The 55,878-nt window shown below is 72.2% G+C and carries 50 protein-coding genes and 2 pseudogenes (1 of these 52 only partly in view); 33 read left to right on the plus strand and 19 right to left on the minus strand.

Going from position 1 to position 55,878, the window contains the following annotated elements; translation table 11 throughout:
* Positions 1–3 precede the first annotated feature (3 nt).
* On the minus strand, positions 4–3,147 hold the full coding sequence (locus tag ACZ3YO_RS16395; RefSeq protein ID WP_465569627.1) for an ATP-binding protein: 3,144 nt from the start codon (positions 3,145–3,147) through the stop codon (positions 4–6).
* A 250-nt stretch (positions 3,148–3,397) separates the two neighbouring features.
* Here ACZ3YO_RS16395 and ACZ3YO_RS16400 point away from each other — a divergent pair, with 250 nt between their 5' ends.
* The 6 genes from ACZ3YO_RS16400 (at position 3,398) to ACZ3YO_RS16425 (ending at position 10,114) form a co-directional block, all read left to right on the plus strand.
* Positions 3,398–3,892 (plus strand): MarR family winged helix-turn-helix transcriptional regulator, encoded by a 495-nt coding sequence (locus ACZ3YO_RS16400; RefSeq protein WP_465569628.1) that lies wholly within the window; start codon positions 3,398–3,400, stop codon positions 3,890–3,892.
* Positions 3,889–4,347, plus strand: a complete 459-nt coding sequence (locus tag ACZ3YO_RS16405) for a MarR family transcriptional regulator (protein WP_465569629.1) — start codon at positions 3,889–3,891, stop codon at positions 4,345–4,347. Before ACZ3YO_RS16400 ends, ACZ3YO_RS16405 begins: the two co-directional genes overlap by 4 nt.
* A gap of 120 nt (positions 4,348–4,467) precedes the next feature.
* Positions 4,468–4,683: a hypothetical protein gene (locus ACZ3YO_RS16410; RefSeq protein ID WP_465569631.1), complete on the plus strand. Its 216-nt coding sequence runs from the start codon at positions 4,468–4,470 to the stop codon at positions 4,681–4,683.
* A 534-nt stretch (positions 4,684–5,217) separates the two neighbouring features.
* Positions 5,218–6,354 (plus strand): GNAT family N-acetyltransferase, encoded by a 1,137-nt coding sequence (locus ACZ3YO_RS16415; RefSeq protein ID WP_405363310.1) that lies wholly within the window; start codon positions 5,218–5,220, stop codon positions 6,352–6,354.
* On the plus strand, positions 6,351–7,529 hold the full coding sequence (locus ACZ3YO_RS16420) for a LuxE/PaaK family acyltransferase (RefSeq protein ID WP_465569633.1): 1,179 nt from the start codon (positions 6,351–6,353) through the stop codon (positions 7,527–7,529). The genes ACZ3YO_RS16415 and ACZ3YO_RS16420 overlap by 4 nt, the downstream gene beginning before the upstream one ends.
* Positions 7,526–10,114: an acyl-CoA reductase gene (locus tag ACZ3YO_RS16425; protein WP_465569635.1), complete on the plus strand. Its 2,589-nt coding sequence runs from the start codon at positions 7,526–7,528 to the stop codon at positions 10,112–10,114. Before ACZ3YO_RS16420 ends, ACZ3YO_RS16425 begins: the two co-directional genes overlap by 4 nt.
* A 94-nt stretch (positions 10,115–10,208) precedes the next feature.
* Here the strand turns inward: ACZ3YO_RS16425 and ACZ3YO_RS16430 are convergent, their stop codons facing one another.
* From ACZ3YO_RS16430 to ACZ3YO_RS16440, 3 genes are all read right to left on the minus strand, one after another.
* Positions 10,209–11,477, minus strand: a complete 1,269-nt coding sequence (locus ACZ3YO_RS16430) for a phenylacetate--CoA ligase family protein (RefSeq protein ID WP_465569637.1) — start codon at positions 11,475–11,477, stop codon at positions 10,209–10,211.
* A gap of 347 nt (positions 11,478–11,824) precedes the next feature.
* A complete protein-coding gene (locus tag ACZ3YO_RS16435) occupies positions 11,825–12,991 on the minus strand; it encodes an alanine--tRNA ligase-related protein (RefSeq protein WP_465569639.1) in 1,167 nt (388 codons plus the stop codon).
* Between the two features lie 369 nt (positions 12,992–13,360).
* Complete coding sequence (locus ACZ3YO_RS16440) at positions 13,361–14,119, minus strand: DeoR/GlpR family DNA-binding transcription regulator (protein WP_465569641.1); 759 nt, start codon at positions 14,117–14,119, stop codon at positions 13,361–13,363.
* Positions 14,120–14,168: 49 nt separating this feature from the next.
* On the opposite strand from ACZ3YO_RS16440, the gene ACZ3YO_RS16445 reads away from it, so the two are divergent.
* Complete coding sequence (locus ACZ3YO_RS16445; RefSeq protein ID WP_465569643.1) at positions 14,169–14,552, plus strand: DUF4406 domain-containing protein; 384 nt, start codon at positions 14,169–14,171, stop codon at positions 14,550–14,552.
* On the plus strand, positions 14,549–15,232 hold the full coding sequence (locus ACZ3YO_RS16450) for an NUDIX domain-containing protein (RefSeq protein WP_465569645.1): 684 nt from the start codon (positions 14,549–14,551) through the stop codon (positions 15,230–15,232). The genes ACZ3YO_RS16445 and ACZ3YO_RS16450 overlap by 4 nt, the downstream gene beginning before the upstream one ends.
* 49 nt (positions 15,233–15,281) lie before the next feature.
* On the opposite strand, the gene ACZ3YO_RS16455 is transcribed toward ACZ3YO_RS16450, so the two are convergent.
* Positions 15,282–15,881 carry a CGNR zinc finger domain-containing protein gene (locus tag ACZ3YO_RS16455; protein WP_465569646.1) on the minus strand — a complete coding sequence of 200 codons (600 nt, stop codon included), beginning with the start codon at positions 15,879–15,881 and terminating at the stop codon, positions 15,282–15,284.
* Positions 15,882–15,969: 88 nt separating this feature from the next.
* Between ACZ3YO_RS16455 and ACZ3YO_RS16460 the strand changes: the two genes are divergently transcribed.
* Positions 15,970–16,776 carry an MBL fold metallo-hydrolase gene (locus ACZ3YO_RS16460; protein ID WP_465569648.1) on the plus strand — a complete coding sequence of 269 codons (807 nt, stop codon included), beginning with the start codon at positions 15,970–15,972 and terminating at the stop codon, positions 16,774–16,776.
* A gap of 361 nt (positions 16,777–17,137) precedes the next feature.
* Here ACZ3YO_RS16460 and ACZ3YO_RS16465 read toward each other — a convergent pair whose 3' ends face one another.
* Both ACZ3YO_RS16465 and ACZ3YO_RS16470 read right to left on the minus strand, forming a co-directional pair.
* A complete protein-coding gene (locus tag ACZ3YO_RS16465) occupies positions 17,138–17,644 on the minus strand; it encodes a DUF6624 domain-containing protein (RefSeq protein ID WP_465569650.1) in 507 nt (168 codons plus the stop codon).
* Between the two features lie 120 nt (positions 17,645–17,764).
* Positions 17,765–18,529, minus strand: coding sequence for an IS5 family transposase (locus ACZ3YO_RS16470; protein ID WP_465570118.1), 765 nt, complete (start codon positions 18,527–18,529; stop codon positions 17,765–17,767).
* Between the two features lie 327 nt (positions 18,530–18,856).
* On the opposite strand from ACZ3YO_RS16470, the pseudogene ACZ3YO_RS16475 reads away from it, so the two are divergent.
* Positions 18,857–19,084 (plus strand): annotated as a pseudogene (locus tag ACZ3YO_RS16475) (helix-turn-helix domain-containing protein); the annotation flags it as partial.
* 13 nt (positions 19,085–19,097) lie between these two features.
* Here ACZ3YO_RS16475 and ACZ3YO_RS16480 read toward each other — a convergent pair.
* Positions 19,098–19,586, minus strand: coding sequence for a DUF6882 domain-containing protein (locus ACZ3YO_RS16480; RefSeq protein WP_465569651.1), 489 nt, complete (start codon positions 19,584–19,586; stop codon positions 19,098–19,100).
* Between the two features lie 445 nt (positions 19,587–20,031).
* Between ACZ3YO_RS16480 and ACZ3YO_RS16485 the strand changes: the two genes are divergently transcribed.
* Both ACZ3YO_RS16485 and ACZ3YO_RS16490 read left to right on the plus strand, forming a co-directional pair.
* A complete protein-coding gene (locus ACZ3YO_RS16485) occupies positions 20,032–20,358 on the plus strand; it encodes a DUF6191 domain-containing protein (RefSeq protein WP_465569653.1) in 327 nt (108 codons plus the stop codon).
* Between the two features lie 376 nt (positions 20,359–20,734).
* A complete protein-coding gene (locus ACZ3YO_RS16490) occupies positions 20,735–21,145 on the plus strand; it encodes a DUF5959 family protein (RefSeq protein WP_465570119.1) in 411 nt (136 codons plus the stop codon).
* A 66-nt stretch (positions 21,146–21,211) separates the two neighbouring features.
* On the opposite strand, the pseudogene ACZ3YO_RS16495 reads toward ACZ3YO_RS16490, so the two are convergent.
* Positions 21,212–21,337 (minus strand): annotated as a pseudogene (locus ACZ3YO_RS16495) (ABC transporter permease); the annotation flags it as partial.
* A 517-nt stretch (positions 21,338–21,854) separates the two neighbouring features.
* Between ACZ3YO_RS16495 and ACZ3YO_RS16500 the strand changes: the two are divergent.
* The gene (locus ACZ3YO_RS16500) at positions 21,855–22,238 is read left to right on the plus strand and encodes a cupin domain-containing protein (RefSeq protein WP_465569655.1); all 384 of its coding nucleotides are present in this window, start codon (positions 21,855–21,857) and stop codon (positions 22,236–22,238) included.
* 27 nt (positions 22,239–22,265) lie between these two features.
* Here ACZ3YO_RS16500 and ACZ3YO_RS16505 read toward each other — a convergent pair whose 3' ends face one another.
* From ACZ3YO_RS16505 to ACZ3YO_RS16525, 5 genes are read right to left on the minus strand one after another with little or no spacing between them, the layout of a single operon-like run.
* The gene (locus ACZ3YO_RS16505) at positions 22,266–23,696 is read right to left on the minus strand and encodes an MATE family efflux transporter (RefSeq protein ID WP_465570121.1); all 1,431 of its coding nucleotides are present in this window, start codon (positions 23,694–23,696) and stop codon (positions 22,266–22,268) included.
* A gap of 23 nt (positions 23,697–23,719) precedes the next feature.
* On the minus strand, positions 23,720–24,748 hold the full coding sequence (locus ACZ3YO_RS16510) for a cysteine synthase family protein (protein WP_465569657.1): 1,029 nt from the start codon (positions 24,746–24,748) through the stop codon (positions 23,720–23,722).
* 36 nt (positions 24,749–24,784) lie between these two features.
* The gene (locus ACZ3YO_RS16515; RefSeq protein WP_465569659.1) at positions 24,785–26,137 is read right to left on the minus strand and encodes a type III PLP-dependent enzyme domain-containing protein; all 1,353 of its coding nucleotides are present in this window, start codon (positions 26,135–26,137) and stop codon (positions 24,785–24,787) included.
* On the minus strand, positions 26,128–27,135 hold the full coding sequence (locus tag ACZ3YO_RS16520; protein ID WP_465569661.1) for an ornithine cyclodeaminase family protein: 1,008 nt from the start codon (positions 27,133–27,135) through the stop codon (positions 26,128–26,130). Before ACZ3YO_RS16520 ends, ACZ3YO_RS16515 begins: the two co-directional genes overlap by 10 nt.
* A 52-nt stretch (positions 27,136–27,187) precedes the next feature.
* Positions 27,188–28,180 (minus strand): TauD/TfdA family dioxygenase, encoded by a 993-nt coding sequence (locus ACZ3YO_RS16525; RefSeq protein ID WP_465569663.1) that lies wholly within the window; start codon positions 28,178–28,180, stop codon positions 27,188–27,190.
* Positions 28,181–28,539: 359 nt separating this feature from the next.
* Here ACZ3YO_RS16525 and ACZ3YO_RS16530 point away from each other — a divergent pair, with 359 nt between their 5' ends.
* The 7 genes from ACZ3YO_RS16530 to ACZ3YO_RS16560 all read left to right on the plus strand — a co-directional run bounded on the left by ACZ3YO_RS16530 (position 28,540) and on the right by ACZ3YO_RS16560 (position 34,638).
* Positions 28,540–30,111 (plus strand): ABC transporter substrate-binding protein, encoded by a 1,572-nt coding sequence (locus ACZ3YO_RS16530; protein WP_465569665.1) that lies wholly within the window; start codon positions 28,540–28,542, stop codon positions 30,109–30,111.
* A complete protein-coding gene (locus ACZ3YO_RS16535; RefSeq protein ID WP_465570122.1) occupies positions 30,096–31,112 on the plus strand; it encodes an ABC transporter permease in 1,017 nt (338 codons plus the stop codon). Before ACZ3YO_RS16530 ends, ACZ3YO_RS16535 begins: the two co-directional genes overlap by 16 nt.
* Complete coding sequence (locus ACZ3YO_RS16540) at positions 31,109–31,948, plus strand: ABC transporter permease subunit (RefSeq protein WP_465569667.1); 840 nt, start codon at positions 31,109–31,111, stop codon at positions 31,946–31,948. The genes ACZ3YO_RS16535 and ACZ3YO_RS16540 overlap by 4 nt, the downstream gene beginning before the upstream one ends.
* A complete protein-coding gene (locus ACZ3YO_RS16545) occupies positions 31,945–33,381 on the plus strand; it encodes an ABC transporter ATP-binding protein (protein ID WP_465569669.1) in 1,437 nt (478 codons plus the stop codon). The genes ACZ3YO_RS16540 and ACZ3YO_RS16545 overlap by 4 nt, the downstream gene beginning before the upstream one ends.
* Before the next feature lie 106 nt (positions 33,382–33,487).
* On the plus strand, positions 33,488–33,673 hold the full coding sequence (locus tag ACZ3YO_RS16550; RefSeq protein ID WP_465569671.1) for a hypothetical protein: 186 nt from the start codon (positions 33,488–33,490) through the stop codon (positions 33,671–33,673).
* On the plus strand, positions 33,670–34,392 hold the full coding sequence (locus ACZ3YO_RS16555) for a phosphatase PAP2 family protein (RefSeq protein WP_465569673.1): 723 nt from the start codon (positions 33,670–33,672) through the stop codon (positions 34,390–34,392). The genes ACZ3YO_RS16550 and ACZ3YO_RS16555 overlap by 4 nt, the downstream gene beginning before the upstream one ends.
* Before the next feature lie 78 nt (positions 34,393–34,470).
* Positions 34,471–34,638, plus strand: a complete 168-nt coding sequence (locus ACZ3YO_RS16560; protein WP_465569675.1) for a hypothetical protein — start codon at positions 34,471–34,473, stop codon at positions 34,636–34,638.
* Positions 34,639–34,732: 94 nt separating this feature from the next.
* Here ACZ3YO_RS16560 and ACZ3YO_RS16565 read toward each other — a convergent pair whose 3' ends face one another.
* A complete protein-coding gene (locus ACZ3YO_RS16565; RefSeq protein ID WP_465569677.1) occupies positions 34,733–35,569 on the minus strand; it encodes an undecaprenyl-diphosphate phosphatase in 837 nt (278 codons plus the stop codon).
* A 1,188-nt stretch (positions 35,570–36,757) separates the two neighbouring features.
* Between ACZ3YO_RS16565 and ACZ3YO_RS16570 the strand changes: the two genes are divergently transcribed.
* The 4 genes from ACZ3YO_RS16570 (at position 36,758) to ACZ3YO_RS16585 (ending at position 40,661) form a co-directional block, all read left to right on the plus strand.
* Positions 36,758–37,696, plus strand: coding sequence for an ABC transporter ATP-binding protein (locus ACZ3YO_RS16570; RefSeq protein ID WP_465569678.1), 939 nt, complete (start codon positions 36,758–36,760; stop codon positions 37,694–37,696).
* Positions 37,693–38,541, plus strand: a complete 849-nt coding sequence (locus ACZ3YO_RS16575; protein ID WP_465569680.1) for an ABC transporter permease — start codon at positions 37,693–37,695, stop codon at positions 38,539–38,541. Before ACZ3YO_RS16570 ends, ACZ3YO_RS16575 begins: the two co-directional genes overlap by 4 nt.
* A gap of 105 nt (positions 38,542–38,646) precedes the next feature.
* Entirely contained in the window at positions 38,647–39,981 is a 1,335-nt protein-coding gene (locus ACZ3YO_RS16580) for a sensor histidine kinase (RefSeq protein ID WP_465569682.1), read from the plus strand.
* Positions 39,978–40,661 carry a response regulator gene (locus tag ACZ3YO_RS16585; RefSeq protein ID WP_465569684.1) on the plus strand — a complete coding sequence of 228 codons (684 nt, stop codon included), beginning with the start codon at positions 39,978–39,980 and terminating at the stop codon, positions 40,659–40,661. Before ACZ3YO_RS16580 ends, ACZ3YO_RS16585 begins: the two co-directional genes overlap by 4 nt.
* A gap of 185 nt (positions 40,662–40,846) precedes the next feature.
* Here the strand turns inward: ACZ3YO_RS16585 and ACZ3YO_RS16590 are convergent, their stop codons facing one another.
* The gene (locus ACZ3YO_RS16590) at positions 40,847–42,304 is read right to left on the minus strand and encodes a DUF2252 domain-containing protein (protein ID WP_465569686.1); all 1,458 of its coding nucleotides are present in this window, start codon (positions 42,302–42,304) and stop codon (positions 40,847–40,849) included.
* Between the two features lie 285 nt (positions 42,305–42,589).
* Between ACZ3YO_RS16590 and ACZ3YO_RS16595 the strand changes: the two genes are divergently transcribed.
* From ACZ3YO_RS16595 to ACZ3YO_RS16610, 4 genes are all read left to right on the plus strand, one after another.
* Positions 42,590–43,288 (plus strand): hypothetical protein, encoded by a 699-nt coding sequence (locus tag ACZ3YO_RS16595; RefSeq protein ID WP_465569688.1) that lies wholly within the window; start codon positions 42,590–42,592, stop codon positions 43,286–43,288.
* Positions 43,289–43,665: 377 nt separating this feature from the next.
* Positions 43,666–45,114, plus strand: coding sequence for a hypothetical protein (locus tag ACZ3YO_RS16600; RefSeq protein WP_465569690.1), 1,449 nt, complete (start codon positions 43,666–43,668; stop codon positions 45,112–45,114).
* A gap of 298 nt (positions 45,115–45,412) precedes the next feature.
* Complete coding sequence (locus tag ACZ3YO_RS16605; RefSeq protein WP_465569691.1) at positions 45,413–45,955, plus strand: potassium channel family protein; 543 nt, start codon at positions 45,413–45,415, stop codon at positions 45,953–45,955.
* 2 nt (positions 45,956–45,957) lie between these two features.
* Complete coding sequence (locus ACZ3YO_RS16610) at positions 45,958–46,605, plus strand: GAP family protein (RefSeq protein ID WP_465569693.1); 648 nt, start codon at positions 45,958–45,960, stop codon at positions 46,603–46,605.
* A 105-nt stretch (positions 46,606–46,710) separates the two neighbouring features.
* Here the strand turns inward: ACZ3YO_RS16610 and ACZ3YO_RS16615 are convergent, their stop codons facing one another.
* The 3 genes from ACZ3YO_RS16615 to ACZ3YO_RS16625 all read right to left on the minus strand — a co-directional run bounded on the left by ACZ3YO_RS16615 (position 46,711) and on the right by ACZ3YO_RS16625 (position 48,677).
* Positions 46,711–47,142, minus strand: a complete 432-nt coding sequence (locus ACZ3YO_RS16615; RefSeq protein ID WP_465569695.1) for a DUF7144 family membrane protein — start codon at positions 47,140–47,142, stop codon at positions 46,711–46,713.
* A gap of 904 nt (positions 47,143–48,046) precedes the next feature.
* Positions 48,047–48,229 carry a hypothetical protein gene (locus tag ACZ3YO_RS16620; RefSeq protein WP_396320346.1) on the minus strand — a complete coding sequence of 61 codons (183 nt, stop codon included), beginning with the start codon at positions 48,227–48,229 and terminating at the stop codon, positions 48,047–48,049.
* A gap of 1 nt (position 48,230) precedes the next feature.
* Positions 48,231–48,677, minus strand: coding sequence for a DUF6325 family protein (locus ACZ3YO_RS16625; RefSeq protein WP_465569697.1), 447 nt, complete (start codon positions 48,675–48,677; stop codon positions 48,231–48,233).
* 832 nt (positions 48,678–49,509) lie between these two features.
* On the opposite strand from ACZ3YO_RS16625, the gene ACZ3YO_RS16630 reads away from it, so the two are divergent.
* From ACZ3YO_RS16630 to ACZ3YO_RS16650, 5 genes are all read left to right on the plus strand, one after another.
* Positions 49,510–51,864, plus strand: a complete 2,355-nt coding sequence (locus tag ACZ3YO_RS16630; protein ID WP_465569699.1) for an arylsulfatase — start codon at positions 49,510–49,512, stop codon at positions 51,862–51,864.
* A gap of 28 nt (positions 51,865–51,892) precedes the next feature.
* On the plus strand, positions 51,893–52,426 hold the full coding sequence (locus ACZ3YO_RS16635) for a DUF1269 domain-containing protein (RefSeq protein WP_465569701.1): 534 nt from the start codon (positions 51,893–51,895) through the stop codon (positions 52,424–52,426).
* Positions 52,427–52,526: 100 nt separating this feature from the next.
* Positions 52,527–52,793, plus strand: a complete 267-nt coding sequence (locus ACZ3YO_RS16640) for a hypothetical protein (RefSeq protein WP_465569703.1) — start codon at positions 52,527–52,529, stop codon at positions 52,791–52,793.
* A 466-nt stretch (positions 52,794–53,259) separates the two neighbouring features.
* A complete protein-coding gene (locus tag ACZ3YO_RS16645) occupies positions 53,260–55,197 on the plus strand; it encodes an ATP-binding cassette domain-containing protein (RefSeq protein ID WP_465569705.1) in 1,938 nt (645 codons plus the stop codon).
* A gap of 125 nt (positions 55,198–55,322) precedes the next feature.
* A protein-coding gene (locus ACZ3YO_RS16650) for a hypothetical protein (protein WP_465569707.1) crosses the window boundary here: on the plus strand, positions 55,323–55,878 show its 5' portion. The gene runs 128 nt beyond the window's last position; only the first 556 of its 684 coding nucleotides appear in the window; its start codon is at positions 55,323–55,325; the stop codon falls past the right edge of the window.

Below are 55,878 nucleotides of genomic sequence, written 5' to 3' on the forward strand. Positions count from 1 at the left end.
CCTTCAACCGCGACCCCAAGTAACCGCCGTGACAGCGCGGGCCGCGTCCCGCAACCCGCTCCGCCCCAGGGCGGCGTACTCCGACACCGCGTCGGCGTACGCCGCCCCGTCGGCGTCCAGCGCCTTCTGCCGGGCCCGCTCCTCCGACATCGTCGGCTGGAAGTCGCGCATCACCCGCAGCCGTTCGGCCAGCGCGATCATCCGCACGGCGGACGCGTCGCCCGACGCGAGCCCCACCAGGCCGAGGGCGTGCAGCACCGTCCCGAACACAGGGAGCTCCATGGGCGAGCCGGACGGGCCGGAGAGCAGCGTCCGCAGCCGCTTGCGCAGCCGGTCGACCGGCCCCGCGACGAGCTCGACGCGGCCGGCGTGCGCGTGTGCCGTCACCGCCGCCGACTGGATCTGCAGGGCCCACGGGTCGAGCCAGGGGTCGCCGCTGTGCGTCGAGCCGGCCGCGAGAATGCGCTCGACGGCGCTGCGCCACAGGCCCAGCCCGACCTCCGTCAGCCCGCGGGCGAGCGCGATCTCGGCGCGCCCGCCGAGATCGGTGCTGTAGAAGGCGTCCTGCTGCGGGGCGTTGTCACTCTCCGCCAGCCGCAGCCAGTACTCGGCCTCGTCGGGGTCCCCGCGCTGCAGGCAGGCGAGGACGAGGGTCGAGCGCATGCCGATGTAGTCGTGCCCGTCGCTGATCCGCGGCAGCGTCTCGAACGCCGCCTTGAGGTGCTCGTACGCCGTCTCGCCCTGCCCCGTCCGCAAGCAGAGCTCGCCCAGCCGCGAATGACGCATGAGCTGGATGGACGGGTTGTCGACCGGGGCCAGTGCGGCGACCATCCGGTGAGCCGAGGCGAGCGCGCGGTCGATGTCCTGCTCGTACTCCCAGACGTAGGTGGCGACGCACTCGGCGAGACCGGCGACCAGCGGCTGCTCGCTGTCGCCACCGCAGAGCCTGCGCAGCGCGTCGTAGTCGGGGGGCCGCATCTCGGGGACCGCGCACAGCACCACCGCGGTGGCGCCCAGCAGCGTGTCCGTCGGGGCCGGGGGCAGCCGCCGCAGGGTGACGAGCTGGCGTACGGCGTGCGGGCCGTAGCCCATGAGCAGGCCCGCCGTGCACACCACCGCGGCGGCGCGGGCGACTTCGACGTACTCGGGCCCGGGGCGGTAGTGCGACAGCGGCGGGCCGGTGTCGGCGGCGAGGGTGACGAGGCGGGGAAGGTTGGCGGCGGTGGACCACAGGCCGGCGAGGGCGGCGGTGAGGGCGGCGGTGGTGGGGTCGTCCGCCCGGGCCAGGGCGTACCGCAGGGCCAGCACGAGGTTGTCCTGCTCGGCCCTGATCCGCTCCCAGGCCGCCCGCGGTTCGGGGCCGAAGAGGACGTCGTGGTGCGCGACCCCGAAGTCCCGCGCCCAGGCGAGGAACCGGCCGACGGCCGCTTCGTCCCCGCCGGCCTCCGTACGCCGGGCCGCGCTGAACTCCCGTACGGTCTCCAGCATCCGGAACCGCACGCCGGCCGGGGTGTCGGCGACGGTGAGCAGGGACTGATCGGCCAACTGCTCCAGGAGAGAGAACGCGTCCTCGCCGAGCACCTGTTCCGCCGCCTCGCCCAGGAAGCCGCCGGGGAAGACGGACAGTGTGCGCAGCGCGGCCTTGGCGTCCTCGGCGAGCAGGTTCCAGCTCCACTCCACGACCGCGTACAGCGTGCGATGGCGCTCCGGCATGTCCCGCACCCCGCCCCGCAGCAGCGCGAACCGGTCGCCGAGGCGCCGGGCGATCTCCGGCACCGAGAGCACCCGCACCCGCGCCGCGGCGAGCTCCACGGCGAGCGGCAGCCCGTCGAGGTGGTGGCAGAGCCCGGCCACCGCGTCCGGCGGCAGCTGCACGCCCGGCCTGGCGGCCCGGGCCCGCTGTGTGAACAGCTCGATGGAGGTGTCGAGACCGAGCTCCGGCAGCGCGTACACCGCCTCCGACGTCAGGCCGAGGGGGGCCCGGCTGGTGGCGAGCACACGCAGGTCCTTCGAGGACGAGACCAGGGCCCGCACCAGGTCGGCGGCGCCCCGGACGACCTGCTCGCAGTTGTCCAGCACCAGCAGTGCGGGCCCGGAGCCGAGCACGCCGAGGATGCCGGACACCGGGTCGGCCGAGGCGTGGCCGCTCACGGCGCCGGGCCGTCCGTCGCCCGCGCCGAGCGCGGAGGCCACCTCCGCGGCCACGTCCTCGTTCGCGGTGACGGCGGCCAGCGGTACGAAATACACCACGCGCTGCTCGGCCCCGCGGCTGACGGCGTGCGCGAGCCGGGTCTTGCCGAGGCCACCGGGGCCGACGACGGTGACGGCGCGGGAGGCGCGCAGCAGCCGTTCCACCGCCGCGATGTCGTCGTCCCGTCCGAGCAGCGGGTTCGGCTCATGCGGCACGCCGTGTCTGACCACGGGCGCCTCGCCGCGCAGCAGCTCCTGCTGGACGGCCTTGAGCCCGGCACCCGGATCCGTGCCGAGCCCGTCGCGCAGCTCACGGCGGTACGCCTCGTACCGCATCAGCGCGGCGGACGGGCCCGCCGTCGCCGCCTCGCCGCGCAGCAGCTCGGCGAGCACCTCCTCGTCGCGCGGATGCTTCGCGGCGGCCACGGCCAGCGGCCCGGCCGCCTCCGCGTGCCGCCCCAGCCGGGCGAGGGCGAGCGCCCGCGCGCGGGCGAGCGTGCCGTGGACGGGGGCGCGCTCGGTGCGCAACACGGCGACGGGGTCGTCGGTGTCGCTGGCCTCGTCGGGGGCGCCCTCCCACAGTGCGAGCCCGGCCTCGGCCGCAGCCAGCGAGCCCGCGTGGTCCCCGGCCCTGGCCCGGTCCGCGCTCGCGGCGGCGTGCAGCAGCAGGGCGGAGCTGTCGACCTGATCCTCGGCGAGGGTGAGCCGGTATCCGGTCGGCGTGCTCGCGAGGACGTCGAAGCCCAACTGCGCCCGGGCCCTGGAGACAAGGACCTGCAGCGCCTTTCCCGGCCGCTCCGGCAACTCGTCCGGCCACAGCCCTGCCACCAGCCGCTCGGTGCTGCAGCCCGTGCGCAGGTCGCCCGCCAGCAGCGCGAGGAGGGCGCGGAGCCGGGGCGCGGTGACCTCCTGTCCGCGGTAGGCGACACGCGGCAGCAGGGTCAGGTCGGTGGTCACCCGTGCAGATTAGCCGAGGCACCGGCTGCCGGAAGGCCCGCTGCGGGGCGGAACTCCCGCCGCCCGCACGGCTGCCGCGGCTGTGCCGACGGGGGCCCGCACCCGCGCCACCGGGGCGGCTCAGGGCCGCCCGAACGCCGACTCCGCGGGGTCCGGGTGCGGGGGCTCCGGTGGAAGGGTCTGGCGGGAACGGAGGGGGACGGGCGGAAGATAGTAGCCATAGACATAGTAGCCATGTACTCTATTTGCCATGAGCAAGGGTTCAACGGGCCCCACGCCCGGCTTCCTGGTATGGCGGCTCGCCAACAAGTGGCGCGTCGCGGTCGATCGCGCGGTGGCCCCGCTGGGCCTCACGCACGCGCAGTACTCCCTGGTCGCGTCGCTGTACGGCATGCAGCGCGCCGGCGAGCGGCCCAGTCAGCGCCGGCTCGCCGACCACACCGGGCTGGAGGCGCTGTACGTCTCGAAGCTGGCGCGTGCCCTGGAGTCCGCCGGGCTGATCGAGCGCACCCGCGATCCCCGCGACCCGCGCGCCGTACAGCTCGCCCTCACCGACGAGGGCCAGGCCGTCACGCGGCAGGCCATCGCGGTGGTCCAGGGCCTCCTCCAGCAGTTGCTGGAGCCGCTCGGCGGCCTCGACGCCCCGCGGACGCGCGCCTTCGCCGAGGAGCTGACGGCCCTGCTCGACGTACCTCTCGCTCCATCCCTGCCCGACGACGAGAGCACTCAGGGGAGAACACCATGACCACCACCGTCTCCACCACCACCGCACCCGCCGCCGACGCCCGCGCCCTCGGCCTGGCCCACTACGCCGCCCGCGGCGTCCTGGAACACGTCCTGGCCCGGCACGGCGTCACGTTCCAGCAGCAGGTCGCCCTGCGCGCCGCCGTCACCGCCGACGCCCCGCAGACGCCGGACGAACTGGTCACGCAGGTCCGGAGCTCCCTCAAGGCCGATCCGGCCGACATCCGCGCCACCCTCGACGAGCTGCTGGCGCGGCAGCTGCTCGTCGCCGACGGTACGCACCTTCGCGCCATGGATGCGGGGCGCGAGCTGCTCGCCGTCGTCGCCGCGGAGACCGCCCCCGTCACCGCCCGCGTCTGGGGCGGGATACCCGCCGAGGACCTGGCCGCCGCCGGGCGCGTCCTCGCCCTGGTCGCGGAGCGCGCCGACGCGGAGCTCGCTGCGCTGACCGCCTGACCGCCTGACCGCCTGACCGCCTGACCGCCTGACCGCCTGACCGTCTGACCGTCTGACCGCCCGTTCGGACCGCCTTCCCGTCGAGCGCGGCTCGTCCGCTACGCCGGGATCGTCGCCGCGATGAGCCACCTGCGCAGGCAGGCCCCGCGGCTGAGCCCGCAGGAGGCGAAGGCCTACGTCATGATCGTTCGGGACGGCGCCGAACCCCCGGAGGAGCCGGCGAGCCTCACCCGGGAAGAGCCGAAGTGGCCGCCTCTGCCCATCGAGACGCTGGCCGGCCCGGTCGAGTGGCGGCCGGGCCGAGGGGCCGAGACGCCGGCCGGTCCGGTCCGATAGCGGCCGGGCCGAAGGGTCGATGAGGTCGACGGCGCACTGTTCGGCCGACGGATACGCGCCCCGATCACCGCCCACAACGGGCTCGGCGACCACTCGGCCCCGGGGCACGGCAGATCTCCGACGCCGTCCGGAAATCACCGCCCTGGGCCGGGTGGATCAATTCATTCGTTGAATTTCGTACATATTTGATGATCCATCAGAAGAGTTTTGGCGAACCATCACCGCTGCTTCTGAATGGTTGTGATCCTTGTCGCACCACTACCGGTGAACCCCTTGTCCCACCTGCTGAGACAGCATCGACCGCCGCCGAAGGGGGCCGTCGTGACGCTGGAGCCGGGTTAGTGTGATGGTCGGTCAACCTACAGTGACCGCACTCCTTCCGTTCGTGCCCAACGCGGCTTTCGTGACCCATCCGGTCCGCCGTGTGGCGGGTTGCCCCAATCCGGGTGCTCGCCGTCGGGCGTGAATTCGCTCTTCCATGTCGCGTTCACGCAGATCCGTGGACGTACCGCCTTCGTGGGGGGAGGCAATCCGGTGCTCAACTATTCCCCGGCGCGTCCCGATGACGTCGACGCGCTGCTCCTGCTGTACCGAGAGGTCTACGGGCGTGCGTACGCACTGCCGCTCGGGACCGATCCCGAGGTGATGGCGAGCGAGATCAGCTCGCCGCAGACCACCTGGCTGGTCGCCCGCGAGCCCGCCGGCGGCCGGCTCCTCGGCTCGATCGTCGGCACCCTCGACCCTGCCGCCCGGCTCGGCAAGCTCCAGGGCCTGGTGATCCACCCGGACGCCCGCGGCCTCGGCGCGGGCCACCTGGCCGTCCGGCAGCTCAGCGAGGCACTGCTCGGCGGCGACCGGCCGGCCGACTCGCTCTACTCGACCGCCCGTACCAACTCCACCGCGCCGCAACGGATCTGCCTGCAGGCCGGGTTCCGCGCACTCGGCGTCCTGCCGAACCTGCGCAAGGCCGCACGGCACGAAACCATGGTGCTGCTGGCCCGCCACCGCGAGGGCGTGCTCGAACAGCGCCTGCCGGTGGCACGCGTCCCGCAGGCCCTGGGCGGCCTCATGCGGGCCCTGGACGCCGTCCCGGGCCCGCACCCGAGGCCGGAGCTCGCCGACGAGCCGCTGCCGGTCCCGGCCCGGGGTCCCGGCCCGGGGCTCGAACTCGTCGACGCCCCGCAGTTCGTGGCCCGCCACTTCGCCCGCCACCTGCCCGACCCCGGGCAGTGCTTCTACCCCTTCCACACCCCCAACGTGCTGCTCACGCCCGCCGACGGCCGCTACGAGCTGTACGCGCAGCTCAGTCCGTCCGACGGGTACTGCACGCTGATCGGCGCCGAACCCGGGCTCTCCGCGATCGGCGACGACCTCGACACCATCACCCAGAAGCTCGCCGCCCACGGCGCCAGCTACCTCGAAACCCTGCTGCCACTGGACAGTTACGAGAACCTGCGGCTGCTGCTCGCACACGGGTTCCTGCCGGTGGCCGCCTACCCGGCGATGCGCCGGGAGGACAAGGGCTTCCGTGACTACGTGGTGATGGCTCGCACCCTCCAGCCGCTCGACTTCCGCGGCCTGTCCATCGATGCCGCCTTCCAGCCGTTCGCCGAGCAGTACATCGAACTGTGGAAGCACCAGAACCTCAACACCAACGGGATATTCCGATGAACAAGTACCTGCGCCCGGTCGCGGTACCCGACGCCGATGCGCTGGCCCACGTACAGCAGCTCTGCGACATCGCCGAGCCGTACCAGGCCGGCCCAGCCTCGGACCGTCTCTTCACCGCGGCCATGAACGAGTCCAACGCCTGGCACGCGGCCAGGTCCCCGTTCTTCGACCGGCTGCTCAAGGCCGGCCCGGGCGCGGGACGCCCGATCGAGGGCATCGAGGAGCTCGACCGGCTGCCCTTCGTCCACGCCAACTTCTTCAAGGCCCACGAGATCCTCTCGCTGCCCCGCGAAGAGGTGCTGCTGCACCTCACCTCCTCCGGCACCACCGGCCAGCGGTCGCAGATGTTCTTCGACGAGTTCACCCTGCGCAACGGCCAGCGCATGGTGGCCCGGGTCTTCGACCACTACGGCTGGATCGACGAGCGGGAGCCGGTCAACTACCTCCTCTCCAACTACCAGCCCCGGCCCGGCCTCAACCTCGGCACGTCGTTCACCGACGAGTACCTGTGCCACTTCGCCCCGGTCCGCTCGGTCGAGTACGCCCTCAAGCACACGGGCAGCACCCACGAGTTCGACCCCTTCGGCTGCGTCCGCACCCTGATCCGGTACGCCGAGGAGGGCGCCCCGGTGCGGATCCTCGGGTTCCCCGCCTTCCTCTCCTTCACCCTCGACCGGATGCGCGACCTGGGCATCGGCCCGCTGGAGCTCTCCCCGCGCTCACTGGTCGTCTTCGGCGGCGGCTGGAAGGGCCACGCGGACAAGCAGGTCGCCAAGCCCGAGCTGTACCGGCGCATCCACGACCAGCTGGGCATCCCGGACGAGCGGATCCGCGACGGCTACGGCGCCGCCGAACACTCCGTCCTGCACATGGAATGCCCCAACCACAACCTGCACGTGCCGGTCTGGGCCCGGATGCTGGTCCGCTCGGTGCGCGACCTGACACCGCTGCCCTACGGAGAGCCGGGCTACGCGCAGTTCATCTCGCCGTACGTCACCTCGGTGCCCGCCCAGTCCGTCCTCATGGGCGACCTGGTCACCCAGCACGCGCCCGAGGAGTGCGGCTGCGCACTGTCCACCCCCTGGTTCACCGTGCACGGCCGGGCCGGCCTCAGCCGCAACCGCAGCTGTGCCATCGCCGCCGCCGAACTCCTCAAGACCGAGAAGGCCTCATGACCAGCCCCACGACTCCCGTCGCGACCACCGACCGGCACTACTGGCAGGGCAGCTGGGTCGACGACACCGAAGCCGAGCGACGCCTCGCGGGGCTCGACACCTGCACCACCGAGGCCCTCGCAGTCCCGCTCAGCCCGCTGACCGTGCTCGCCGCCTGCGACCGCCTCGCCGCCACGCTGGCCGACCCCGCGAGCGAGCAGCACCGCCGGCTCGCCCGGCTGCTCGACGACGCGGACGTCGACACCGCGGAGCGCGAGCGCACCCTCCACGACCTCACCGAGGCGCTCGGCCGCGAGGCCCTGGAGACCAAGGTCACCCGCGAGCTCGGCGGGATCGACCCCGGACGGCTGGCCCGTTTCGACTTCCGCCGGGAGATCTTCGAGGGCTGGCTGCCGGTCGGCCTGCTGGTGCACATCGCCCCGGGCAACGCCCCCGCCGCCGGTGCGCTCAGCGTGGTCGAGGGCCTGCTCGCGGGCAACCTCAACATCGTCAAGACCAGCGGCGGGAGCCGCTTCACCCACGCCCTGCTCGCCGAACTGGCCGCGCTCGACCCGACCGGCGCCATCGCCGCGCGGACTGTCGTCCTGGGCTTCCCCTCCTCCCGCACCGACTGGCTGGCCCGGCTCTGCGGCGCCGCCGACGCCGTCGCCGCCTGGGGCGGCGAGGAGGCGGTCAACGCCATCGCCGCCCTCACCCCGCCCGGCTGCCGGCTGGTCGACTGGGGGCCCAAGCTCTCCTTCGCCTACCTCACCGCCGACGCCTGGTCCGCCCCCGAGACGCTCGCGGGCATCGCCGAGGACATCTGCCGCCTGGAGCAGCAGGCCTGCGCCAGCCCCCAGGTGATCTACCTGGACACCGAGGACCACGACCAGCTCTTCGCCTTCGCGGAGCGCTTCGCCGCCGTCCTCGCCGCCCAGCCGCCGAGCGCGGCCGAGCCGGAGCTGCTGGAGAGCGCCGAGATCACCAACACCGTGCTGGTGGCGCGGCTGGAGGAGCACCTGGGCCTGACCAAGGTGCACGCCGACCCCGCCGCCCGCTGGCACGTCCTGGCCGACACCCGCGGCGCCCTGCGCGCCTCCCCGCTGCACCGGACCGTCTGGGTCAAGCCGCTGCCGCGCAAGCGGATCGGCGAGGTGCTGCGCCCGATGCGCCGCTACCTGCAGACCGCCGGGATCGGTGCCTCCCGCCGCGACACCGCCGAGCTGGCCGGCGCCGTGCTCGCCGCCGGGGTCCAGCGGGTCACCGTCCCCGGGCGGATGCTGGACAGCTACGACGGCGAGCCGCACGACGGCGTGTACGCGCTGCAGCGCTACAGCCGCCGGGTGGACGTCCAGCTGGACGCCCGGTTCTCCGCCGACGCCTGCCTGGACGACCTTGTCGGCGCCCGCGAACTACCGCCCCCGCCGGTGCCGGTGACGGCGAAGAGCGAGTTCGAGCAGCTGCAGGAGGACCTCGGCCGGGCCGAGGTGTTCTTCCGCAGCGGGGGCAGCTCCGGCGCGCCCAAGCTCTCGGCCTTCAGCTGGGACGACTACCACGAGCACATGCGGCACGGGGCCGAGGGCGTGCTCGCGGCGGGCTTCGACCCGCGCACCGACCGGGCGATGAACCTCTTCTTCGGTGGTCTGCTCTACGGCGGCTTCCTGAGCTTCTACTCGGTCCTGGAGAACCTGCGCGCGGTGCAGTTCCCGATGGCCGCCCAGGACGACCACGCGGCCGTCGCCCGCTCGATCGTCGAGCACCGGGTGGACACCCTCTTCGGCATGCCGAACTACCTGCTGCGGGTCTTCACCGAGGGCGCGGACGTGCTCCGCGAGTACCGCGGGGTGCGCAAGCTCTTCTACGGCGGAGAACACTTCCCCGAGCGCCAGCGCACCTGGCTGCGCGAGGAGTTCGGCGTCGAGCTGATCCGTTCGGCGGCGTACGGCAGTGTGGACGCCGGCCCGCTGGGCTACCAGTGCCCGGACGCCGGGGACCGGGTCCACCACCTGTTCAGCGGACTGCAGACGCTCGAGATCCTCGACCTGGAGGAGGACCGCCCGGCCGGTCCGGGGCAGGCCGGGCGGCTGGTCTTCACCGCGCACAGCCGGCGCGGTCAGCGCCTGGACCGCTACGAGATCGGCGACCTCGGCCGCTGGGTGGACGGCGGCTGCCCCTGCGGGCGGCGCACCCCACGGTTCGAACTCCTCGGCCGCTTCGGCGACATCTTCCGCAGTGGCAGCCACTTCCTCAACTACCGTCGCTTCGTGCTGGCGGCCGAGGAGCGGCTGGACCACCACGGCGCCCTTCAGCTGCTCCTCGACGAGGACGAGCACAGCGCCCGTGAGAAGCTGACCGTCCGCCTGGAGGGGAACCGCTCGCCGTCGCACCCGGGCGAGGACCCGGGCACGGGCGAAGGCCCACGCCCGGCCGAACACCCGGACGCGGTAAGGGAGTTCCTGGAGGCCTATCCGGACCTCGCGGCCGCCGTGGTGCGCGACGGCCTGGTGGAGCTGTCCGTGGAGCACGCTCCCGCCGAGGCCTTCGAGCGGACGGCCGCCAGCGGCAAGCTCCTTGCTGTCGTCGACCGCCGGGCCCGGAACCGCTGAGGACCGCGGGCCGCCGCCAGGCGGCGGCCCGCGGCTCCCGTGGCTCCCGTAGCATCCGTGGCTCCGTCGTACGGCGCCACGGATGCTGCGGGAGCTACCCCATCCGCTCGTCGAGGAGCCGGACCAGCTTGCCGGTCCGGGGGTTGACCGCGAGGCCGTCCGGGGCGACCCATTCGAAGGCCAGCGGGTGGATCAGGCCCTTGCGGACCTGGTCGGCGAACATCGGCCGGGTCTCACCGAGGCGCGTGGTCAACTCCCGTTCCAGGTCCGGGTTTCCTCCGCCCGGGGTGGCGAGCCGCAGCACCAGCTCGTCCCGCTCGGCCCGGTGCCGCAGGACCACCTGATGGCCGACGACCGGGCCGCCCGTTGCGGCCAGCAGGGCGCGCAGGTCCTCCAGATAGACGGTGACCACCCCGACCCGGGCGCCCTCCTCCGAGCGTCCCAGCAGTCGCAGACGCCGCCGAGGGAAGTCGACCCACTCGGCGAGGTCGCCGACCGGGTAGCGGATCACCGGCATCAGACGGCGGACCAGATCGGTGGCGATCACCCGGCCGGGGCGGCCCTCCTCCTCGATCGGCTCGCCGGTCTCCGGATCGAGCAGCTCCACCACCTTGTCCTCGGTGAAGACCTCGTGCACCCGGCTGTCCGGCTCCCCGGCCACCGGTCCGGCCAGGACGCCCGCGTCCACGCTGGCGTAACCGATCGACCGGACGGCCACGTTGGGGAAGGCGGTGGTGAGCAGCGTCACCTGGTCCGGATAGCAGGCCTCGCCGGCGAAGAGCGCGATGCGGACGTCCGGCAGGGTCCCGACGGTGTCGACGACCTCGCGGGCCAACCGGCACAGTGACGTGGGCGGCGCGGCGACCACGGTCGCGGAGAAGTCGCGCAGGGCCTGGACGGTGGCGTCCAGTGGCGCGGCGCCGCCGATCGGCAGCTGGACCGTGGGGACGGGCGCTTCCTGCAGGCAGTTGAGGGTGAAGACGAAGCTGGAGTAGAGCTCGCCGGCGTAGAAGAGGTTGGCGACCTTGTCCCCGGCGCGCAGCCCGGCGGCCGGCAGGCCGCCGCCGAACGTCCGGCTCATGCGGCGCCACTCCGCGCGGGTGTACATGGACACCCGCGGTGCCCCGGTGGTGCCGCCGGTCTTGAAGACGATCCCGTCCTCGTGCGGCCCGGTGAGCACCCGGCTGTTGGTGATGCCGTGGGCCGCCCAGTAGGCGGTGTGCTCGGTCAGCGGCAGCGCGCTGAGGCCGGTGGGGTCGGAGGGGCCGGCGAGGTCGTCCGGGAGGCCGGCGTAGAGGTCGCGGTAGAAGGGGGAGTTCTCCCGTACATAGCGGATCAAGTCGGGTATATGAGTAGTCGTCACATTATATGAGTCTAGACCTGTACAAAAGCCTCGTCCGCGCGGGGTGGGGTGCCGGGGCCCTGGGGCTGCTGGGTGGGACCGGGATCGTGGGGGTGCCGCATGGAGCGGGATCGAGAACGCCGGCCGGCTGCCACCGGCTCGGGCCGAACGGGACCGGCTGGAAGCCCTGTTGGGGTGGATCCCCGGTTCCCCGACCGGGGATCCACCTCCGTGGCGCAGTGCAGCAGTGCCGCCGCGGCGGCTGGGCGGGTCACGCCTGCGAATGGTTCGGCCTCGTCAGCCTCATCGGTCTCGTCGGCTCGGCCTCGTCGGCCTTGTCGGCCTCGTCGCCGCCGGGCTCCGGGCCGTCACTGCGGTCGCAGGTTCAGGACGAGGTCGCGCGGCAGACCGTGGGTGTCGTGGAGGTAGTGGAAGTCCTCCTCGCGCAGCGGGCCCCGGAACCGGGGGCGGGCCAGGATCTGCCGGCCGCGTTCCAGGAGCCGGCCGAAACGGCGCTCCTCGTCGAGCAGCACCCGGCGCACGGCATCCGGATCCCCCTCCTGACGGAAGCGGTCGAGGGTGTGCAGGATCAGCTCGTCCGGCAGGTCCCCGAGACTGCGCGAGGGATCGTCCCGCCGCAGCACGGTGAGCACCCGTCGTACCAGCCGGCGCAGCACGTAGCCGCGGCCGGTGTTGGCCGGGCGCACCCCGTCGCCGATCACCACCATGGCGGAGCGCAGGTGGTCACAGACCAGCCGCAGTGACGGCTCGTCCAACTGCCACAGGGTCGGCACCACACGGCGCCAGGGGTCGAAGACGTCGCACTCGAACACCGACGTCCGGCCCTGCAGCAGCGAGGCCAGCCGTTCCAGGCCGAGCCCGGTGTCGACGTTGCGCTGGGGGAGCGGCACGAGCGATCCGTCGACGAGTCGTCGGTGGCGCATCATGACGTGGTTCCACACCTCCACCCAGCGGTCGTCACCGGTCGGCGTCGACTCGGGCGGGGTGTCGCCGGTCCACAGGAAGATCTCCGAGTCGGGGCCGCACGGCCCGGTCGGGCCGTTGGACCACCAGTTGTCCTCGACGGTGAGCTCCACCGGCACCCCGTGCGACTGCCACAACTCCAGGGAATCGGTGTCCGGTCCGGTCTGGTCGTCGCCGCCGAAGACCGTGACGTGCAGCAGCCCGGGATCGATGCCGAACCCCTCGGTGAGCAGCCCGTAACCCCAGTCGAGGCTCTGCGGGCCCTCGTAGTCGCCGAGCGACCAGGTGCCGAGCATCTCGAAGACGGTCAGATGGGTGCGATCGCCGACCTCGTCCAGGTCCGTGGTCCGCAGACAGCGCTGCACATTGACCAGCCGCCTGCCGAGGGGGTGCGGGCGCCCCTCCAGGTGCGGGGTGAGCGGATGCATGCCCGAGGTGGTGAACAGCACCGGGTCACCGGGCGGCGGCAGCAGGGTCGAGCCGGTGATCCGGCGGTGGCCGCGTTCCTCGAAGTACTCGACGAACGTGCGGACGATCTGATCGGTGTTCATGAGGTGGCTCCTTCGCGTGAACTGCGGGGAGGCACCGGACGACTGGTCCGCGCGGTCATCGGAACCGGGGCGGGAAACGCCATGGAACCACCGGCGGACCGTGTCCGGTCGCCGGTGGGAAAGGGGGTACGTCAGGCGGCGGCAACCGGCGAGCTGGTCGCTCGCGCGGTCGCGGTGGTGCTTCGGCCTGTGACGTTCATACGGCCGAGGTTAACGCGCCCGCCGCCCCTGGTCACCCGATTTTCGGCCCGGCCGCCCGGCCGCAGGGAGGGCGCCCGCTCGGAGGGCGGCCGCTCGGTGGACGGCGACGCGGTGGACGGCGACGCGAAATCTGCAGGCTGCCGGAGACCCCGCCGAGGCCCGTGGCCGTCAGCCGGCCGACAGGACCTCCACGCCGCGCGCCGTGAGCTGCTCGACGACCGGGTGCCGGGGATCGGCGTCGGTGATCAGTCCGCTGATCTCCTCCCAGGGCAGGACGCGGAACCGTGAGGCCGTGCCGATCTTCTCGGACGAGGCGAGGATGTAGGTGTCCGCGGCCCGCGCGGCCAGGGCGCGCTTCATCGCGGCCTCCTCGGCGTCGCCGGTGGTCAGTCCTGCCTCCGGGTGGACGCCGGTGACGCCGAGGAGGCAGAGGTCGGCCGAGACGTTCTGGGCTGCCTCGACCGCGGCGGCACCGCAGGCGACTGCCGAGTGCTTGAAGATTCGGCCGCCCAGCAGGAAGACCTCGGCCAGCGGATGGTCGAGCAGCGCGGCCGCGATGGTCGGGCTGTGGGTGATCACGGTGCAGGCGAGGTCCGGCGGGAGCAGGCGGGCGACGGCGAGGGCGGTGGTGCCGCCGTCCAGGATCACGGCGCTGCCCGGTTTCACCAGTGCGGCGGCCGCTGCGGCGACGTTCCGCTTGCCGTCGGGGGTGACGGTCTTCCGGGCGGCGTAGTCCGCCACGGCGGGGGAGACGGGTAGCGCTCCGCCGTAGACGCGGTGGCAGAGCCCCTCGGTGGCGAGGTCACGCAGGTCCCGCCGCACGCTGTCCTCGGAGATGCCCAGGTCCACGGCGACGTCCTTGGCGACGATCTTGCCCTCTCGCGCGAGCAGGCCCAGCAGGTGGTCGCGCCGTTCAGCAGCCAGCATCCGTGTTCTCTCCTGTTCTTGCACGTTTCTGCGTGTATCGTAGCGCGCCATGACCGACAAGCCGATGCTCATCCTCATCGCCGGCCCCTACCGGTCCGGTACCGACGGCGACCCACAGGCCATGGCCGCCAACCTCGCCCGCCTCGAAGCCGCGGCGTGGCCGGTCTTCGCGGCCGGTCACCTCCCCGTCATCGGAGAGTGGGTCGCCCTGCCCGTCCTGCGCTCGGCCGGCGCGGGCCCCACGGACCCCCTCGCCGACGAGGTCCTCTACCCGGCCGCCGAGCGCCTGCTCGCCCACTGCGACGCCGTGCTCCGGCTGCCCGGTGACTCCACCGGAGCCGATCAGGACGTCGCCACTGCCCGCCGCCGCGGCCTGCCCGTGTACCACGACGTGGACGAGATCCCGCGCCGCACCCCTCAGGAGAGCGAGTGAGCACCCGCCCCGGCATCGACATCCCTGACCACCGCGGCCGCACCCGCCTCGACCGCGCCGGGCGTGACCTCGACCGCAACCCCGACGTCGTGGTCCGCGACGTGGAGCTCACCTCCCAGGGCTGGCACGTCCTGCGCCGCACCACGTTCGACCACCGGCGCCGCGACGGACGCTGGGTCACCCAGCAGCGCGAGACGTACGACCGCGGCAACGGCGCGGTCGTGCTCCCGTACGACGCCGAGCGCGGACGGGTGCTGCTCACCCGCCAGTTCCGCTACCCGGCCTACGTCAACGACCACCCGGACGGCATGCTCGTCGAGGCCGCGGCCGGCCTGCTCGACGGCGACGCGCCGCTCGCCGCCGTCCGGCGCGAGGCCGCCGAAGAGCTCGGCGTCACACTCGGCCCGCTCACCCACGTCCTCGACGCCTACATGAGCCCCGGCTCGGTCACCGAACGCCTGCACTTCTACGCGTCCCCCTACGCCCCGGCCGACCGCACCGGAAGCGGCGGCGGGCTGGAGGAGGACGGCGAGGACATCGAAGTACTCGAACTGCCCTTCGCCGATGCCCTCGCCATGGTCCGCGACGGCCGCATCACCGACGGCAAGACCATCCTGCTCCTGCAGTGGGCCGCCCTGGACGGACCCTTCGCCTCGCCGCTGGCGAGGGCGGCCGAATGATCCGGCCGGCCGCCGACGGCCGGACGGTCGGCCGGGTGCGAGGCGTGCGTCAGTCGGTCCTCGGCTCCGCACGTCGGGCGTAGGCGCGGGCGGCGCGGGCGCGGTCGCCGCAGCGGGTGGAGCACCAGTGGCGGCGGCCGTGGCGCAGCAGGTAGCGGTTACAGGGGGTGGAACCGCAGGTGGTGAGGCGGTCGGCGTCGGGGCCGGTGAGGAGGTCGGCCGCGTTGGCCGCCAGGGTCGCGAGCGCGTGGTCGAGGATCTCGGTGGTGGGGCACGGCGTCGCGCGGTAGGGGCCGTTGGTCTCGTCCCAGTGCAGCAGGGCCGCCGTCGGGGCCTTGCTGAGCGCGGCGTTGACGGCGGACAGGGCCGCAGGCAGCGGGGGCAGTCCGGCGATCCGCGCGGCGAACAGCGACCGGAGGTGTTCGCGCAGCGAGCGCAGCTGTGCCGTGCACATCTCCTGGACCCGGACGCCGGCCGGGGCGAGACCGTGCTCGGTGAGCCACCTGTCCGTTGCCGCGGGGGTGCCGAGGAGGTCGATGAAGTGTCCCCCGGGCAGCGCGACGGCGCTGTTGGCGAAGTCGAGGGCGAGGTAGTCCTGCGCCCCTGGTGCGGGCGGCAGCGCGGTCTCGGCGGTCAGGGTCTCGCTCATGGATCTCATGGTACGGCTTGCGTTCGTCCGTGAGAAACAGCTACGGTCCTTCACGGATAAACCGCTTCTCATCCGTGAGGTGTCTGGAATGGCTATGACCGGCACGACCAGTGAGCAGATCCCCGTCCGCGTCTTCGGCGGCCCGACCGCCCTCTTCGCATACGGCGGCCTGCGGTTCCTGACCGACCCGACCTTCGACGCTCCCGGTGACTACCAGGTGCCGGGCGGCCGGCTGACCAAGACGGCGCCCTCCTACGCCGCACCGGCCGGACTCGGCCGCATCGACGTGGTCCTGCTCTCCCACGACGAGCACCCGGACAACCTCGACGACTCCGGCCGGGCGCTGCTCGCCGACGTCCCGCTCACCCTCACCACCCCCGGCGGCGGGCAGCGGCTGGGGGACGGGGCCAGGGGGCTGTCCGACTGGGAGTCGATCGACCTCGACCGCCCCGGCGGCGGCACGATCACCGTGACGGGCGTGCCCGCCCTCCACGGCCCGGGGGCCCGTGAGGAGGTCGAACCGATCACCGGCCAGGTCGTCGGTTTCGTCCTGACGGGGGAGGGCCTGCCCACGGTCTACGTCAGCGGCGACAACGCCTCGCTCGGCCTGGTCGAGGAGATCGCCGAACGCTTCGGCCCGGTGGACACCGCCATCCTCTTCGCGGGGGCTCCCCGCTTCCCCGTCCTCTTCGGCGGCGCGCTGATCGTCCTCGACAGCGCCCAGACCGCCGACGCCGCCCGGATCCTCGGCGCCCGCCGGGTGGTCCCCGTCCACTACGACAGTTGGGCCCACTTCACCGAGGGCCGTGACGAACTGGTGGCCGCCTTCACCGCTGCCGGGCTGATCGACCGCCTGGACTTCGGCGACAAGGGCGACCTGGACGGACCTGCCTGACCGGACGGACCTGCCTGACCGGTGTGGCCGGGCCGGCATGGCAGGCCGCCCCGGGTGGACCGTCGGACGCAACGGTCCACGCGGGGCGGTCGGGGAGGGCCGGACCCCGGACCCTCCGCCCTGCTACTGCACTTGATTGGTGTGCTGTAGGCCAGCCGGCCATGATCAGGTCGGTGCAGGTGAGGCAGATGTCGACGAGGTGCGGGCGGTAGTGGATCTGCTGGATGCCGGCAGCTGGCATCGCGCATCCGGACTCAGGACCGGCAGCCTTGAAGCGATCCTGGACTACGCTGCCAGGCTCGGCCTAGGGTCTGTCCGGCGGATCAGGCGCGAGCGTGATCCGCCGAATGCCCAGAGTGACTCAGGTCTGCGAGAACTGAGCGACGTACTCAGCGAACGCCGGGATGCCGACTTCTGCACGGCGCTCGTCCATGTGCTCGGGATCCTCGTAGGGCCACGGGATCGGCGAGCCGTCCTTCACGCCGGCGATCTGCGTGCCGTAGATCTGCTTCTGCCCTTCGTTCACAAGCGTGCGATCACGAAGGAAGGCGAGATCGCGCGGGCTGGCAGCACCGCTGGCCACCGCCTGGTCCATCAGCCTCAGCGCGCGCCGCTGAATGTCGAGCTGACGGTCGGCGTGCTGCGCGATCAGCCACGCAGCCCGAGCGGCGTCCTCGCCGACCAGTTCCGCGGTCGGCCACCCGTGCACGTCCATGATCTCGCTGAGACGATCCGCGTGCTGCGCGGTCAAGCGGCGCCACGCCAACTGCTCCGCCGGGTCATCGCTGTTCGCCTGGCGCGCGGCCTGGTGATCTGCCGCAACCATGGCGATGAGCTCTGCGGCCACTGCGGCGACGTCGGATGCCATCCCTACTCCAAGTCAGATCGAGGTTTTCGCTGGTCATTCGCAACCTTAGGTGCGCAAATCACGAAAAAATCTCCTCCCGGAGGACGGTGACAGACGCGTCCGGATGTTGGGATACTTGATCTATCCGCGGAGCCGGAGCCGGATCGACGCAACACTGACAGTCCCGTGAAAGACGTAGGCGCGCTTGTCATAGCGCGTCGCGACGGCGCGGAAGTGCTTCAGTCGATTGATCGTGCGCTCGACTTCGTTGCGGCGCGTGTACATGTCCTTGTTGAAGCCTGCCGGCCGGCCACCCCGGCTGCCTCGACGTTGCCGGTTGGCGCGCTGGTCTTTGGGCTCCGGAATGGTGTGCTTGATCTGGCGTCTGCGCAGGTAGTGGCGATTGCGGTGAGAGCCGTACGCCTTGTCGCCGCCCAGGTGGTCAGGGCGGGTGCGCGGACGCCCGCCGCCGGGGCGCTTGACCCGAATGCGCTCCAGGACAGGGATGAGTTGGGGGCTGTCACCCCACTGGCCCGGCGTGAAAAGTAGGGTCAGCGGCCGGCAGCCGCCTTCCCCCGCCAGGTGGACTTTGCTCGTCAGGCCGCCCCGGGAGCGTCCGAGTCCCTTGTCGGGGCGGTGCTGTCGAGGCGTTGATCTTTTTTCGGGATCCGCGGTGCCCCAGGTCCCGTCTGCGGACCAGCGCCGATGCCGCTCGTAAACGGCCTTCCAGCTCCCGAAACGCTCGGGCAGATCACGCCAGGGCACTCCCGTTCGGACCCGGAACAGGATCTCGTTGATCACCTGCCGGTGGTCGCACCAACGTCCGCCGCGACCACCGGACTTCGGCGGGTGTGGCTCAAGCCGCATCCACTCGTCTTTTGTCAGATCTCCCCGCCCGACGACCAGAGCAACGATCCGACCGTCGGACAGTCACAAGATCCGCTAGTCGCTGGGGCAGGCCCGCCTGGGGAGTTGATCCACCTGATATCACGTCAACGAGTCATATGCGCACGTCTGTTCGCTCGCCGGGCCGGTGCATTTCTGGGACTTGTAGCCGGCGGGACGGGCGCGCTGGCCGCGGTGCTGTGGCGCACACCCGTGGGCATCCTGATCGGCCTGGGCGCCGGCTTGGCGGCCGGATCGGCCCTGCGCAACCGACGCTACTGAACTGGATCGGGTGATGTCGGAGCCGTGCGCCTGACGGCGGTCGGACCGTTCCGATAGCCCTGGATTGTGAGATGCGCGCAGGGCCGCGGCTTGACCGACGCTGGGAGAGCCGCGCGGGAGCGGATCGGCGGGGGAAGAACCGGGAGATTGCCTCCGCGCTGCGGGTCAGCGAGCGGTCGGTGGAGCGATGGCGCCGCCAAATGGCGCGAGCGGGGTGAGGCCGGGCTCCTGTCGAAGGGCTCACCGGGGCGACCGAGGCTCAGCGAGAAGCAGATCGCCAGGCGGCGCCGGCAGCCTGTGCGGCCCGTCACCGTCCTTCTGCGGTGAGTACCAAGTCATGCACCAGAAAGTGGAGTTGCACGTCATCCGTCGAATCCGCCCAGAGACCCTCGGCATCGAGCACGGATGCCGCCACCATCCGTGCCTCCGCGACGAGTTCGGGGTGGTGGTCGAAACCAGGCCACGGCAGGACGGGGTAGCTGTTCTGCTCGCCGAACTGCCGCACCTGCTCGATGTCGCCCAGGACGGAGTGCGGAAGTGAATCGTTCGCCCAGGACCACAGCCAGGTCTGCCGGGCGAGGCTGACGCTGCCGATCAACGTGAGCCGGCCGGTGAGGAAGGCCTTCCCCTCGCGTGACCACGTGATCCGCGCGTCGTCCATCGACCACTGGTAGTCCACGTCACCTGACAGTCCGAAGCGCTCGACCATGAGGGCCTGCCGCGCGCGGGCACGCTCCCGAGCTGCGAGCACGACCTCCTCCCAGCCGCGGTGGTCATGCTTCGAGCGGTCGCTCACTTGTGCCTCCTCGCACGGAACTGTCGGCAAGATCATCCCATCCGGCCGGCCCGGCCCGGCCCGCCGGGGCCCGGACTCGGCCGCGCCCCGGCAGCCCGGCTCGGCGTCGATCCCGTCGGCCGGGGGCTTGGTGCCCTTCCTGTGGCATGCGGGGTGGGGACATGCCTCACCCGCGGCGAGGACCTCGCCTGCATGGCGGCGGGGTGCCGGACAGCGATCCTCGGAGTCGGGTGGGCTTCGGTGCGCGCGACGGCGAGGGCGAGGCCGTCGAACCAGCCGGCTCCTGGTCTGATCCAGGGCACGGAGCGAGACCGCCCACGCCTGCACACGCTGAGCGACCGGGCACGTTGGTGTCGGCCGCTGCGTTGTCAAGATCGGGACGGACGCCGGAACGGCGGCGGTGGGGCAACCGGGCAGAGTGGCACCTTCACAAGGGGGCAGGGCGATGAGCATCTTCTTCTGGGCGGCGGCAGCCGTGCCGACCCTGTTTCTCGCCGACCGGGCCCTTCTGTGGATGGAACGGCACGGTTGGATCTACTGGCGCAAGCGCGAGGCTGAAGTCGGCGCAGCGTCGATGTTCAGCGTGTTCAGCGAGATTCAGACTCTTCTCTCCCCGAGCCGGCGGCACGTGGCGGAGGAGAAGGAGCGCCGACTGGTGCTGCGTGACGACGAGCAGTCGGGCGCGCCGCTCGATCGCCGGATCGACCTCGAGTCCGGGCGCGTGGTGATGCACCGACCGCCGTCGTCGCCGGACCGGCGCGAGAGTCCTTGAGGTTGGTTTGGGGCCGCATCGCGGTTCGGCCCACTCCGCTGGTCGGAACGGGCGGCTCGGCCGCATGGCCGCCGGACTGGACGACCGAGCCCCTCGAACTCGCCCACACGGCTCCGCCATCGCCAGATCAGCATGTCTGAATCAGACTTTCTGCGCCCGGCTCGCCGTCGTTGAGCCAGGACCTTCGAACTGACACCTCTTCGACGGTGTCCTTGCGTCGCCGTGACCCGCTCTCTGCTCCTGTCGGTGTGCCGCGACAGAATGCCGGGGTCGAGATCGCCTCCGGGAAAAGAGTTGTCGTGGACGAGACCGACTCCGTCGACCTGATCCGTCTCGTTGACCGTCCTGGGCTCGACGGGCAGAGCTCGGTGTGCGAGTGAAGGGCCGAAGTGCTCCGGGTTCTCTCCTGGGCCACGACTGGCTTGACTGCGAGATCGTGATCACGACCGAGGTGGTCAACGGCTGTCTTCCGGTGGTGCTCGTCCCGGACGACATCGAGGACTGGGAAGCGAGGCTCGATGAGCTGGCTGCCGGGCAGCGCGTTTCCTGGCTGGACTCGGGCCGTGGCCCGGAACTGACCATCGAACCGGGAGAGGACGGCGCGATGTGGGTGTCGGTCTGTGACCCCGCGTCCTCGGGAGTCGTGGTGAGAGTTCCACTTGCCCCGGCCCCCGGCTGGGTCGAGGACCAGCGTGCTCTTCTTGCCCGCGCATCAGAGGTGTTCCCAAGCGAGACCGTCGAGACATCGCCCGGTGTGTATCTGTGGCGCCGGAACCACCGAGCCTGATCCCGGCGCGGTCATCGGCATGGTGGTACTTCTGGCGGATCATCTCCGCCACGAGCGGATTGGGGGCCTGTCGCCGGCCAGCGCCTGCACCGGGTCACCGGGCAGCGCGAAGACCACGGCGTAGATCAGGAACGTTGCGCCGAGCAGCACGGGGATCGCCTGGAGCAGCCGGCGGATGACGTAGCGGCCCATCAGACCTCCGTACTTTCGGGCGGGGGAGGGGGCGTTGGGAGGGGGACAGTCGTCCGAGTCCACCCGTGCGGGACAGTCGCCCGAGTCCACCCGTTCGACCGGCTCGATCCCTTCGACCGGCTCGACCCGCTCCACCGGCTCGGCCGACCGTGGGCCGAGACGCGGGTGCGGGGAGGTACGCGTGCGGCCGGGCGCCGCGGAGGAGGCTCCCCGCCATCAGGGCCCGGAGGAGGGCAGGGGTGAGGGCAGCCCCCGGTCTGCCACCGCGGTCGGCGCGACGGTCGTGCCACGGCACGCATGAGCGGTTCCTCCCCACCGGGTCACTGCTCCGGGCAGCGGCGAGAGGCGAGCGGGACGGCGGTGCCCCTCACATGGTGAACGGGGCGGACGGCAGGACCGGTTCATCCGTGCAGGAAGTAGAGCCAGGCCGTCGCCCCCACACGCCAGTTGTTCGGCCGTCGAGCCCGACCGCCCCCGAAGGCGCGTCCCGCCGCCGGCACGTCGACCGTCCGCCCGTATGATCGATGCCTTCCGGATCTTGCGAGGGGCCCACGTGGAGATGTTCCGCTTCGACCGTGCGGAGAAGGTCATCGGTCGCTTCGGCAGTGTGGGCGCCACCGCGACCCGCGTCGCAGTCGGCGAGGGGGCTGTTCACGTGACCTGCCTGGCGATCGAGTCAGGTGGAACCATCGGCACCCATCCCGCTCCGGTGAGCCAGCTCTTCCTGGTCATCGCGGGCGAAGGCTGGGTCGCCGGTCCGGACGGGCACAAGGTCCCCGTCTCAGCCGGCGACGGTGTCCGCTGGGAGCCCGGTGAGGAACACGCGTCCGGCACCACCACCGGCCTCACCGCCCTCGCCCTCGAAGGCCCGGCGCTGGACGTCTTCTCCCCGGACACGTAGCGGCGGCGGACCGCACCGGCGCCTGGTTCACGTTGCCGGTACCGCGGCCGGGGTGGCGGCCGATCGGGCGCCGAGGGCCTGGCCGTAGCGGCGCAGGAGGAGGACGGCCGTCGTGGCGAGGCCGGTGAGCAGACCGAGCCAGAGGCCGCGGGTGTCGCCGCCGAGCGGGTAGGCGAACAGCCAGGAGGCGGGCAGGCCGACGAGCCAGTAGCCGACGAGGGTGATGCGGAAGCCGCTCCCGGTGTCGTCGAGGCCGCGGAGCAGGCCGACGCCGATGTTCTGGGCGCAGTCGAAGAACTGGAGCACGGCGACGATGGCGAGCAGGCCGGTGGCGATCTTCAGGCCCTGCTGGTCGGTGGCCGCGTGGGGGTCGAAGTAGGGGCGTAGCACGAGCTCGGGGAGTGTGAGGTAGAGCGTACCGACCACGGCCATCACCACCGCGCCGCAGGCGAGCGCGGTGTTCTTGATGCGGCGGGCGGCGCCGAAGTCACCGAGCGCCAGTTCGCGGCTGACGTTGATGGAGGCGGCGTGGGAGAGGCCGACGGCGACCTGGAACACGATGTAGATCAGCTGGTTGACGGCGGTGTGCGCGGCGAGCGCGGCGGCGCCGAAGCTCCCGGCCAGGAGGGCGGTGACGGAGAAGAAGCCGGCTTCGGAGCCGTAGGTGGCGGCGATCGGAGTGCCGAGGCCGAGCAGTCGGCGCAGGGTCGGGGCGTCGGCCTTCCAGAAGTCGAGGCCGAGGAGCGGCGCGAGCTGCGGGTCGCGGCGCGCGCTGGCGTACAGCGCCAGCAAGGAGAGCAGGTAGACGCTGCTGGTGGCGACGCCGATGCCGGTGAGCCCGAGCTCGGGCATGCCCCAGGTGCCGTGGATGAAGGCCCAGTTGAGGGCGGCGTTGACGGCGACGGAGGCGACGGTGATCTGCAGGAGGGCCTGTGGGCGGCGCATGCCGACGGTGAACTGGCGTATCGCCTGGAACCAGAGGCAGGGCAGCAGACCGGGGGCGAGCGCGACGAGCATGCCCTGCGCGCGGTCGGCGACGGCGGCGTCCTGGCCGAGGAGGGTCGCCGCCTGGCCTATGAGGATCATCAGTACGGCGCCGGCCGCCCCGGCGATCGTGGCGACGGCCATGGCAGCCCGGACCAGGCCGCGGACCTCGGTGCCGGAGCCCGTCGTTGTGCCGGGGCCCGCCGCGGAGTCCGCGGTGGCGAGCTCGGCTCGGGCTGCTGCGGCTGCCACCTGGTTGCCGACGGAGGTGACCAGGCCCACCCCCATGGTGCGGAGCTGGTTGAAGATCACCAGGGCGAGGCCGCCGGCGGCGAGCGCCTCGGTGCCCATGACGCCCATCATGATGGTGTCGGTGGTGGTGAGGGCGACTTGGGCGAGCTGGGTGAGCGCGAGGGGGACGGCGAGCGCGGCGAGCGCTCGGCTGTCGCGGGCCAGGGTGGTCAGCTGCGGCATGGTGGGAGTCACGTTTCCGAAAGTCAGGACCTGCGGAGTTTGGCGAGGGTCTCGTCGATGCCGGCCTCGACGGCGTCGTCGACGAGGTTGCGGGCGATCATCCAGTCGTCGTTGAAGACGGTGTCCATGTACTTCTCGCCGCCGTCGTTGATGAAGGCGACCATAACCGCGTCCGGGGGGAGGGTCTGGAGGCGGGTCAGGGCCTCGTGGACGACGCCGCCGGCGGAGCCGCCGATGAGCAGGCCGGTGCGGCGGGCGACGACGCGGGCGGTGGCGAACGCCTCGACGTCGCCGACCTTGACGCCTTCGTCGATGAGGTCGTAGTCGACGAGCAGGCCGATGGTGGCGCCTTCGGGGGTGCCGGTGCCGGACTGGTAGTAGTCGTGGGCGGGCGGTCCGAAGGCGATGGACCCCTTGGGTTCGACCCCGACGACGGCGACCCCGGGGGCGTGCTTCCTGAGCTCCAGGGCGGTTCCGCACAGGCCGCCGCCGGTGCCGACCGCGCCGATGAACACGTCGACCCGGTTGTCGAGGGCCTGGGCGATCTCACGGCCGACGGGGTAGTAGCCGACGGCGTTGCTGGGGTTGTTGTGCTGCTCGGTGAAGAAGGTGTTGTCCTTGCCGCGGGCCATGTCCTCGGCGAGTTCCTCGCGGGCGGCGGTGTTGAGTTCCTCGCCGCCGTCCTCGACGACGTAGACGAGTTCGGTGCCCATGGCCTGCATGCCGCGCAGCTTGTCGACCGCGGCGTGGTTGTCGACGACGGCGGTGAAGCGGTAGCCGCGTTCGGCGGCGACGACGGCCAGGCCCAGTCCGGTGTTTCCGGAGGTGGACTCGATGATGTGGCCGCCCTCGCGGAGCTCGCCGCGTTCCTCGGCGTCGAGGACCATCTGACGGGCCATGCGGATCTTGGCGCTGCCGGTGGGGTTGTACATCTCCAGCTTCAGCAGGAGGCGGGCGCCGTTGTCGGCGCGGGCGAGCTCGAACAGCGGGGTGTAGCCGATGAGGTCGGATATCCGGGTGACCACCGGCGGGCGGAACAGGGCGTCGGTCATGGCGGGGGAGCTCCGTAGACAGGGGGTGGGGGCGGGTCAGCAGGCCGGGCGGCGGTCGAGCCGCCAGCGCAGCCGGCCGTTCACGTGCTGGACGACGACCTTGGGCGGCAGCGGGAGGTCGTGGAAGGGGGACTCGTTGGAGTCCATCTGGTAGCCGGCGGTGTTGGGGTAGACCAGCAGGTCGCCGAACCGGGGCCGGGTGGGGAAGGCGATCTTGCGCCAGGTGAGCAGGTCGGAGTCCAGGCAGCTGGCCCCGCCCACGCAGGCCCGGTAGGCCGCGTCGTCGGTGCGATCGCCGGTGCGGCCTTCGGAGAGGAGTACCGGGTCGGGCAGGTACTCGCTGTTGAACCACTGCTCGGACAGGCTCAGGCTGGTGCCGTCGACGGTGACGATGCCGTACCCCGCCCGGTCCTTGACGCCCTGGACGCCGAAGACGGAGGACCCGGCGCCGTCCAGCAGCGCGCGACCCGGCTCCAGGAGCAGCATGACGCCGGCGTCGCGCAGCCGGGCGGTCAGGGGATCACCCGTCCCGTGCGGGCGGCCGGCGAGGACGGCCCGCAGGGCGTCGGCCCCGGCGACGGGGGAGTGGTAGGGGTAGAAGCCGTCCGGGGTGAAGGACTTCCCGGCGTGGTAGTCGTCCGGTCCCTGTGCGGCCAGGAAGGCCCGCCAGTGGCCGGCCGAGGTGTAGTCGACGGCGAAGCCGCCGCCGATGCTGATCCGGTCGGCCTGCAATCCCAGGATCCGGGCCTTGAGGCAGAGTTCGACCAGCTCGCCGGCGAGGTCGGTCCGCGGCTGCACCTCGTAGCCGGACAGGTGGAAGCCGAAGCCCTCCATCCGGATCCGGTCCCCGGCCGCGGCGCACCGCAGCAGGGCCTGGTCCAGCTGGTCGTCGTCCAGGCCGAAGCGGCTCCCCGGCTGGGAGGGCGGGAAGCGGCGCAGCAGGATGCGGACCGGCCGGGGGGTCTCCAGGTGCAGGACGCGCTCCAGTTCGTCGAGGGAGTCGACGGCGATCAGTGCCCCCTGGAGGGCGGCGACGTGCAGGAGCCGGTCGGCCTTGGCCGGGCCGGTGACGACGAGGTCCTCGCCGCGGACGCCGTGGCCGAGGGCCTCACGCAGTTCGCCGTGGCCGGCGACGTCCACGCCGGCGCCCGCCTGGGCGCAGCGTTCGACGAAGGCGGCGGCCTTGTTGGCCTTCTTCGCGAAGTACACCCTCCCCTCGACCCCGGACTCGTCGAGGGCGCCGCGGAACGCGGCGAGGTTGGCGTCGAACCGCTCGGGCAGCACGAAGTGGAACGGGCCGCCGAACGCGTGCGAGAGCTCGTGCAGGAGGCCGTCGCCCAGGATCTCGTCGTGGCCGGGGTCGGGGTGGGCGGGGAGGGTCAGCGCCACAGCGCCACCTCGGTGCCCAGGCCCTGCTCGGCGGCGAGCTGGGCGAAGCGGTGGCCGAGCGCGATGTCGGTGACGACCAGTCCGCTGTTGTAGGCGAAGATGCGCTGGCCGGGCGCGGTGCGGGCCTTGGACACGCCGGACAGGACGACGGGCAGCTCGACGTCGACGGCGGGCAGCTTGCCGTCGTCGTCGGCCATGTCGGTCCCGGTGACCTGCATCTGGGCCTCGCTGGTGGCGATCACGCGGTCGGCCCGGTGCAGGGCGGAGGGCGCGAGCCCGTGGCCGACCAGGATGGCGACCGCTCCGGGCTTGAGCCAGCCGGCCTCGACGGCGGCGCTGGTGTGGCCGCCTGCCGTGGCGACGATGACGTCCGCGTCGCCCGCCGCACGCTTGAGGTCGGTCACCAACTCCAGCTCACGGCCGGGGAAGTAGTGGGCGAGCTGCTCGCGGACGGCGGCTATGCCCTCCGGGTGACTGCCCGAGAGCAGCAGGCGTTCCAGCCTGGGCAGGGTGGTGAGCAGGAACGGCAGCGCCAGGCGGCCCTGGGTGCCGGTGCCGATGACCAGCGCGGTGCGGGCGTCGGGGGTGGCGCACTCGCGGGCCAGCAGGGCGGAGACGGCGGGGGTGCGCAGCGAGCCGATCCGGCCGCAGTCCATCATCGCCACCGGCAGGCCGGTGACGTCGTCGTAGATGCTGAGCGTCGTGTAGTAGTGCTGCTCCTCGCGGCCCCTGTCCAGGCCGTGCTTGTACGAGGTCTTGATCGCGACGACGTTGCGCACGCCGTCGCGGCCGAGCATCGCGTAGGAGACGGAGTGTCCGTCGGCGGGCTTGACGGTGAGCTTGCGCGGGTTGTCGGACTGCCCGGCGGCCAGGGTGCGGTAGGCCTGTTCGACGGTGGCGACGACGTCGGCGAGCGTGATGTCGATGCCGGCGAGGTCGCTGGTGCTCAGGACGCGCAGGGTGCCGGGGTGGGGCGTCACGGTGTCCTGGGAGGTCATGGGGGTTGTCCCTTCGGGAAGTGGGGTGCGGCAGGGGTGGTGCCGGCCTCGTTCAGGCGGGCCAGGCCTCGAGGGTGGCCTGGCCGTAGCCGTGCTCGGCGTTCTCGGCCTCGGGCCGGCTGCGGCGGCCGGGAACGCGGACGGAGGCGCGCTTGAGCCAGCGGTCGGTGCCGTCGTAGCGGGCCCGGAACGGGACACGGCCGTGCACGACGAGGTCGTTGTCGACCACCAGGACGTCGCCGGGCCGGAGGCTCACCGCGACGGAGACGCGGGCCAGTTCGTCGTCCAGGCGGCCGTATGCGGCGCGCCAGGATTCGTCGGCCTCGTCGAGCGGGGTGTAGGCGGGGTCGTAGCGAAGGGTCAGGCCGCCGTCGGTGGCGAAGAGGGTCGGCACCGATGCGGGCTTGCCGCCGAACCTCTGGGCGTCCTCGTAGGCGTCGTCGGGCAGGATCGGGGCGACGGGGCGGGTCAGTTCGGCGACGTCCGCGTCCGAGAGCCTGGCGCGGCGGATGCTGGCCGCGGTGGTGGCGATGTGGTCGTGGTTGCGCATGCAGCACAGCAGCAGCAGGTGGGCGCGGCCGGGGTGGAAGGCGTCCTCGGTGTGCGGGGTGAGCAGGACGCTGCTGCTGGCGCCGGTCTGGACGGTCTCGTGTCCCGGGGAGGGGACGATGTTGTGGACGAAGCGGCCGTCCTGCTGGCCGTCCCAGGCGATCGGAGTGCCCATCAGGGTGGAGACCAGCAGCAGCACGACGTCCCAGACGGCGCCGGCCCGACCGACGGTGGACCAGTGGCCGGGCGTGGGGCCGAGTTCGGCGTCGTCGACGTGCAGTCCCCGGACCACGAACAGGCCGTCGGCGGTGTCCACCGGGCGCAGGGCGTGGTGCAGTCCTCGGCTGAGCCGGGAGCGGACGAGGGGCAGGTCGGCGAGCAGTGCGGGGCTGGTGGCGGAGCCGTGAATGTCCAGCAGTTCGGCCGCGATGGCGGTGAGCTCGGTGACGTGGTCGGCAGCGAGCCGGCGTACCGGGGCAGGGGCGGCGGTGGGCACGGAGGCACCTTCCGTTGCGTGGCAGGTGGAAGTGCGGGCGCACGGCGGCGGCGCGGCCCGGCACGGAAGTGGGAGGGAACGCAAAGGCGTCTGGTCCGGCGCGGCTCGGGCAGCCGGACACCGAGGAACGTAACAACGACTCAGAAGTAAGGCAACCCTTAGTGGCTCGGCTGTCTGCTTTTGATCGCCGGCCGCAGAGTGTGCTCACGATCGATGCCCTGCGCCACAACGTGCCTGTGCGAAACGGGACTTGACGCTCAATCAAGCGGAGAATGTACCTCGGCCAAATCGGCCGGGCGGGGTTGCGACGATTCTCCTACTTAGGATAGGTAAACCTAAGCAAGTTCTGCTCGACCGGAATGAGGAACGACGTGGGCATCACCAGACGACGGCTGCTGTGGGCCGGTGCCGGGATCGGGGCGGTCGGTGCGCTCGCCGCCTGCAGCAGCGGTACGGGCGGATCGAAGGATGCCGCGGCCTCCGGAGCCGCGTCCGAACAGCCCCGCAGCGGTGGCACCTTGAAGGTCGGTGCGCTCGGCAAGGCCTCCTCGGTGACCCGCGACCCCCACGGCACGCAGTCCAACGAGAGCGACTACCTGATCCTCAGCCTGGTCTACGACACGCTGGCGATACCCGGCGACAGGACCAACACCGCGCCCAGGATCGCCACGAGCTGGAAGCCCTCCGAGGACCTCAAGACCTGGCGCTTCACCATCGCCGACGGCGCCAAGTTCCATGACGGCACCCCGGTCACCGCCGACGACGTCGTCTTCTCCCTCAAGCGCCTGCGGGCCACCCCGGCCGGAGCGTCCCGCCTGCCGGGCATCAAGCCCGAGGGCATCACGGCCGAGGACGCGAAGACCGTCGTCCTGGTGTCGGACTACGCCAACGCCGACCTGCCGCTGCTCACCCGCCTGACCACCTTCGTCCTGAAGGAGGACACCAAGGACGAACGGATCGCCGGCGCGCCGGGCACGGGCCCGTTCAAGCTCGACTGGTTCCGCGACGGCAACGCCCGCCTGGTGCGCAACGACGACTGGTACGGCGGCAAGGTGCTGCTCGACGCCATCGAGGTGCGGATGTTCGAGAGCCCGCAGGCGATGGCCAACGCGCTGCTCGCCGGGCAGATCGACGTCGCCTCCAACGTCGGCGCGGTCGCCGCCCGCACCGCGGAGGCCCGCAAGGACGTCCGGATCCTGCGCCGGCCCAACGACATGGCGATGCCGATCGTCATGCGCACGGCCGACGGCCCGTTCGCCGATCCGAGGGTCCGCGAGGCGCTGCGCCTCGCGGTGGACCGCGACGCGATGGTCAGGCAGGTCCTGTCCGGCTACGGCACGATCGGCAACGACATCCTCGGCACCGGCGATCCGGCAATCGCCAAGGACGTGCCGCAGCGCAAGCGGGACCTCGCCAAGGCCAAGCAGCTGCTCGCCGACGCCGGCTTCGACACGGCCAAGACCTACGACCTGATCACCACGGAGGACATCTCCGGCCTCGCGGAGTCCGCGACGCTGTTCGCCACCCAGGCCCGCGAGGCCGGCGTGAAGATCAACGTGGTCAAGCAGGACTCGAAGATCTTCTGGGACGCCACCTGGCTCAGGGCCCCGCTCTACACCACGTACTGGGGAACCAACGACTCCGTGGTGTTCTTCGCCTCCAAGACCATGGTCTCGGAGGCGGGCCAGAACGAAGCCGGCTGGAAGGAGCCCTCGTTCGACGAGGCCTACCACAAGGCCATCGGCGCCGCCGACCCGGCCGAGCGCGCCAAGGCGCTGCACCAGCTGCAGGAGGTCGAGTACGCCTCGTCCGGCTACCTGCTGTGGGGCATGGCCGACGGCATCGACCTCGCCGGCTCCGCCGTCCGCGACCTGCCCAAGCTCCCCGGTTACGGCCGCGTCCAGCTCGAGAAGACCTGGCTGGCCCGTTGATCCCGGCACATGCCGCCGACGGTGCCCGCGCACCGAAGGCCCGGCCCGGCCGGGCCCGCGTCCTCCCCGGTGCGGGCCGGGCCGCCTGGCTCGCCGTCAGGCGCCTCGGCATGCTCGCCCTGCTGCTGGCCGCGGTCTTCGCCGCGATCGAGGTCCTGCCGGGTGACGCGGCCAACGCCACCTCGGAACGCGGCGAGACCGCCGCCGACATGGCCGCCCGCCGCGCCGCGCTCGGGCTCGACCGCCCGGTGGCCGAACGGTTCTGGGACTGGATGACCGGCCTTCCCGCCGGTGACCTCGGCACCACCGCCCACGGACAGCCCGTCACCTCCGTGCTGTCCGGCCCGTTCCCCAACACCCTGCTGCTCGGATCGCTCGCGCTCGCGCTGAGCATCGTCGGCGCCCTCGCCCTCGGCAGCTGGGCCACCCTGCGCCCCGGCGGCCCGGTCGACCGCACGGTCGCGGTGCTCGCCACCGCCGCCTTCGCCCTGCCCGAGTTCGTCGTCTCCGTCGCCCTCCTGCTGGTGTTCTCCCAGTGGACGGGCTGGCTCCCCGCCGTCACCCTCACCGGCGCCGACGGCGCACCCGCGTCCTGGGACATGCTCGTGCTGCCACTGCTCTCGTTGGCGATCCCCCAGATCGGCTGGAACACCAGGATCGTGCGGGGCGCCCTCGCCGACCAGGCCGCCCTCCCGCACGTCCAGGCCGCGATCCTCGACGGCCTGCCGCGCCGACGGATCCTCACCCACCACATGCTGCCCGGCGCCCTGCCCGCCATCGCGGTCTCCACCGCCACCTCCGCCGGCATGCTGCTCGGCGGCGCCGTCGTCGTCGAGACGCTCTTCAACTACCCCGGCATCGGGGCGGTGCTGTCCGGCGCCATCGCCGACCGCGACACCCCGTTGGTGGCCGGCGTCGTCGCCGCCACCGGCGCGGCCATCAGTGCGCTCCTCCTCCTGGCCGACCTGATCCGCGACCGCACCCTGGGGGCGCGCCGATGACCACCACCGCCCCTCCCACGCGGGCACGTCGGCCCCGCCACCGGACCCTGGCCCGGGTGCTGCCCGCGCTGCTGCTCGTCGTCCTCGCGCTCACCGGTCCGCTCCTCGCGCCCAACTCCACCGACCGGCCCGTCACCGCCCCCTACGGCTCCGCCGACGGCACCGCCGCCCTCGGCGGGGACCAGCTCGGCCGCGACGTCCTCAGCCGGCTGCTGCACGGCGGCGGCCCCCTGATCGGCACCGCCCTGGTCATCGCCGTCGTGGTCACCGCGGCCGCGACCGCGATCGGCATCCTGGCCGCGCTGCGCCCGCGCCTGGGCCGCTGGGTCGAGCGCACCGCCGACCTCGCCATCCTCCTGCCGGCCGTCCTCGGCATCATGCTCATCGCCCTGGCCTGGCCGGGCGGAGGCCGCCTCGCCGTCGGCGCCGCCGCAGTCGTCCTCGGCGTCCCCTACGCCGTGCGGGTCGTCGCGGCAGCCGCCGCACCCATCGCCGCCACCGGCTACATCGAGACCGCCTCCGCGGGAGGCGAAGGTCTCTGGTACCTGGTGGCCCGCGAGGTGATCCCCAACCTCCGCGCCACCCTGCTCGCCCTCTTCGGCCTGCGCTTCGTCGAGGGTGTCTACGTGGTGTCGATCGCCGCCTTCCTGCAGCTGGGCCCCCAACCACCCGAGGCCGACTGGGCCCTGATGATCCGGGAGAACGCCCCCGGCATCATGCTCAACCCCTGGGCCGTCGGCGCGCCCTGCCTCGCCATCGGCCTGCTCGCCATCAGCGTCAACCTCGCGTCCGAGGCCCTCGCACCCGCCCGGCCCACCCCGGAGACCCCCCTGTGAGCCCCACCGCCCCGGCCGCCCAGGCCACCGGACTCTCCATCGCCCTCGGCGACGGCACCCCGCTGCTCGCCGACGCCTCGCTCACCCTGGAAGCCGGCCGGATCGACGCGATCACCGGGCCGTCCGGAGCCGGCAAGACCACCCTGCTGCGCGCGTTCGCCGGTGCCCTGCCGCCGGAGGCCGCCGTCACCTCCGGGGCCGTCACCGTGCTGGGCCAGGACATCCTCGCTCTGGCCCCGGAGCAGCTGCGCCGGCTGCGCCGCGAGCACCTCGCCTACCTCGGCCAGGACCCGGGCTCGGGGCTCAACCCCCGGATGCGGGTGGACCGCCTGATCCACGAGACCGCGGTGGACGGCTCCCGAGTGGCGCTGCTCGACCTGCTCGGGCAGGTCCGCCTGCCCCTCGACGAGCAGTTGGAACGCCGCCGCCCCGCCGCGCTCTCCGGCGGCCAGCAGCGCCGGGTCGCACTGGCCCGCGCGCTCGCCCGCCGGCCCCGGATCCTGCTGCTGGACGAGCCCACCGCAGGGCTCGACCCGGCCCTGCGCGACGAGATCGCCGACCTGCTGCGCGACCTGGCGGACCGTCACGGTCTGGCGGTCGCCCTCGCCAGCCACGATCCGGAGTTCGTCGACCGCTGCGCCGACCGGACCATGGAGCTGCGTCCGGCCGCCGCGGCGGGACCTCGCCCGGCCGTCGTCCTCAAGCCGCGGCCGCCAGGACCGGCCCGGACGAGCGACGGGCCCGCCCTCGGTCTGGGCGCCCGCGCCCTGAGTGCCGAGGTCGGCGCCGGCCGCGACCGCCGACCGGTGCTCGCCGAGCTCGACCTGGACCTTCTCCCGGGAGCCTGCGCCGGGATCATCGGCCCCTCCGGATCGGGGAAGACCACCCTGGTCCGTGTCCTGGCCGGTCTGCACCAGGCCTCCGGCGGCACCCTGACCCTGGACGGAGCAGCGCTCGCCGGCCACCACCGCCGCCGCACCCGCGACCAGCGCCGCCGGATCCAGCTCGTCCCGCAGAACCCGCTCGGCGCGCTCAACCCCGTCCGGACGGTCGGCGCCACCCTGACCAGGCCGCTGCGCCTGCACTTCGGCACCCTGCGCGAAGGGTGCCCGGCGAGGGTGGCGGAACTCCTCGACGCCGTCGGCCTGCCCGCAGACTTCGCCGGCCGCTACCCGCACGAGCTCTCCGGCGGCCAGCGCCAGCGCGTCTCGATCGCCCGGGCCCTGGCGGCGGAGCCCGAGATCCTGCTCTGCGACGAGGTCACCTCGGCCCTGGACGCCGCCACCGCTGCCGGCATCATGGCGCTGCTCGCCGCCCTACGGGCCGAACGCGGGCTCGCCCTGGCCCTGATCAGCCACGACCTGCCGCTGGTCGCGGACCACGCCGACACCGTCCTCACCCTCGAACGGGGCCGCCCGGTCGCCCGGGTCTGAGCCGGCCGGACCGGACGGAGGCCGCTGGCGTCGTCGGTGTCATCCTGTCTACAGTGATGTAGACGGCGATGGGTGCCGAGGCATCCCCGATGAGAGGTGCCGACCCATGCCCCATCCCACAGGCCCGTCGGCCGTGGACGTCCTGGATGCGCGTGCGCCGAGCCGGGACTCCGGGGCACTCCTGGTGCCAGGGGCCGCGATCGAGCTCTCCGCCGGGGCCGGCCCGTCGGCCGGGCTCTTCCGGGCAGAGGGCTCCCTGGCCCTCACCGCCGCACTCCGGGCGGGCATGTGACCGGGCGTCACCCGTGGGCTCGGGTCCTGGCCCTGACGGTCGCGGTCCCGGTGCTGCTCTTCGGCGTGCTCACCACCCTGCTCGCCGTTCACGGCTGGGGCCCCTTCCCGGTGGAGTCGGCCCTGCACTCCTGGGCGGTCGCCCACCGCCCCTCGCCTGCGGTGCGAATCGTCGGGGTCGTGACGGACCTGGGGACGGGGGTCCCGCCGTACCTCGCGGCCGTGGCGGCCGGCTTCCTGCTGGTCCGGCGCAGCGGACGGCCGGAGCGTCCGATCGTCCGGATCGCGCAGGCCTGCGCACCCGTGCTGGTCCTGGCCACGGGTCAGCTGCTCCGCAACGGGCTCATGAGAGCCTTCGCCCGTCCCCGTCCGCCGATGGCGGACTGGGTCGCCGCCTCGCCCAGCGGCTACGCCTACCCCTCGGGCCACGCCTTCACCGCCGCGGCTGCCGCCGGTCTGCTCGCCTGGGCGGTACTGAGAGGCGGCCGGCGGCGGCCCTGGACGGTGCCGCTCGTGGGGCTGTTGGGCCTGGCCGCGGTCGCCGTCGGCCTGAGCCGGATCTACCTCGGCGTCCACTGGCCGTTCGACGTGGTCGGTGGCTGGCTCCTCGCCGCTCTCTGGCTGGGCCTGACCCTGCCACTGATCCCGCTGATCGGCCGACCCCCGTCCGGCGGGAGCCCGGAAGCGCCCTCCCGTCCGGGCGCCGGGGCCGCCGGGTGACCACCGGTGGGCGGCCTGTCCGCGCAGAACCGGGCGTGCAGGCACACCGCTGCTGCGGCTCGGACCGTCCCGGCCCGCGTGGAGCAAGGTCCCGCAGGTGACGGCCAGGTCGGTGTCCACCACCCGCACGACGTCGCCCTGGGCGCCCTGGTCGGCGCTGCCGCCGGATCCGGGCTCGGCCTCCTGGCCGGGCGCGGGCGGGGCCTGGTGGACCGGGCCCGGACGGGGGCCTGCGCAGGTGGCTGACCGTCTGACGGCCCGGCGGTGGCCGGCCGTTCGCCGGTCGTCCGCCTGTCGTCAGACGGTCGTCCGCCGGTCCCCGTCCGGGCTGGACGGGGCGTCAGGCGCTCAGTACGCCGGTGCCGAGCAGACCGAAGAGGATCACGCCGATGGCGATCCGGTAGACGACGAAGGCGTTGAACGAGTGCTTGGCGACGTACTTCAGCAGCCAGGCGATCGAGGCGTAGGCGACCACGAAGGAGACCGCGGTGCCGACCACGAGCGGCGTGGCGTCGACCCCGGCGCCCAGGGCGTCCTTCAGCTCGTAGAGGCCGGCGCCGGTGAGGGCGGGGATGCCGAGGAAGAAGGAGAGCCGGGTGGCGGCCACCCGGTCGAGGTCGAGGATCAGGCCGGCGGACATCGTCGCGCCGGAGCGCGAGAAGCCGGGGAAGAGCAGCGCGAGGATCTGCGCCGAGCCGACGATCATCGCGTCCTTGAAGCCGGTGTCGTCCTCGCCGCGCTTGTGACGGCCTATCTGGTCGGCCGCCCACATCACGGCGCTGCCGACGATCAGCGAGCCGGCGACCACCCAGAGCGAGGCCAGGGGGCCCTTGATCAACGGCTTGGCGGCCAGGCCGACGAGGACGATCGGGATAGTGGCGTAGATGACCCACCAGGCGAACTTGTAGTCGTGGTGGTAGCGCTCCTCGCGGTTCACCAGGCCGCGGCCCCAGGCGGAGACGATCCGCACGATGTCCTTGAGGAAGTAGAGCAGCACGGCGGCGATGGCGCCGACCTGGATGACGGCGGTGAAGCCGACGACGGAGGTGTCGTCGACCGGGATGTCCATGAGCCCCTCGGTGATCTTCAGGTGGCCGGTCGAGGAGACGGGCAGGAACTCGGTCACCCCCTCCACGATGCCCAGGACAACCGCCTGTCCGACAGTGATCGCGCTCACGTGCACCTTCCCAGTGATGTCGGGCAAATCGGCAGGAGATCGGCATGCGGGCACCGTGGCCATCGCATGTGACTACAGGAATGTAGACGTGGGTGGCGCCGCCGTCCAATCACCCCGGACACTCCGGCACGAGGGTGAACGAGAGGTTGACCGCGCCCGATCTCCGGGCGTCTTCCGGGTGCCGGGCAGTGTCCCCGGCGCGTCACGGAGGAGCGGCCGGGGCGCTGCCCGGAGAGCCGGCGCCGGACGGTGAGGCCTTGAGAGCCGGCGCCGGACGGTGAGGCCCGGAGAGCCGGCGCCGGACGGTGAGGCCTTGAGAGCCGGCGCCGGACGGTGAGGCCGTCGGAGAGCCGGTGCCGGTCGGGTGATCCGGAGACCGCAACCCGAGGCCCGCACCGGTGGTGGCCCACCCCCGACCGGCGATCCGGTCGGGGTCGTACCGAGGTACCACTGCGCCGCGAGAGTTCCCGCTCGGGTACCACGGTCCGCCACTTCGCCGCGGCTAGCGTGAATCGCGGGACGCCTGGTCGACAGCCGAGTCGGCTGTCTTGGGGAGGTCCTGGCCGGGCGGCCGGCGACCCGCGCTCGTCCACGCGTCCGACAGACACCACCGTCGAAGGTTCTCGGAGGGCGTCATGACCATTCCGACCCGTGTGACCACACCCGGCCGAGGGCCCGACCGGACCGCCCGGATGCCCGGATCCGCGGTCCGGCCCGCCGAGTGGGCGGCACGCACCCCGTGGTCGCGCCCTGCGCCCTCACCCGTGACGCGGGACGGCCGGGGCCCGGCGAAAGCGGCCACCTGGACACTGCGGGCACCGGTGCCGGCGCGGTGCGCATGCCCGTGCTCGGCGCCGGCCGGATCGCGGGCCCCGTGGACCGCACGGCCCGCCGTCCCCCCGTGGTGAGCCCCTCCGAGCCGAGCCGGCCCCGGCCCACTGCCCGGCCCGGAGCGGAACGGCCCGGAGCGGAACGGCCCGAGGCGGAACGGCCGGAGCGGAACGGCCGGCCGGTGGCCACGCAGGGCGGCCTCGCCGTCGGCCACCGCCGCCCCGGCAGGCGTAGTACCGCGGTACCACCGGTGGCCGGTGGTTCACGTCCCGGGTACCACTGTTCCCGGGGAATCCGCACCTAGCGTGGCAGCTGAGGCGGCCGGACCGACCGGAGCCCGAGCACGAGGGATCGTCCATGATCGAGGCACAGCAACTGACGAAGCGGTACGGGGAGAAGACGGCGGTCGACCGGCTGGACTTCACGGTCAAGCCCGGTTCCGTGACCGGGTTCCTGGGGCCCAACGGCGCGGGCAAGTCGACCACGATGCGGATGATCGTCGGCCTGGACGCCCCCACCGGCGGGACGGTGAGCGTCAACGGGCGCCGGTACGCCGACCACAGCGCCCCGCTCCAGGAGGTCGGCGCGCTGCTGGAGGCGAAGTCGATCCACCCGGGGCGCTCCGCCTTCGACCACCTGATGGCGCAGGCCCACACCCACGGCATCCCGCGCCGCCGGGTCGACGAGGTCGTCGAGCTGACGGGCCTGCAATCGGTGGCCGGGAAGCGCGCCGGGGCGTTCTCGCTCGGCATGGGCCAGCGCCTCGGCATAGCGGCCGCGCTGCTGGGCGACCCCGCCACGGTGATGCTGGACGAGCCGGTGAACGGCCTCGACCCCGAGGGCGTGCTGTGGATCCGCAACCTGCTCACCGGGCTGGCTGCCGAGGGCCGCACGGTCTTCGTCTCCTCGCACCTGATGAGCGAGATGGCCCTGGTCGCCGAGCACCTCATCGTGGTGGGACGCGGCCGGCTGCTCGCCGATACCACCGTCGAGGACCTGGTGCGCCAGGCCGGTGGCGACACCGTGAAGGTGGCCTGCTCCGACCCGGCGCGCCTGCGCGAACTGCTCGCCGCCCCGGGCGTGGAGATCACCGGAAAGGTGGGCACGGAGGAGCTGCAGGTGACCGGCGTACCCGCCCGGACGATCGGGCTGACGGCGGCCGAGCACGGGATCGCGCTGTTCGAGCTGAGCGCGAAGAGCGTGTCCCTGGAAGAGGCTTTCATGGAGCTGACCAGGGACGCCGTCGAGTACCACGGCACCACCACCGGCATCGAAGCCCCCGGGAGGACGGCATGACCACCACCACCGCGACCCGGGCCGCTGGGCCGTCCGCCACCGCGCCCACCCGCCCGGTCTACCGGGTCACCGCCCGCCGCGTGCTGCGTGCCGAGTGGGCCAAGCTCTGGTCCTTGCGCTCCACCTGGATCACCCTGGGGCTGGCGCTGCTCTTCGTGGTCGCCTTCGGGCTCATCGCGTGCGCGCACTACAAGTCCAGGATCAGCGCGGGCGGCCGTCTCGACCGCGACTTCGCCGACGCCACAGCAGTGCAGCTGTCCCTGTTCGGCACGAACTTCGGCCAGCTCGCGCTCGGGGTCCTCGGGGTCCTGGTCACCGCGGGCGAGTACTCGACCGGGATGATCCGCTCCACGCTGGCCGCCGTCCCGCGCCGACTGCCCGTCCTGTGGTCCAAGGCCGCCGTCTACGGTGTGGTCGCCCTCGTCGTCGCCACGGTCGGTGTTCTCACCGCCTTCCTGATCGGCAGCGGGATTGTCTCCGGGACGCCCGCCGCCCTCACCATCTCGGACGCCGGGGTGGCCCGCAGCCTGCTCGGCGCAGGGCTCTACCTCGCCCTGGTCGGTGTGATCGGCACCGCGCTCGGCGCCCTGCTGCGCTCGGTGGCCGGCGGCATCTCGGTGCTGGTGGCCTCGCTGATGCTGGTCCCCGGCCTGGTCAGCCTGCTGCCGACCTCGTGGCAGGACCGGATCAGCCCGTACCTGCCCAGCAACGCGGGCGAGTCGATGTTCGCCCTGCACCACACCGCGCCCGCGCTGACACCCGTCGCCGGACTGCTGGTGTTCCTCACCTGGACGGTGCTGGCGCTGGCGGGCGCCGCCTGGCGGCTGGCGCGCACCGACGCCTGACCGGCCGACGACGAGTGAAACACGAGCGGACCACGAGAAGGCCGGCGGTGCCGTGGTCGGTGAGGCCGACCACCGCTCTGCCGGTCCTCGGCCATCATGGGACAGGTGACCTCCGTGACCATCGACGACGCCGCAGCCACAGGCGCCACGCAGCAGCCCCCGCCGCCGGGACTGGAACCGCTGTGGGGGCACCCACTCGTCGTCCGGCTGGCCGACGCGGGGCACCGGCTGCGGCGACTGGACGGAAGGCACCCGTGGCTGCTCGACACCGGCGTGGTGATCGCGGTCTTCCTGCTGTTCTGTCTCCCGGACCTGGTGCACGGCGGCGGCCCGCGCGAGCTCCGCTTCAAGATCACCCATCTGTCGACCGCGGGCACCTGGGCTTTCCAGGCCGCACTGGTCCTCCCGCTGTGGTGGCGCCGCAGGGCGCCCACCGTCGCCTTCGCCGTCGTCGCGGCGGTCTTCGCGGTGCAGTGGATCATGCTGGTCTGGCTGCGCGCCGACGTCGCCCTGCTGATCGCCCTGTACAGCGTCGCCCTGCACGGACGCCTGCGGCACCTTCCCTGGGCCTGTGCGGTCACCGCCGGCGCCGTCGGTCTGGTGGCCTTCCGGGTCTCGGCCGTGGTGACCTTCGGGGACGCCCTGTTCTTCCTGGTCAGCGCCGCCACCGCGTCGGTCGCGCTCGGACTGGTGCTGCGAATCCGCCGGGCCCACGTGGCGGCCCTCCTGGAGCGCGCCGTCCGGCTGGAGATCGAACGCGACCAGCGCGCCGAGCTCGCCGCCGCCACCGAACGGGCCCGCGTCGCCCGGGAGATGCACGACATCATCGGCCACAACCTCGCCGTCATCATCGGCCTCGCCGACGGCGGCGCCTACGCGGCGGACACCAATCCCCGGCGCGGCAAGGAGGCGCTCCAGCTCATCGGCGGCACCGGCCGCGAAGCGCTCGGCGAGATGCGCCGGCTGCTCGGCGTCCTGCGCGAGGACGACGAGAGCCCGGAGTTCAGCCCACAGCCCGGTGTCGCCGACGTCGCCGGCCTCTGTGAACGGATCCGGGCCGCGGGCCCCGTGGTGACGTACCGCACCGACGGCGACCTGGAGTCGCTGGACCGCGGCGCCCAGCTGAGCGTCTACCGCATCGCGCAGGAGGCGCTCACCAACACCCTGAAGCACGCGGGGCGCCGGACCGTGGTCACCCTCCACGTCGCGGTCGACGACACCGCGGTCCGCATCCGCGTCCAGGACACCGGACCGCCCGACACCGGCCCGGCACCGGCCGCACCCGTCCACCACGAGGGCCACGGCCTGGTCGGCATGCGGGAACGCGCGGCACTCTACGGTGGCACCGTCACCGCCGGCCCTCGGCCCGCCGGCGGCTGGACCGTCGAAGCCCTCCTCGCCCTCCTCCCGTCCTCCAGCCCCGAAAGCCGCACATCGTGACCACCGTGCTCATCGTCGACGACCAACCCCTCCAGCGGCTGGGCTTTCGCATGCTGCTCGAGAGCAGCTCCGACACCTCCGTGGTCGGAGAGGCCGCACACGGCGCCGAAGCGGTGCGCAGCGCTGCCGAACTGCGCCCCGACGTCGTCCTCATGGACGTCCGGATGCCCGGGATGGACGGGATCGAGGCCACCCGTCGCATCGTCGCATCGGGCGGCCGCTGCCGCGTCCTCGTCCTCACCACCTTCGACATGGACGAGTACGCCCACGCCGCGCTCCGGGCCGGAGCCAGCGGCTTCCTCCTCAAGGACGCCCTCCCGGAGGAACTGCTCGCCGGGATCCGCGCCGTCGCCTCTGGCGACGCCGTCATCGCACCCGGGCTCACCCGGCGCCTGCTCGACGCCTACGCCCACCACCTCCCGGTCCGCGCCCCGGGGCAGGAAGCCGCCGACGATCCCCGGCTGCGCGCGCTCACCGAACGGGAACGCGAGATCCTGCTCGCGATGGCGCGGGGCCAGTCGAACCGGGAGATCGCCCAGCGGCTCGTCCTCGCGGAGTCCACCGTCAAGACGCACGTGGGCCGGGTCCTGGCCAAGATCGGTGCCCGCGACCGGGTCCAGGCCGTGATCTTCGCCTATGACCTGGGACTCGCCTGGCCGGCCGGCTCCGGTCCGGGCTGACGGCTGTTCCACGTGTCCCGGCCGCAGCGTGGCAGTTCGGGGAGCGGTCATCGCACGGCCGGGAAGCGGGCGCCGTTGACGGCCCGTTGCACGGGAGGCGCCGAGGTGCGGCGTGCTGTCGCGGCGGCGCCCACACCTGTCGTCCTGCGCCCGCGGGCGGAGGTGGCCGCAGGACGAACCACACGTCAGATCCCGGTGGTGGCTTGGGCCCTGCCCTTGTTCACGGCACGCTGCAGGGCGGCGAAGTCGTCCTCGTTCTGGTCGGCGTAGGTCTCGGCGAAGTCCGCGATGGCCTGGTCGAAGCGGTCGGAGCCGCCGAGGTAGGCGGCGAGCGCGATCCGGTCACCGGAGCGGGCGTGCGCTCGGGCCAGGGTCCAACCGCACAGCCCTCCGTACGCCGCCATGCCCCGTGGGAGCATCATCTCGATCGGTGCGGAGAACTTCCAGTCGCGCAGCTGGCGCACGTAGAAGTCGCGGTCCACCCCTCCCTCGCCGGTGACGCGGGTCCAGCCGAGGAAGATGTCGCTCTGGGCCTGCATGAGGTGCTGCCCGGCGACGACGCGCTCACCCTGGTTGCTGTACTGGCTGTGCCCGGCGTACTCCACCAGGACGGAGGGCTGGGCCTCCTTGGCTTGCAGGAACAGCGGTTCGACGCCGTCCCCTGCGTCCATCAGCGCGATCCAGGCGCGGGTGCCGACGCTGCCGACCCCGACGACCTTGCGGGCCATCTGGACCAGTGTGAACTGATCGAGCAGGTGTCGCCGGTCGGACTGCAGGGTGCGCCGGTAGTGGCCGAGCACGGTGCGGATCAGTTTGTAGATCTCGTCGGCCTGCACATCACCGAAGACCTCTTCGACGGGGACGATCGTCGGAGGGTCGCTGACGATCTGCCGCCGACCGTCGACCATGGTGGTGAGCTTGCCCAGCGCCTGCGTGCTGTCACGGGTGTGGGCCTTGGCCAGCAGCTCCTCGGCCGCCTTGAACCTCTTCGCCTTGACCTGGGACCTGAACTGCCCGATGGCCTCCTCGATGTCCAGGTGCGCGTACCAGACCTCCAGGAAGGGCTGCTCCGCGAAGCGGTGCATCGCCTTCCGGTAGCCCTTGGCCGCCTCCAGGACGATCTTGCGGCGAGCCTTGCGGGAGAAGTCGTTGTCGCGCCCCGCCACCGCCAGGCTCGCGGCCAGCCGCTTGACGTCCCACTCGAATGGCCCGGGCAGGGTCTCGTCGAAGTCGTTGACGTCGAAGACCAGTCGCCGCTCCGGCGAGGCGAACGCGCCGAAGTTGGACAGGTGCGCGTCTCCGCAGAGCTGGACCTGCAGACCCGAGGTGGGTGTGGCAGCCAGATCCGCCGCCATCGGGAGTGCGGCCCCCCGGTAGTAGGTGAAGGGCGACACCAGCATGCGCCCGTGCCGTACCGGCACCAGTTCCGGCACCCGCGACGCCGCCTGGCCCAGCAGCAGCCCGACCGGGTCCCGCGATCCGCCCGGCCGGAACTCGCCGTGCGCCTCCAGCGGTGCCGCCCTGCGGGCTGCCTTCCCCTTCGCCACCCGGTCCGCCCTGCTCGGGGGCTCCGGCGCCGCGCCCCGGGCGGATGCCCCCGCATCGGACTTTCCGCCGGTCACGCCCTTTTTGGTCACCGTCATGGCCACTCCCCTCGGGCCGCAGCCGCGCGTGTTGCTGGCTGGCAAATCACCTCAGATGGCTATAGATATACCTATTCCTGGCAACCAGTGCCACGCCGGATCGGCATTCCCCCGAAGGGGAGAGCTGTCGTCACGGTCCCGCCGTCAGGTCGTGCGCCGCCGTAGCGGCTCGACGGTGCGCAATGACGGCGGCTGCTTTCGTGCGGCTCAGGGGCTCGTCGGCGGTGGTCGCCGAAGCGGCGCGTCACTGCTCCGGCAGCAGAGCCGGCGAGGCCACACTGGGGTATGGCACCAGCCCCGAACCCGGCCGCTCCGCCCCCGCTGACGCCGGATCAGGCCGCTGCCCGGGGTGAGCACTGGTGGCCGGTGGCGTTGGCGATCCTGGTCGCCGCGTTCCTCCACGTGGCGTTGCCCGAGAAGTACCGGGTGACCCCGTCATGGGTGGTCCCGGTCGTCATGCTCGTCCTGCTGGCCGCTCTGATCATCGGAGACCCGGGCCGCATCGACCGCCAGAAGCCATGGCTACGGATGACGACCGGCGTCGTCATCGCCTTCCTGACGGTGGCGAATCTGTTCGCCGCCGCCCGCCTGGTGGCCGACATCCTCACCAACAACAAGCTGTTCGCCAACAACGCCACCGGATTGCTGGCTACCGGGGGAGTGGTCTGGGCCACGAACGTGATCACCTTCGGGCTGTGGTACTGGGACCTGGACCGCGGTGGTGCCGCTGCCCGTGCGCACCGGCCGTACGCAAATCCGGCCCTGGTGTTCCCCGAGATGCAGCACACGGCCTACGCGCCGGCCACCTGGGTGCCGGTCTTCGCCGACTATCTGGTGCTGGCCTTCTGGACCGCCACTGCGTTCAGCCCCACCGACATCTCCGCGATCAAGCGGTGGGCCAAGCTGCTGATGATGACGGAAGCGGTGGCGTCTCTGGGAATCGGTGGGCTGGTGATCGCTCGCGCGATCAACATCTTGCAGTAGGAGCACCCGGCCTTCGGGGGCAGTGCGGTGGGTGAAGCCCACGCCTCCTGTTTCCTTCGGGGTGGAGATCAGCGGGTCTGCTGCGGTTCGTGGTGACGGTCGCTGGTCGGCGCGGGCCCGTGCTCGGCGCGTCCGACGTTCATCCGACCCGGCAGGTGACCCGGCGTCCGTGGTGCCGCGCACGGCCGGCCTCGCCCGGCTCCACCTGGTCCCGCGCCGGGCCGTGGACCCATCACGTACGTACGTGGGACACCCGCACGGCAGTCACTCGTGTGCGCACCCCCGGTGGCGGTCCCGAGGCGTCGAGCATTCCCTGAAGAAGGGCTGGCCGATCGTCAGACCAGCTCGTTCATGACAGCCGACCCTGGGAGCCTGTGATGCCTTCCGACACGTCCGAGCCGGGTCCGGGGCGACCGGGGGACACGCCGCCGCAGGGCGGCCGGCCCGAGGGCGAGCCGCCGGTCACGGGCAGACCGCCGCAGCCGGCCGAGCTCTCGAGGGACGAGCGCAACGAGCTGGACGAACTGCGGCACCGGCTCACCGCCCTCGAGGCGTCCACACCACCGCCCAGGGCGCGCCACCACCGCCTACGAACGACGGGCTCGGTCGTCCTGATCGTCATCTCCTCCCTGCTGGCTCTGCTCGCGGTCATCGCGGTCTGGACCAACTCGATCATCGGTGACACCGACCGGTACGTCGCCACGGTGGCGCCGCTGGCGAGCAACCCCGATGTCCAGGCCGCGCTCACCAACCGGGTGACCTCGGAGGTCCTGGCCCAGATCGACGTGAAGGCCGTGGTGGACGAGCTCTCCCAGGCCGCCGTCCAGCAGGGTGCGCCGCCCGAGCTCGGCAAGCTGATCGGCGGCCTGACCGGGCCGATCACCAGCGGCCTCACCCAACTGGTCAGCACCACCGTGAACAAGGTGGTGACCAGCGACCAGTTCGAGACCCTGTGGGTCGACGCGAACCGGGCCGTGCACTCCTCGCTCGACAAGGCGCTGACAGGCAAGGGCGGGGGAGCGGTCTCGCTGGAGAACAACCAGGTCGCCATCGACATCGGGCCGTTCGTCGCCAAGGTCAAGGACCAGCTGGTGGCGTCGGGCTTCGGACCGGCGGCGAAGATCCCGGAGGTGCACACCAGCTTCGTGGTGTTCGCCTCGAAGGACGTCGGCAAGGTCAAGACCTACTTCCGGATCCTCGAGATCATGGGCACCTGGCTCCCGATCATCGCCGTGCTGGTGGCCGCCGCCGGCGTGTTCACCGCCGTGAACCGACGCCGCGGCCTGGTCGGCGCGGCGCTCGGGGTGGCCATCGCCATGCTCCTGCTGGGAGTCGTCCTGACGGTCTTCCGGTCGTTCTACCTCGACCACCTGCCGCCCGGAGCATCCCAGGCCGCCGCCGGCGCGATCTACGACGCCCTGATCCGCTTCCTGCGCGCGAGCGTCCGCGCCGTGGGCGTGGCGGCCCTGGTGACGGCCATCGGTGCCTTCCTGGTCGGCCCGTCCAAGGCCGCCGTTTGGATCCGCACGGCCTGCAAGTCGGCGATCGGCGCCCTGCGCGAGGTGTCGACCGCTCACGGCATGCGACTCGGGGCGGTCGGCCGGTTCGTGCACCAGTACAAGCGCTGGATCGGAGCGGCGGTCCTCGTCGTGGCGGCCGTCGTCCTCGCGACGTGGAGCTACCCGACGGCGGCCGTGGTGCTGTGGATCGTCGTCGTGGTGCTGGTCGGGTTCGCCATCCGGGAGTTCCTGGACGCGGAACCGGGGGACTCCCCCCGACCGCCGTCGGCTCCCACGGTCGCCGGCGGCCCGCGCCCGGGCGTCTGAGCCTCCGCGACCGGAAAGGCGTCCCCGCCTCCGGTCGCGCGGGTGGATCGCCCACCGCTGCAGACGGGGACTCCGGGCGGTCGGGGCAGATTGGGCCGACCAGGTGGTCCGCACCCGGTCAAGAGGTCTCGGAGCGCCGGATCCGCGCACGCATCCTGCATCGTGATCCGCATGGCGATTCATCCGTTGTCGTTGCGGTCCTGAGCCGGTGGGCAAGGGGATGGTGGGGCCGGACCTTCAGTACCTCCCCCGGTGGAAGCGGCGCAGACTCCTGGCGCGCGCACTCCTACGACCGCTGGTGACCACCGCCGGCCTGCTGACGGCCTACTACCTGATCCCCATGGACAAGCCCTACCGCGCCGCGACGGTGCTGGGGCTCGTCCTCGGTCTGGTGGCGGTGTCCGCCCTCCTCGCCTGGCAGACACGGTCGGTCAGCCGTTCCCCGTACCCGAGGCTGCGGGCCGTCGAGGCGCTCGCGACCGTGTTCCCCCTGCTCATCCTGCTGTTCGCCACGAGCTACTTTCTCCTGGAGAGGAGCCAAGCGGGATCCTTCACCGAGTCCTTGTCCCGCACGGATGCCGTGTACTTCACGGTCACGGTCTTCTCCACCGTGGGCTTCGGTGACATCGCCCCCAAAACGGAAGCGGCAAGGAGCACGGTGGTGCTGCAGATGCTCGCGGACGTGCTCCTGATCGGTGTCATCGCGCACGTCATGCTGGAGGCCGTGCGCAGGGGCCTCGACCGGCGTGTGCAGCCCGGCGGGCCGCAGCAGGAGACCGGCCGGCCCGGGTCGGACGGACCGGGTGACCCGGCAGACGGTGACCTCGGGAAAGGTGGCTGACGATGATCCTTGAGCTCATTGTGATCGGTCTGGGAATCACGCTCGAGCCGCTCCCGCTCATCGCGTTCGTCCTGCTGCTCTCCGCCGAGCAGGGGGTCCGCAAGGGGCTGGCCTTCATCCTTGCCTGGCTGGCGTGCCTGGTCGTGGTGATCGCCGCGGTGCTGCTGTTGACCGGTGGTCAGCCTCCGGACAGGAACTCGGCTTCGTCGACGGCCGCCTTGGTGGTCAAGTTGGCGGTGGGCATCGGCCTGATCGCGTACGGCGAGCACAAGCGGCGCCGCGTCAAGGCACCGCACGAGCGGAAGACCCCCAAGTGGCAGAGACACCTGGACCAGGCCAATTCCTGGTCGGCGGCAGGACTCGCGGTACTGCTCCAGCCCTGGGGGCTGGTGGCCGCCGGTGCGGCCGCCGTGGTCCAGGCGAACCTGTCCGACTCCGCCACCTGGTTCGCCCTGTTCGCCTTCTGCGTCGTGGCGGCCTCGAGTCAGCTGGCGATGGAGCTCTACACCGTGTTCGCCCCGAGCGCCGCCGAGGTCAGACTGGAGCAGCTGCGTCGGTGGATCGTCGACCACCAGGATCCGGCCATCGTCGTGCTCTCGCTCCTGGTCGGCTTCTGGTTGGTGGGCCAGAGCCTCTCGCAGCTGGTGTGACCCGATGCCGAGCCTCGCACCGCTCGGAGGCTCGGCCGGTCGGCGCCTCACGGATGCCGGGGACGCAGCGCCGCCGGTCCCGCACAGCGGGCCGGCGGCAGTGGGTCAAGCCTGCAGCGATGTTCTGGTCGTTCCGGCGCAGAGAGCCCAGATCACGAAGACGTCGATGGCGATCAGCACGATGGCCCAGAACGGGTAGTAGGGCAGCCACAGGAAGTTCGCGATCATCGCCAACCCGGCCACGACGACGCCGACGGCACGTGCCCAGACGGCACCGGTGAAGAGGGCCGCACCGGCCAGAACGATGATGATGCCCAGGATGAGGTGGATCCAGCCCCAGCCGGTGGTGTTCATCTGGTAGGTGTAGCTGCGGGTGACGACGATCAGGTCGTCCTTGGCGATGGCGGCGATCCCCTCGAATATCGCCATCGCGCCGCCGAAGATCATGAGCACTGCGGCAAAGACGGTCCAACCGGTTGCGAACGGCCTTGGCGAAACCTGGGTATCCGTCGGCGTTCCGCTGACATTGCTGGCCATGTTCGGGCTCCTTCGAGAACAGCCTTGTCGCCGGATCGGGCGACCTGGTCGGAGACTCCGTATCCAGGCTGCCACGGCGGCAGTCAGGCAGCACCTCCGCGACCGCCCCGCGCCCTTTCCGCTGGGGCCCGTCCCGCGGTAGCAGCCGTCGAGGGTCGTGGGCGGCCGCGGCCCCTGCCTGTGAGGCGGCCCGGGAAGCGAGGGATCCTGTGTTTCGGACTGTCCGTCAGAACTACGAAGAAATAACCGAGTTGACTGACAGTCACAGGCTGTGGGCGGCCGGTCCGACACGCGGGGAATGGAGCGGGGGCGACCTGGACTCCTGCGGTTACCGGGAAACGGAGAAGCCGCGCCCACGACGCGAAACACCCCCTGCTGATGCACCCCGGGCCGCCGGACCGGGGACCGGCGCGTCGGGGCCGCCCATGCTCTCGGCGCTCTCGGCGCCGCCGGCCGCGCAGTCCGGCGCGCCCCCTGCCGGTCCGCGGCCTGTCCGGCTGGACGGCGGCTGGTTCCGCAGGGGCAGCGATGACGCGCTCGCCCGCCCCGTGGGCGGCGAGGGGCCGGTGCGACGGGTCCGGGTCAGCCCGATCGCCATTGATGCGCACCGCGTCGGCAGCGCCCGCTTCGTCTCGTACACGGCCGCCACCGGGCAGGTCTCGGCGAGCTCGCGGCGCATCCGGTGGCGGACGTCGCCCCGGAACGGCGCCGTCGCGTATGTCACCCGGGCCGGCCGGCGGCCGCCGACGGAGGCCGACATGGGAGGACGTCGCCCGCGGCGGGCTCGGGCAACAGCCCTTCCCGTCGGGCGACGTGCCCCGTGGAGGTCTTCCCCCCGTTGATCGCAGCGGGCAGCCCGATTCGCCCGGTCTCCTGCCGTGGTACTCGGCCAGTGAGGCCCGGATCAGCGCCGGTCCCGGCGGTCCTCCCGGCGGTCCTGACGGTCGTCCCGGCGGTCCTCGCGCCGGTCGCTGCGGCGGTCGACCCCGTGGGCGACGACCGCTGCCGTGCCGACGACAGCCGCTGTACGAGCGACGGGGGCGCCGATCACCCCGCGTCGTCCTCTGCGCATGGGTCCGAGGGGCATCTCACTCTCCTTCCTCGTCGGCTTCGATCGAGGCCAGGATGGCCTGGATCGGAATGCGTCCGTTGGCGATGAGCTGGGCCCCGGAGCGGCGTGCGGCGGCGGCGAAGGGTCCCGCCCACGTGTTCTCCCAGACCAGCACTCCGGCTGTCGTGCCGGGCTCCATGGCGGCGGCCAGGTTGATGACGTCCTCCTCGGCGAGCAGGCCGGCCAACTGTGCCTCTGCCGCGCGCAGTTCGCTGACGCCTTCGAGGTCGTTGACCTCCAGGACGTCCAGCTCGCCGCCCGGCCCCTTCGTCAGGATGACCAGGTCCAGGACCCGGATGGTCCCCGAGGTGACCAGCTTGTCGAGCTCTGCGGCCATTTCGCCGGTGAAGTGCGAGGTAGCGGGCGGAAACTCGACGACGAGGTAGTCGACCGGTCCCAGTTCGTCGTTGTCGGGTGATGTCATATCTGCGCCTCCGTTGTCTCGTCGTCCGTGGGCGGACCTCGGCGATGGGGGAGATGCCGCAAAGACCGCCGCAGCGCCGGCGAAGACCACCGCAACGGCGGCGGGCGCCGTCCATCCGGTCACCAGGAGTCTTCGGGAACTCTCGGCCGTACAGGAGTCTTCGGGAACTCTCGGCCGTACAGGAGTCTTCGGGAACTCTCGGCCGTCGTCCGCACCCATGGAGGTGCCGGCCGGGCCGGACTCATTGACAGCCTCGCACGGTCGCCGAGGGCCCGCATCCCGGCCGAAGTCCCAGCCTGCATGCGGCAGATGCCGTTTCGTTCCGCGTCGGGACCGGCGACTCGTCCCTCCGAATCCGCGCCGTCGGGCGGACGGAATGGTCCCGGCGGACAATGAGGAAGTCGCCGTCATCGCCGGCGACGACATCTCCGGTTGCCACGCCCGCTGTTGAGCCGGACGCCAGGCCCTCCCCGACCCCGAGCAGGGCGCCGCGCGGGCGGAAGGCGGACCGGCGACGTCGGCTTCCCGCACCTCGGTACCGGAGTCAGCGGGGACGCTCCGGTCAGGGGAGAACGAGATGCCCGCCTCGTCGAGAACCCAACGCCGCAGGCAACGACGGAACAAGGGCAGAGAGCGACACAAGAGCATCAGAACTCAGCCGTCCGGAGCCGGTCACGGTTCAGCCGACGCCGACACCGGTTGCAGGGACTCACGGGATTGTCCTCCCTGGCCCCGGCGACCCTGACGCTGATGGTTGTGAACGGGAAGTAGGACAACGATGAGCGAGCTTGACCGTACGAAGCTTCCGATACGCAGGCTGCCGTTCCAGGGAGTGAGCAACAGAACCCTCGACGGATCGGTGCCGGACTGGAACCTCATCGGGCATCCGGAGCCTCCGGAGGGGGCCCCGAACGTCCTGGTGGTGCTGATCGACGACGCCGGCTTCGGCAACCCGAGCACGTTCGGCGGTCCCATCAACACCCCGCGCTTCACCCGGATGGCCGAGGCGGGGTTGCGGTACAACCGGTTCCACCTCACGGCGCTGTGCTCCCCGACGCGAGCGGCCCTGCTCACCGGGCGCAACAGCCACACGGTCGGATTCGGCTCGATCGGCGAGTTCTCCAGCGGCTTCCCCGGCTACACGGCGATCGTGCCGCGGGACTGCACGCCATGGCCGAGGGTCCTGGCGGAGAACGGATACAGCACCGCGGCGTTCGGCAAGTGGCACCTGACCCCCGACGGCGACCAGGGGCCGGCCGGGCCGTTCACGCGCTGGCCGAACGGGTGGGGCTTCGACTACTTCTACGGTTTCCTGGGCGGTGACGCGGGCCAGTGGGACCCGTGCCTCGCGGAGAACCAGAAGATCATCGGCACTCCGGCAAGCTTCTACGACAAGGAGAACCCGTACTACCTGCCGGACGACATGGCCGACAAGACCATCGAGTGGCTCCACGGTGTCCGGGCGCAGGACGCCCGCAAACCCTTCTTCGCCTACTTCGCCACCGGGTGCAGCCACGCCCCGCACCACGTGGCCTCCGAATGGGCGGACAAGTATAAGGGCAAGTTCGACCAGGGCTGGGACCGGCTCCGGGAGGAGGTCTTCGCCCGGCAGAAGGAACTGGGCGTGGTCCCGGCGGACGCCGAACTGACAGCGCGCGACGAGGCCTTCCCCGCGTGGGACGACGTCTCCGACCGCCTGAAGGCCTACTACGCCCGCCAGATGGAGGTCTACGCGGGATTCTCGGAGAACGCCGATCACAACGTCGGCCGGGTCATCGACGCGATCGACGAACTCGGCGAGCTCGACAACACGCTGATCATCTGGATCTGGGGTGACAACGGGGCCAGCATGGAGGGCACCGTCACCGGCTCGTTCAACGAGATGACGATGCAGAACGGCATCCCGCTCAGCGACGAGATGCAGCTCCAACTGGCCGACCGCTACGGCGGCATCGAGGCCTGGGGCTCCCAGCTCATGGATCCGCACTACTCCGCGGCGTGGGCGTGGGCGGGCAACACTCCGTTCAAGTGGGGCAAGCAGGTCGGGTCCCACCTCGGCGGGACGCGGGACCCGATGGTCGTCCACTGGCCGGCGCGCATCACCGACCCCGGCACGCTGCGCTCGCAGTTCACCCACGTCATCGACATCGGTCCGACGATCCTGGACATCGCCGGGATCCCCGCCCCCACCCATGTCGACGGTATCGAGCAGGAGCCCCACCACGGTGTGACCTTCGCGGAGTCGCTGTCCGACGCGGCCGCGCCGGAACGGCACACGCAGCAGTACTTCGAGAGCATCGGCAACCGCGCCATGTACAAGGACGGTTGGTGGCTGGCGATGAAGACCGAGCGCATCCCGTGGGTGGTCACACCCCATGCGCTCAGGCCGTACGCGCCCGGCGTCTGGAATCCGGACGACGACCCGACCGAGCTGTACTACCTGCCGGACGACTTCAGCCAGGCGCACGACCTCGCCGCGGATCACCCCGAGAAGGTGAGGGAGTTGAGGGAGCTCTTCTGGCAGGAGGCGGAGCGGTACAAGGTGCTCCCCCTGCTCGCCACGCTGTCCGCGTTCTTCGGCATCCTCCCGCCACGGCCGGATCTGGACCACTTCGAGTACCGGGGAGACGTCCAGAACGTCATGTCGGGGATGATCCCGCGCATCTACAACCACTCGTACACGATCAGCGCCGACCTGGTCGTCCCGCCGGAGGGAGTCGAAGGCGTGATCGTGGCCGAGGCCGACCACCTGGGCGGGTTCTCGCTCTTCGTCCAGGACGGCAGACTCACCCACACCTACTCGATGATGGGCGTGTTCGTCTACCGGCAGCAGGCCGAAGTGCAGCTGCCGGCGGGTGAGGTGAGCGTGCGCATGGAGTTCGTGGCCGACGCGCCCAAGCCCGCCACCGGCGGGCAGGTCACCCTGCTGATCGACGGCAAGACCGTCGCCACCGGCCGCATGGACCACACCGTCCCGATCCGCTTCTCCGCCTACGCGGGCATGGACATCGGCCGTGACAACGGCGGAGTCGTCGACCTCAGCTACGAGGACAAGAAGCCCTTCGCCTTCACCGGCACCGTCAAGAAGGTCACCTTCGACATCGAGTCGCACCAGTCGGCCGAGGACGAGGACACGCTGCACACGGCTGCCCACCACGGGCACGCCGGGCACGGACTCGCCGGGTGAGGCACGTTCGCGGAGCAGAGGAGGACCGATGAAGTTCGACGACGAGACCATTGACGTGCTGATCGGCGGCTACATGTCCAAGGAAGCCGCCCGGGAGGACTACGAGGCGGTCCTGGCCAGCGGCGGCTACCTGCACGGTGCGGTGGTCGTGAGCAAGGACCTCAACGGCGACCTGTCGGTGGAGGAGACCGACCACATGGTTCGCGAGGGCGCGGCGGGCCTGGGCGCCGTCGGGTTCGTGGTCGGGCTGTTCGCGCCACCGCTGCTGGCCGCGACCGCGGTCGGCGCGGTGATCGGCGCCGGGGCCGGCAAACTGGTCCACCACAAGACGGCCGCCAAACTGGAGGAGCAGGTGGGGGCCACCATCCCGCTCGGTGGCGCGGGACTGATCGTCGCCTTCCCGCGCTCGGCGGCCGGGAAGGTCGAACCGGCCGTGACCCGCGCCGTCAAGAAGGCGGTCGGCGAGGCCGAGGGGCACCACGTGCAGGCCCTGAAGGGTGCGATCGCCGAGGCGCAGCAGAAGATGGCCGAGCCGGACACCGACAGTCCGGGGAGTGCGTGACAGCAGACGCTGGTGGCCGATCGGGCGACCGGCCGGCCCCCGGTCCCGTCGAAGGCGACCGACCGCGGGATCGGCGTATCACTACCGTGTAGGAGAGGGCATGGCAACGCTTCCTCACCGTCCGCAGACGGCACGACATGATCTGGGTGCGGCGCTGGCCGCGGTGGAGACGGCGTACGAGCGCCTGATGGCCGCTCCCCGGCCCGACCCCGACTTCCTGCTCGATCTCCAGTGTCGAGCACGTGAACTGACCGACGTGGCCCTGCACCTGTCCGACCAGGTGCCGCACGCGCGGCACGCGCGGATCCGGCGTCGCTGCGTGGGCGCCGACCGCGGCGTCCGGTGGATCCTGCGGCACAGTCACTGACCAACCGCTCGCCGGTCTGTCCCCGCAGGTCCGGCGTCCGGACGTACACGACGACCGCAGGGCCTACCTCGGCCCGCCCCGCCGGCAGACGGCGGGGCGGGCCGGCGCCGTCGAAACCGGCGGCCCGCCCCGTCACACCGGGTACGCGGCACGCCGACCTCGCCCTCCGGGGGCACCCCCGCGTGCTGCCAGCAGCCGCAAGGGCGAGCGGCGATGTCCACCAACTCGCCGACCGGGACACGGGTTTGCTCACATCGAGTGAGCCCCCCGGGACACGCCCGGCGGGCGGGCGAGCCACTGCCAGGATCAGCGGCGCACCGCGACCCCAGCCCTTCCGGACGGCTCCCCAGGGAGCCGGTCCGCCACCCCCGCACGCCCCGCGCCGGGCCTTCGCCCGGCCACCCGGCACGGCGGTCAGGGCTGCCCGCGTGCAGCACGGACGTGTCAGGTCATTCGAGGAGCATGCGTGGTTGAGCAGCAGCAAAACGTGAAACCGGCCGGCGAGCAGCCGGGCGACGAGGCGGAGGAGGCCCGCTGGTCCTACCGCACGGACCGGATCGTGCAGGCCACCGCCAAGCTGTCGGCGTGGGCGATGATGCGGCGCCTGCCGCAGCTGGTGCGCCGCACTCTCAGGCTGGCATGGCGGGTGGACCGGCGGGCCACCGTCGTCCTGCTCGCCGGGCAGCTGATCTCCGGCGTGTTGGCGGCCCTGGCGCTCTGGGCGACCACCGGAGCGATCGGCGCGGTGATCGCGCCTGCCGGCGGTCCGGTCGTCGGCCGGCTCGGCGACGGCGCGTGGCCGGTGACGGTCCTGGCGGTGGCGGCCGCCGGCCGGGCGCTGCTGGGCACCGTCAGCGTCGCGATCTCCGAGCGGCTCTCGCCGAGGATCGCGCGCGAGGCGGAGCTGGAGCTGCTGGCCGTCTCGGTGGCCGCCGAGCTGGAGGCGTACGACCACGTCGGCTACGCCGAACGGTGGGACGCCGCCGACCGGGGAGCCGACTCCTCGCAGGAACTCCTCGGCGTGGCCCAGGAGATCATCGCCTCCGTCGTCACCCTCGCCGCGGCCGCCGGGGTGCTTGCCGCCCTGCACCCGGTGCTCGTGCCGTTCCTGGTCCTGGCGTCGATCCCGCAGGGCGTGGTGGCGGCCCGCTCCGCACGCATCCGCTACCTGATGGCCATCGAGAGCATGGACGACCGGCGCCTGCTGGGGATGCTGCGGTACTGCCTCTGCCACGACGACAACGCCGACCAGATCCGGTCCGACACCATGGCGGGCTTCCTCACCACCAAGTACCGCAAGGCCGGTGACCGCCTGGACGCCGCCACCGACCGGGCCGCCCACCGGGCCGCCCGCATCTCCTTCCTCGGCTCCCTGGCCACCGGCCTCGCCTCGGTCCTGGTCTGGGGCGCCCTCCTGGCACTCCTGGCCACCGGCCACGTCTCGGTGGCGGCCGCCGGGACGGCCGTCTTCGCGCTGCGCACCGCCGGGTCCGGGCTTCAGGGCATCGTCGGCGGCGGCACCCGGCTCTACCGGCTCGGTCTGTACCTGCGGGACTTCGACGACTTCGTGGCCGAGGCCGGCGGGCACGCGATGCGCCGTGGCACGGCCGAGCCCGCCGCCCCGCGCCGGGTCGCGGCGCGGAAGGTCTCGTACACCTATCCCGGGGCCGACCGACCCACGCTGGACGGCCTGGACCTGGAGATCCGCCAGGGCGAGATCGTCGCCCTGATCGGTGAGAACGGCTCCGGGAAGAGCACCCTGCTACGGCTGCTGTCCGGCCTGACCCTGCCGAGCGGCGGTGCCGTGACCTGGGACGACGTGCCGACCCAGGAGATGGACCCGCACGCCCTGTGGGAGCGGGTCGCACTCGTGCCGCAGCAGTTCTCCCGCTGGCCGCTCACCCTCGGCGAGAACATCCACCTCGGCCACGTCGACCGGACCGGCGGGCAGGAGCTGGTGGAGCGCGCCGCCGCACTGGCGGGCGCCGACGAGGTCGCGGCCACGCTGCGCTCCCGGTACAACACCCTGCTGGCCCGCGCGTTCTGGGGCGGCGAGTGGCTGTCCGGCGGCCAGTTCCAGCGGGTGGCCGTCGCCCGCGCCTTCTACCGCTCCCTGCGCGCCCCGGGCCTGCTCGTCCTGGACGAACCGACCTCCGACCTCGACCCGCGGGCGGAGCACCGCATCTTCCACAACCTGCGGACCCTGGCGGCCGGGCGCGCCACGATCCTGGTCACCCACAACCTCGACAACGCCGTCCTCGCGGACCGCATCGTCGTCATGCGCGGCGGCCGGGTCGCCGAGGAAGGAACCTTCGCCGAACTCGCCTCCGGGAGCGGGCTGTTCCGCGAACTCCTCGATCTCAAGCGTGACCGCGACCGCAGGCTTCCCGGCCAGCGCCGGTAGCCCCGGCCCCTCCCGTCGGCCCCGGCCACGCCGCCGGGGCCGACGGCACCCGTCCCCCGACTCCACGGTCGGAAGGACACACCGGCGGGATGACAGGGACCGACCGGTGCGGAAGGATTCGTTCAGTGAGTTCGCCCTTCATGGAACACGGCCAGCACCCCGCCGTATGGGTCGGTGCGGCGATCCCGAGCCCCCTGATGGCCGCGCTCGGAAAACGCGGCGGGATCCCGCACACCGTGCGCGGGGAGATCGGCCGCCAGCTCGAAGGCGGTGTCTCGCCGCAGCGGCTCCGGGACCGTGTCGAACGACGCTGGTTCCTGCGGTACTCGCACCTGACGGGTGAGGCGCTGCTCTCCCGTGCCGACGAGATCGCCCTGGAGCTGGTCCTGCCGCCGCAGTGCCCGCGCGGGGTGTGTGAGGACGGCTGGCTGTTGGACGACACGGGGAGCTGCCCCGAGTGTCTGCCCAACGCGACGGTGGTCGATGTTGCCGGCAACGTCTCCGACGGCCGTCAGGCGGGACCGGAGACGTACAGGCGTGCCGCCGCGGCCGTGCGGGCGCGGATGCGCAGCGGGCATCGGTCCCTGCACGCGGCGGAGGATCGGGCCCGGACGGAGCGGCACGAGCACGGGCGCCGTGTCCCGGTGACGATGCAGTGCGCCGGATGCCGGCAGAACGCCG

This window comes from Kitasatospora sp. NPDC022785 (assembly GCF_055561295.1).

Excerpts from the sequence above, each read along its gene's own strand:
- ACZ3YO_RS16575 (WP_465569680.1), top strand. The coding sequence starts at position 37,693 with ATGACCACCACCACCGCGACCCGGGCCGCTGGGCCGTCCGCCACCGCG.
- ACZ3YO_RS16420 (WP_465569633.1), top strand. The coding sequence starts at position 6,351 with ATGAACAAGTACCTGCGCCCGGTCGCGGTACCCGACGCCGATGCGCTG.
- ACZ3YO_RS16405 (WP_465569629.1), top strand. The coding sequence starts at position 3,889 with ATGACCACCACCGTCTCCACCACCACCGCACCCGCCGCCGACGCCCGC.
- ACZ3YO_RS16505 (WP_465570121.1), bottom strand. The coding sequence starts at position 23,696 with ATGCCGCAGCTGACCACCCTGGCCCGCGACAGCCGAGCGCTCGCCGCG.
- ACZ3YO_RS16435 (WP_465569639.1), bottom strand. The coding sequence starts at position 12,991 with ATGAACACCGATCAGATCGTCCGCACGTTCGTCGAGTACTTCGAGGAA.
- ACZ3YO_RS16550 (WP_465569671.1), top strand. The coding sequence starts at position 33,488 with ATGCCCCATCCCACAGGCCCGTCGGCCGTGGACGTCCTGGATGCGCGT.
- ACZ3YO_RS16540 (WP_465569667.1), top strand. The coding sequence starts at position 31,109 with ATGACCACCACCGCCCCTCCCACGCGGGCACGTCGGCCCCGCCACCGG.
- ACZ3YO_RS16640 (WP_465569703.1), top strand. The coding sequence starts at position 52,527 with ATGGCAACGCTTCCTCACCGTCCGCAGACGGCACGACATGATCTGGGT.
- ACZ3YO_RS16530 (WP_465569665.1), top strand. The coding sequence starts at position 28,540 with ATGAGGAACGACGTGGGCATCACCAGACGACGGCTGCTGTGGGCCGGT.
- ACZ3YO_RS16610 (WP_465569693.1), top strand. The coding sequence starts at position 45,958 with ATGATCCTTGAGCTCATTGTGATCGGTCTGGGAATCACGCTCGAGCCG.
- ACZ3YO_RS16615 (WP_465569695.1), bottom strand. The coding sequence starts at position 47,142 with ATGGCCAGCAATGTCAGCGGAACGCCGACGGATACCCAGGTTTCGCCA.
- ACZ3YO_RS16445 (WP_465569643.1), top strand. The coding sequence starts at position 14,169 with ATGACCGACAAGCCGATGCTCATCCTCATCGCCGGCCCCTACCGGTCC.
- ACZ3YO_RS16635 (WP_465569701.1), top strand. The coding sequence starts at position 51,893 with ATGAAGTTCGACGACGAGACCATTGACGTGCTGATCGGCGGCTACATG.
- ACZ3YO_RS16620 (WP_396320346.1), bottom strand. The coding sequence starts at position 48,229 with ATGCCCCTCGGACCCATGCGCAGAGGACGACGCGGGGTGATCGGCGCC.
- ACZ3YO_RS16625 (WP_465569697.1), bottom strand. The coding sequence starts at position 48,677 with ATGACATCACCCGACAACGACGAACTGGGACCGGTCGACTACCTCGTC.
- ACZ3YO_RS16590 (WP_465569686.1), bottom strand. The coding sequence starts at position 42,304 with ATGACGGTGACCAAAAAGGGCGTGACCGGCGGAAAGTCCGATGCGGGG.
- ACZ3YO_RS16440 (WP_465569641.1), bottom strand. The coding sequence starts at position 14,119 with ATGCTGGCTGCTGAACGGCGCGACCACCTGCTGGGCCTGCTCGCGCGA.
- ACZ3YO_RS16410 (WP_465569631.1), top strand. The coding sequence starts at position 4,468 with ATGAGCCACCTGCGCAGGCAGGCCCCGCGGCTGAGCCCGCAGGAGGCG.
- ACZ3YO_RS16465 (WP_465569650.1), bottom strand. The coding sequence starts at position 17,644 with ATGGCATCCGACGTCGCCGCAGTGGCCGCAGAGCTCATCGCCATGGTT.
- ACZ3YO_RS16455 (WP_465569646.1), bottom strand. The coding sequence starts at position 15,881 with ATGAGCGAGACCCTGACCGCCGAGACCGCGCTGCCGCCCGCACCAGGG.
- ACZ3YO_RS16460 (WP_465569648.1), top strand. The coding sequence starts at position 15,970 with ATGGCTATGACCGGCACGACCAGTGAGCAGATCCCCGTCCGCGTCTTC.
- ACZ3YO_RS16500 (WP_465569655.1), top strand. The coding sequence starts at position 21,855 with ATGATCGATGCCTTCCGGATCTTGCGAGGGGCCCACGTGGAGATGTTC.
- ACZ3YO_RS16400 (WP_465569628.1), top strand. The coding sequence starts at position 3,398 with ATGAGCAAGGGTTCAACGGGCCCCACGCCCGGCTTCCTGGTATGGCGG.
- ACZ3YO_RS16425 (WP_465569635.1), top strand. The coding sequence starts at position 7,526 with ATGACCAGCCCCACGACTCCCGTCGCGACCACCGACCGGCACTACTGG.
- ACZ3YO_RS16510 (WP_465569657.1), bottom strand. The coding sequence starts at position 24,748 with ATGACCGACGCCCTGTTCCGCCCGCCGGTGGTCACCCGGATATCCGAC.
- ACZ3YO_RS16520 (WP_465569661.1), bottom strand. The coding sequence starts at position 27,135 with ATGACCTCCCAGGACACCGTGACGCCCCACCCCGGCACCCTGCGCGTC.
- ACZ3YO_RS16570 (WP_465569678.1), top strand. The coding sequence starts at position 36,758 with ATGATCGAGGCACAGCAACTGACGAAGCGGTACGGGGAGAAGACGGCG.
- ACZ3YO_RS16485 (WP_465569653.1), top strand. The coding sequence starts at position 20,032 with ATGAGCATCTTCTTCTGGGCGGCGGCAGCCGTGCCGACCCTGTTTCTC.
- ACZ3YO_RS16600 (WP_465569690.1), top strand. The coding sequence starts at position 43,666 with ATGCCTTCCGACACGTCCGAGCCGGGTCCGGGGCGACCGGGGGACACG.
- ACZ3YO_RS16595 (WP_465569688.1), top strand. The coding sequence starts at position 42,590 with ATGGCACCAGCCCCGAACCCGGCCGCTCCGCCCCCGCTGACGCCGGAT.